This is a genomic window from Sphingobium sp. CFD-1, assembly GCF_024611115.1.
GTDB lineage: Bacteria > Pseudomonadota > Alphaproteobacteria > Sphingomonadales > Sphingomonadaceae > Sphingobium > Sphingobium baderi_A.
The window spans coordinates 1,614,300-1,671,970 of sequence record NZ_CP084398.1 but is presented as its reverse complement, the minus strand read 5'-3'; the positions used below and the strand labels follow the sequence as shown (position 1 = coordinate 1,671,970).

40 protein-coding genes and 2 tRNA genes (1 of these 42 only partly in view) are annotated in these 57,671 nt (G+C 59.4%); 21 read left to right on the top strand and 21 right to left on the bottom strand.

All coding sequences use genetic code 11. The features are described from left to right. The 6 genes from LDB26_RS08560 to LDB26_RS08535 form a co-directional block, all read right to left on the bottom strand. Positions 1 to 514, bottom strand: the 5' portion of a protein-coding gene (locus LDB26_RS08560; RefSeq protein WP_062065687.1) for a nucleotidyltransferase family protein. The gene continues 197 nt to the left of window position 1, outside the view; 514 of the gene's 711 nt are visible here — the first part of the coding sequence; its start codon is at positions 512 to 514; its stop codon lies beyond the left edge, outside the window. Beyond that, positions 511 to 1,497, bottom strand: coding sequence for an aminoglycoside phosphotransferase family protein (locus tag LDB26_RS08555; RefSeq protein WP_257542026.1), 987 nt, complete (start codon positions 1,495 to 1,497; stop codon positions 511 to 513). The genes LDB26_RS08560 and LDB26_RS08555 overlap by 4 nt, the downstream gene beginning before the upstream one ends. Then, positions 1,494 to 1,940 (bottom strand): tRNA (adenosine(37)-N6)-threonylcarbamoyltransferase complex ATPase subunit type 1 TsaE, encoded by a 447-nt coding sequence (gene tsaE, locus LDB26_RS08550; RefSeq protein WP_257542024.1) that lies wholly within the window; start codon positions 1,938 to 1,940, stop codon positions 1,494 to 1,496. Before tsaE ends, LDB26_RS08555 begins: the two co-directional genes overlap by 4 nt. 4 nt (positions 1,941 to 1,944) lie before the next feature. Beyond that, positions 1,945 to 4,293: a PAS domain-containing sensor histidine kinase gene (locus tag LDB26_RS08545; RefSeq protein ID WP_257541616.1), complete on the bottom strand. Its 2,349-nt coding sequence runs from the start codon at positions 4,291 to 4,293 to the stop codon at positions 1,945 to 1,947. A gap of 164 nt (positions 4,294 to 4,457) precedes the next feature. Continuing rightward, positions 4,458 to 5,867, bottom strand: a complete 1,410-nt coding sequence (ahcY, locus tag LDB26_RS08540) for an adenosylhomocysteinase (protein ID WP_062065675.1) — start codon at positions 5,865 to 5,867, stop codon at positions 4,458 to 4,460. Positions 5,868 to 5,986: 119 nt separating this feature from the next. Then, positions 5,987 to 6,547 (bottom strand): YqgE/AlgH family protein, encoded by a 561-nt coding sequence (locus tag LDB26_RS08535; RefSeq protein WP_257541614.1) that lies wholly within the window; start codon positions 6,545 to 6,547, stop codon positions 5,987 to 5,989. Between the two features lie 151 nt (positions 6,548 to 6,698). Between LDB26_RS08535 and LDB26_RS08530 the strand changes: the two genes are divergently transcribed. After that, complete coding sequence (locus LDB26_RS08530; RefSeq protein WP_257541612.1) at positions 6,699 to 7,181, top strand: peroxiredoxin; 483 nt, start codon at positions 6,699 to 6,701, stop codon at positions 7,179 to 7,181. A 95-nt stretch (positions 7,182 to 7,276) separates the two neighbouring features. After that, on the top strand, positions 7,277 to 8,731 hold the full coding sequence (locus tag LDB26_RS08525) for an AMP nucleosidase (RefSeq protein ID WP_257541610.1): 1,455 nt from the start codon (positions 7,277 to 7,279) through the stop codon (positions 8,729 to 8,731). A 6-nt stretch (positions 8,732 to 8,737) separates the two neighbouring features. Here LDB26_RS08525 and LDB26_RS08520 read toward each other — a convergent pair whose 3' ends face one another. From LDB26_RS08520 to hslV, 5 genes are all read right to left on the bottom strand, one after another. After that, positions 8,738 to 9,886, bottom strand: a complete 1,149-nt coding sequence (locus LDB26_RS08520; RefSeq protein ID WP_062065663.1) for a diguanylate cyclase — start codon at positions 9,884 to 9,886, stop codon at positions 8,738 to 8,740. A gap of 32 nt (positions 9,887 to 9,918) precedes the next feature. Then, entirely contained in the window at positions 9,919 to 11,733 is a 1,815-nt protein-coding gene (locus LDB26_RS08515; protein WP_257541608.1) for a M2 family metallopeptidase, read from the bottom strand. A gap of 59 nt (positions 11,734 to 11,792) precedes the next feature. Continuing rightward, positions 11,793 to 12,563: an alpha/beta fold hydrolase gene (locus LDB26_RS08510; RefSeq protein ID WP_156415284.1), complete on the bottom strand. Its 771-nt coding sequence runs from the start codon at positions 12,561 to 12,563 to the stop codon at positions 11,793 to 11,795. Between the two features lie 71 nt (positions 12,564 to 12,634). Further along, positions 12,635 to 13,936, bottom strand: a complete 1,302-nt coding sequence (gene hslU / locus LDB26_RS08505) for an ATP-dependent protease ATPase subunit HslU (protein WP_257541605.1) — start codon at positions 13,934 to 13,936, stop codon at positions 12,635 to 12,637. Positions 13,937 to 13,977: 41 nt separating this feature from the next. Next, entirely contained in the window at positions 13,978 to 14,544 is a 567-nt protein-coding gene (gene hslV, locus LDB26_RS08500) for an ATP-dependent protease subunit HslV (protein ID WP_062065654.1), read from the bottom strand. Between the two features lie 150 nt (positions 14,545 to 14,694). On the opposite strand from hslV, the gene LDB26_RS08495 reads away from it, so the two are divergent. Beyond that, positions 14,695 to 14,883 carry a hypothetical protein gene (locus tag LDB26_RS08495; protein WP_062065651.1) on the top strand — a complete coding sequence of 63 codons (189 nt, stop codon included), beginning with the start codon at positions 14,695 to 14,697 and terminating at the stop codon, positions 14,881 to 14,883. Between the two features lie 30 nt (positions 14,884 to 14,913). Here LDB26_RS08495 and LDB26_RS08490 read toward each other — a convergent pair whose 3' ends face one another. After that, the gene (locus LDB26_RS08490; RefSeq protein WP_062065648.1) at positions 14,914 to 15,042 is read right to left on the bottom strand and encodes an entericidin A/B family lipoprotein; all 129 of its coding nucleotides are present in this window, start codon (positions 15,040 to 15,042) and stop codon (positions 14,914 to 14,916) included. A 137-nt stretch (positions 15,043 to 15,179) separates the two neighbouring features. Between LDB26_RS08490 and LDB26_RS08485 the strand changes: the two genes are divergently transcribed. The 3 genes from LDB26_RS08485 to LDB26_RS08475 all read left to right on the top strand — a co-directional run bounded on the left by LDB26_RS08485 (position 15,180) and on the right by LDB26_RS08475 (position 18,769). Further along, a tRNA-Val gene (locus LDB26_RS08485) sits at positions 15,180 to 15,254 on the top strand. 114 nt (positions 15,255 to 15,368) lie between these two features. Further along, positions 15,369 to 17,603, top strand: a complete 2,235-nt coding sequence (locus LDB26_RS08480) for a S9 family peptidase (protein ID WP_257541603.1) — start codon at positions 15,369 to 15,371, stop codon at positions 17,601 to 17,603. 140 nt (positions 17,604 to 17,743) lie between these two features. Further along, complete coding sequence (locus tag LDB26_RS08475) at positions 17,744 to 18,769, top strand: aspartate-semialdehyde dehydrogenase (RefSeq protein WP_257541601.1); 1,026 nt, start codon at positions 17,744 to 17,746, stop codon at positions 18,767 to 18,769. An 85-nt stretch (positions 18,770 to 18,854) separates the two neighbouring features. Here LDB26_RS08475 and LDB26_RS08470 read toward each other — a convergent pair whose 3' ends face one another. Beyond that, positions 18,855 to 19,610 (bottom strand): SDR family NAD(P)-dependent oxidoreductase, encoded by a 756-nt coding sequence (locus tag LDB26_RS08470; protein ID WP_257541598.1) that lies wholly within the window; start codon positions 19,608 to 19,610, stop codon positions 18,855 to 18,857. Positions 19,611 to 19,996: 386 nt separating this feature from the next. Between LDB26_RS08470 and LDB26_RS08465 the strand changes: the two genes are divergently transcribed. From LDB26_RS08465 to LDB26_RS08445, 5 genes are all read left to right on the top strand, one after another. After that, positions 19,997 to 22,075, top strand: a complete 2,079-nt coding sequence (locus LDB26_RS08465; RefSeq protein ID WP_257541596.1) for a TonB-dependent siderophore receptor — start codon at positions 19,997 to 19,999, stop codon at positions 22,073 to 22,075. A gap of 277 nt (positions 22,076 to 22,352) precedes the next feature. After that, complete coding sequence (locus LDB26_RS08460; protein WP_257541594.1) at positions 22,353 to 24,596, top strand: TonB-dependent receptor; 2,244 nt, start codon at positions 22,353 to 22,355, stop codon at positions 24,594 to 24,596. A 66-nt stretch (positions 24,597 to 24,662) separates the two neighbouring features. Further along, positions 24,663 to 26,273, top strand: coding sequence for a tannase/feruloyl esterase family alpha/beta hydrolase (locus LDB26_RS08455; RefSeq protein ID WP_257541592.1), 1,611 nt, complete (start codon positions 24,663 to 24,665; stop codon positions 26,271 to 26,273). A gap of 19 nt (positions 26,274 to 26,292) precedes the next feature. Then, complete coding sequence (locus tag LDB26_RS08450) at positions 26,293 to 27,783, top strand: amidase (RefSeq protein ID WP_257541590.1); 1,491 nt, start codon at positions 26,293 to 26,295, stop codon at positions 27,781 to 27,783. Positions 27,784 to 27,785: 2 nt separating this feature from the next. Beyond that, complete coding sequence (locus LDB26_RS08445) at positions 27,786 to 29,879, top strand: PKD domain-containing protein (RefSeq protein ID WP_257541587.1); 2,094 nt, start codon at positions 27,786 to 27,788, stop codon at positions 29,877 to 29,879. On the opposite strand, the gene LDB26_RS08440 is transcribed toward LDB26_RS08445, so the two are convergent. Continuing rightward, entirely contained in the window at positions 29,876 to 31,108 is a 1,233-nt protein-coding gene (locus tag LDB26_RS08440) for a GntR family transcriptional regulator (protein ID WP_062065621.1), read from the bottom strand. The genes LDB26_RS08445 and LDB26_RS08440 overlap by 4 nt on opposite strands. Positions 31,109 to 31,245: 137 nt before the next feature. After that, a complete protein-coding gene (locus LDB26_RS08435; RefSeq protein WP_257541585.1) occupies positions 31,246 to 32,676 on the bottom strand; it encodes an MmgE/PrpD family protein in 1,431 nt (476 codons plus the stop codon). Positions 32,677 to 32,921: 245 nt separating this feature from the next. On the opposite strand from LDB26_RS08435, the gene LDB26_RS08430 reads away from it, so the two are divergent. Beyond that, entirely contained in the window at positions 32,922 to 34,217 is a 1,296-nt protein-coding gene (locus LDB26_RS08430; RefSeq protein ID WP_062065615.1) for a cytochrome P450, read from the top strand. A 217-nt stretch (positions 34,218 to 34,434) separates the two neighbouring features. On the opposite strand, the gene LDB26_RS08425 is transcribed toward LDB26_RS08430, so the two are convergent. Beyond that, on the bottom strand, positions 34,435 to 36,945 hold the full coding sequence (locus LDB26_RS08425) for a TonB-dependent receptor (protein ID WP_257541583.1): 2,511 nt from the start codon (positions 36,943 to 36,945) through the stop codon (positions 34,435 to 34,437). Between the two features lie 306 nt (positions 36,946 to 37,251). Between LDB26_RS08425 and LDB26_RS08420 the strand changes: the two genes are divergently transcribed. After that, positions 37,252 to 37,938 (top strand): hypothetical protein, encoded by a 687-nt coding sequence (locus tag LDB26_RS08420; RefSeq protein WP_062065609.1) that lies wholly within the window; start codon positions 37,252 to 37,254, stop codon positions 37,936 to 37,938. Positions 37,939 to 38,018: 80 nt separating this feature from the next. Beyond that, positions 38,019 to 38,927 (top strand): helix-turn-helix transcriptional regulator, encoded by a 909-nt coding sequence (locus tag LDB26_RS08415; RefSeq protein WP_257541581.1) that lies wholly within the window; start codon positions 38,019 to 38,021, stop codon positions 38,925 to 38,927. 22 nt (positions 38,928 to 38,949) lie between these two features. Here LDB26_RS08415 and LDB26_RS08410 read toward each other — a convergent pair whose 3' ends face one another. Together LDB26_RS08410 and LDB26_RS08405 are read right to left on the bottom strand one after the other, a co-directional pair. Further along, positions 38,950 to 41,142: a molybdopterin-dependent oxidoreductase gene (locus LDB26_RS08410; RefSeq protein WP_373886177.1), complete on the bottom strand. Its 2,193-nt coding sequence runs from the start codon at positions 41,140 to 41,142 to the stop codon at positions 38,950 to 38,952. A 37-nt stretch (positions 41,143 to 41,179) separates the two neighbouring features. Further along, positions 41,180 to 42,583: a phosphotransferase gene (locus LDB26_RS08405; RefSeq protein ID WP_257541579.1), complete on the bottom strand. Its 1,404-nt coding sequence runs from the start codon at positions 42,581 to 42,583 to the stop codon at positions 41,180 to 41,182. Positions 42,584 to 42,879: 296 nt separating this feature from the next. On the opposite strand from LDB26_RS08405, the gene LDB26_RS08400 reads away from it, so the two are divergent. Continuing rightward, positions 42,880 to 43,503, top strand: a complete 624-nt coding sequence (locus LDB26_RS08400; protein WP_257541577.1) for a TetR/AcrR family transcriptional regulator — start codon at positions 42,880 to 42,882, stop codon at positions 43,501 to 43,503. 34 nt (positions 43,504 to 43,537) lie between these two features. On the opposite strand, the gene LDB26_RS08395 is transcribed toward LDB26_RS08400, so the two are convergent. Further along, positions 43,538 to 44,476, bottom strand: coding sequence for a helix-turn-helix domain-containing protein (locus tag LDB26_RS08395; protein WP_062065598.1), 939 nt, complete (start codon positions 44,474 to 44,476; stop codon positions 43,538 to 43,540). Between the two features lie 218 nt (positions 44,477 to 44,694). Between LDB26_RS08395 and LDB26_RS08390 the strand changes: the two genes are divergently transcribed. The 6 genes from LDB26_RS08390 to LDB26_RS08365 all read left to right on the top strand — a co-directional run bounded on the left by LDB26_RS08390 (position 44,695) and on the right by LDB26_RS08365 (position 55,212). Continuing rightward, entirely contained in the window at positions 44,695 to 46,431 is a 1,737-nt protein-coding gene (locus LDB26_RS08390; RefSeq protein ID WP_257541575.1) for a carboxylesterase/lipase family protein, read from the top strand. A gap of 23 nt (positions 46,432 to 46,454) precedes the next feature. After that, positions 46,455 to 47,573: an alpha/beta hydrolase gene (locus LDB26_RS08385; protein ID WP_257541573.1), complete on the top strand. Its 1,119-nt coding sequence runs from the start codon at positions 46,455 to 46,457 to the stop codon at positions 47,571 to 47,573. Positions 47,574 to 47,761: 188 nt separating this feature from the next. Then, a complete protein-coding gene (locus LDB26_RS08380; RefSeq protein WP_257541571.1) occupies positions 47,762 to 49,957 on the top strand; it encodes a TonB-dependent receptor in 2,196 nt (731 codons plus the stop codon). Between the two features lie 443 nt (positions 49,958 to 50,400). Continuing rightward, positions 50,401 to 52,344, top strand: a complete 1,944-nt coding sequence (locus tag LDB26_RS08375) for a PrkA family serine protein kinase (RefSeq protein ID WP_257541569.1) — start codon at positions 50,401 to 50,403, stop codon at positions 52,342 to 52,344. Between the two features lie 19 nt (positions 52,345 to 52,363). Further along, on the top strand, positions 52,364 to 53,674 hold the full coding sequence (locus tag LDB26_RS08370; protein ID WP_257541567.1) for a YeaH/YhbH family protein: 1,311 nt from the start codon (positions 52,364 to 52,366) through the stop codon (positions 53,672 to 53,674). Further along, the gene (locus LDB26_RS08365) at positions 53,674 to 55,212 is read left to right on the top strand and encodes a SpoVR family protein (RefSeq protein WP_257541565.1); all 1,539 of its coding nucleotides are present in this window, start codon (positions 53,674 to 53,676) and stop codon (positions 55,210 to 55,212) included. The genes LDB26_RS08370 and LDB26_RS08365 overlap by 1 nt, the downstream gene beginning before the upstream one ends. 405 nt (positions 55,213 to 55,617) lie before the next feature. Here LDB26_RS08365 and LDB26_RS08360 read toward each other — a convergent pair whose 3' ends face one another. Then, positions 55,618 to 56,886: an MFS transporter gene (locus LDB26_RS08360; protein WP_257541563.1), complete on the bottom strand. Its 1,269-nt coding sequence runs from the start codon at positions 56,884 to 56,886 to the stop codon at positions 55,618 to 55,620. Between the two features lie 650 nt (positions 56,887 to 57,536). Beyond that, positions 57,537 to 57,613 (bottom strand) — tRNA-Arg (locus LDB26_RS08355). Positions 57,614 to 57,671 lie beyond the last annotated feature (58 nt).

Sequence of the window (57,671 nt, the reverse complement as noted above, 5' to 3'; positions counted from 1 at the left end):
AGGGCGCGACATGGGAAGGCTTGCGACGTGTAAGCCGCCCTTTTGCATCCATATGAAAATCGCCCGGTCCGCTATGGCAATTGGCCCGGGCCAAAGGCACCAGAAGCAGCAATGCGTCCATGCGGGCGGGATCCCATATGTCCTGCATCGCACCCAGCGTTTCCTGTGGTCCGTCAATCCAGAGATTGTCGCTGTTCGCGCATATGAATGGTCTGTCACCCAACAGCGGCTTGGCCTTCATCAGCCCGCCGCCTGTTTCCAGCAAAAGGCGGCGCTCGTCGGAAATGAGGAAATCAACCTCGCCTTTGCGGGTGAGCAGATGGGCTTCAACCGTATCGGCCAGATAGTGGACGTTGACCACCACCTTGCGGATGCCCCCGGCCTCCAATCGATCCAATGCGTGATCCATCAGGGGTTTGCCTGCCACCTTCACCAATGGCTTGGGGCGTGTCGCGGTCAATGGCCGCATGCGCTTGCCAAGCCCGGCCGCCATCAGCATCGCGGTGTCGATCATGCGGGTGCGAACCCGGCCAGCGCATGGTGGCGCTTTTCCGACGGGATATTAGCGGCGAACCAGTCGGCAACCGGCTCCAGCGCAGGATGCGCCAGATCACGTTCCAGCAATGCCCACATTCGTGGCATGAACGACAGGTAGCGCGGCTTGCCGTCTCGCTTCCAGAGCCGCGTGAAAATGCCGATGATCTTTGCATTGCGCTGGGCCCCCAGCACGGCATAGGCGGCATCGAAATCGGATGGTGGGGAAGCCATCTCCCGGTAAAGAGCCAGCATTGCCGCCTCCGTCTCCGGCGAGACGTCCCGACGGGCGTCCTGCAATAGCGATACCAGATCATAGCCCGGATGTCCGGTAAAGGCGTCCTGGAAATCCAGCAGTCCTAATCCGCGCATGGAAGGGCGGTCGATCAGCATGATATTTTCCGCATGATAGTCCCGCAGGACCGTCACCGATGGGCTGGCCGACCGCTCGACCAACGGCAGAACCGCGTCCCAGGCGCGAACATAGCCCGCGCCATCCACTTCCATCTCCGCAGCGGGACAATACCACTCCGTCAGGAGGCCGGTTTCGCGTTGATACACGGCGCGGTCATAGGGAGGCAGGTTCCCGGCCGGAAGCCTGTGCAGGTCCGCCAGCAACGCGATCGCGCGCGCATAGACCTCCTGTTCCTGATCGGGATTATCCTCCACGAATTCCTTGACCCGCAGATCACCGAAATCCTCCAACAGGACCAGCCCATCCTCCAGATCGCGGGCATAGATCGCCGGAGCCGCGAAACCCTGCCCCAACAGATGCTCCGCGATCGTGATGAAGGGACGCGGATCTTCATGCGGCGGCGGCGCATCCATCAAAACGGCCCGGCGCGACCCATCGAGCACTCGGAAATAGCGCCGGAAGGAAGCATCGCCCGCGAGGGGGACTATCGCGGCGTCACCCCATCCCGCGCGCTTCAGAAAATCGGGGGCGGCAGCGGGTGGGATCATATCTTTGACCATCGCTCTTTCCAATCTTCGGAAAGCCGTGCTGTCAAGCGCCGACCGCCACCAGGTGCGATATCTATGTGCAGCCGCAGAGCATGGGACCATAAGGCATTGCCCAGCCTCTCAGGCCATTCGATGACGAGCAGGCTGTCCGTCAGATAATCATCCAGCCCCAGCTCCGCGATTTCGGCGGGATCATCTATGCGATAAAGATCGATATGCGTGACGGGCAGCCGCACCTCGGGAATATCATAAGGCTGAACCAGGGCGAAGCTGGGACTGGGCGCTTCTCCTTCCAACCCCAATGCTTCCAATATGCCGCGCGTCAGGGTAGTCTTGCCCGCACCCAATCCGCCTTCCAGCGCAATGACGTCGCCGATGCGGACATGGCTCGCCAACGCGGCCCCCAGCTTCAGCATGGCGTCTTCATCGGGGAGGTCGATCATCTCCTCAGCCACGGGGCAATTCCATGACCGTCATGGTGCCCTGCCCCGGTTCCGAAGCAAGCTGAAAAGCGCCGCCATGCGCTTCGATCAGTTGCTTGGCGAGGGGCAGGCCGATGCCTGCCTTTCCGCCCTGCCGCGCCTGCTCCGCTCGTGCCGCCGGGTCGAAAATCGCCGACTGGCGCTCGATCCTGATGCCGGGGCCATTGTCCGACACTACCAGCCGTGCCCTGTCCGCGTCGCCGTCTCCGTGCAGCAGGACGCGTGCGCCGTTGCCGCAATAGCTTACGGCATTTTCCAGCAGATGATCCAGCGCCTGGCCGATACGGCGGGCATCGCCCTGCACGGCGCCCAATGTATCCTGAAGGGAAACCGCCAGATCGATCCCCTTTGCCTTTGCCGCCAGTGCGATCCGCGCCGCGCTTTCCCGCGCCAGCGCGGTCAGGTCGACGGAAGCATGTTCGATGGAAAGCGTTCCGGCTTCCCCCTGCGTCAGGTCGAGCACATTGTCGATCATCATCCCCAGCCGGGACGTGCTTTGAAGGATGCCATCGACATAGTCCTTCGCCGTTTCGCTGAGTGCTCCGGCATAGCCTGCGCTCATCATCTCGGCGAACCCGGAAATGGTGGTAAGCGGCGTTCGAAGTTCATAGCTCATATTGGCGACAAAGGCCGTCTTGACCTTATCCGCCTGCTCAAGAGCTTCATTGCGGTCGCGCAATATCTGTTCGACGCGGCGGCTGTCGGTCACGTCCAGCATGGTGAAGAGCGCATTGCCGTCCGGCAACGGGATCGCCGCGAATTCGAAGATATGGCCATCGGCAAACCCGACATGTCCCACGCGCTGCTTACGTTCGAGCGTGGCGGCCCGCACCAGTTCGCGAACGAGATTGACTTGCTGCGGCTTGGCGAGGCGCGACTGCACCGCCTGCATCAGATCGTCGATGCGCGGATGGGCCGCCAGCATTTCCTCCGGCAGGCCCCATGTCGTCTGGAACCGGCTGTTCCACAGAGACAGCCGCCCATCGGAGGAAAACACGCCGATTGATTCGAACAGATTGTCGAACGTCGCCGTCCGCACCCGCAGCAGCGTATCGCGCGCGCTCGACAACTGGACCTGTTCCGTCCGGTCTTCAAAAATCAGCAGCAACCCGCCATCGGGCAGAGGCTGGGCATAGACCCGCAAATGCGTGCCATCCGCCAGCAGCCAGGTTTCCTCCAACGGATCGGGCGAAAGGAACCATTCCCGGCGCTCCCCGCGCCAGGCCGGGAAATCCCGATGTTCCGGCACGCGCCGCGCATCGCGCATCTGGTCGAGAACCCGCTCGAACAACGGGCCATCGACCAACCGATCCTGATTGAGCCCGAACAGGCTGATGAAAGGCTGGTTCCAGAAACGCAGGGCACGATCGGGCCCGAAGCGCGCGACCCCGGCAGACAGGCGATCCAGCAGATCGCGTTGCGCCGCCTCCAGCCGCCGATGTTCGACCCGCGCCTGTTCCAGTTCATGCTGGTCCATGGCGAACCCCGCAACGCCCGCGGCGCCAAGCGGCACGTCAACAACGCGCATCGTCCTGCGCTCACCATCAATCGTGGCGGGAACCATTCGCGTGACCGGGCCGCCTTCCGCCATGGCTTCGGCGGCGGCGCTCTGCGGCGTAATCCCGCCGACAGTTTCCACCAGTTCCGTGCCGCTTTCGATAATTTCCCGGGCGCTGCTCCCGTCGACGGCATGGACATAGGCCGAGTTAACGAGGCTGAGGCGCATGTCCGCCGTGCGGTGCCACATGGGGAATGGCGCGGCCTCCACCAGTCCGGCCATGGCCTGCAAAGCATCACGAAGCTGTTCGACCGTGCCTTTCAGCGTTTCGATTTCGGCCTGGCTGTCGGTCGCGTCGAATATCCACAAGACGACCCCGCCGTTCGACGCCAGCATAGGGCCTGCCGGAGCGCCCCGGACGAGCAACAGCCGCGCTGAACCCACGCCCCGAATCGGCAGTGCAAAACTCTTCCCCGCTCTTTGGGCGGCCGCGATTTCCCGGCCCAATGCCGCGGCGTCATCCGATTCCAATCCGCCATCTTCCGCGATCAATTCGGACAGGAAAGCGGGAACCCGGTCCTTGCCAAGCCATTTCGCCAGCCGGTCGGATGCTTCCAGATGACCGTCGGCATGAATGATGACAGGGGCTGCCGGGGCGGAACCCAGCAATATGGACAGGCGATCGAACTGCCCCTGCGCCTGCGTCCCTTCGCGGCGCATGCGGTAGCCGTTCATGAGCGCCCATATCGCCGCCGCCAGCCAAATGGCCAGCACAATGCCCAGCAGGACGGCGGCAAGCGGGGTTATTGGCGTCATTGCGCCTTCTTCACCGTTATGTCGACGTGGGAACCCCTGCTCATGATCGTCATGGGACTATCCCAACTCGCAGGCAGGGTGAAGCGGCTGGCAGAAAGTTTTTATGGTCCGCCATGGGACCGCAAGGAGCCGAGGGGGAAGGATCCCTTCCCCCAAAGCCTTCATCAATAGCGGTAGTGATCCGGCTTGAACGGTCCGTCGACGCCGACGCCGATATAAGCCGCCTGCTTTGTCGTCAGCTTGCTGAGCTTCACGCCCAGCTTATCGAGGTGAAGCGCCGCGACCTTTTCGTCCAGATGCTTGGGCAGGACATAGACTTCGTTCTTATATTCGTCCGCCTTGGTCCACAGTTCGATCTGCGCCAGCACCTGATTGGTGAAGCTGGACGACATCACGAAGCTGGGATGGCCCGTAGCGCAGCCGAGATTGACCAGACGGCCCTTCGCCAGGACGATAATCTTCTTGCCGTCGGCGAATTCGACTTCATCGACCTGCGGCTTGATCTCGGTCCACTTCATGTTGCTGAGGCCCGCAATCTGGATCTCGCTGTCGAAATGGCCGATGTTGCAGACGATCGCCATATTCTTCATCGCGCGCATGTGATCGACGGTGATGACGTCGGCATTGCCGGTCGCGGTGACGAAGATGTCGGCGCGGGTCGCCGCTTCTTCCATCGTCACGACTTCATAGCCCTCCATCGCCGCCTGAAGCGCGCAGATCGGATCGACTTCCGTCACCAGCACGCGGGCGCCGCCATTGCGGAGCGAAGCGGCGCTGCCCTTACCCACATCGCCGAAACCCGCGACGACAGCGACCTTGCCCGCCAACATCACATCGGTGGCGCGGCGGATCGCATCGACCAGCGATTCCTTGCAGCCATAGAGGTTGTCGAACTTCGACTTGGTGACGCTGTCGTTCACGTTGATCGCCGGGAAAGGCAGTTTGCCCTTCTTCGCCAGTTCATAAAGGCGATGGACGCCGGTGGTGGTTTCCTCCGACACGCCCTTGATCGCCTTGACGGTCTGCGTCAGGTAGCCCGGACGTTCGGCAAGGAAACGCTTCAGCGTCGCGACGAAGATTTCCTCTTCCTCATTGGTCGGCGTGAACAATTCTTCCCCGGCCTCGACCCGCGCACCCCACAGCGCGAACATGGTGGCGTCGCCGCCGTCGTCCAGGATCATGTTGCAGGTCGTGTCACCCCAATCGAAGATGCGGATGACATAGTCCCAATATTCCTCCAGCGTCTCGCCCTTCACGGCAAAGACGGGGATGCCCTTCGCCGCAATGGCGGCGGCGGCGTGGTCCTGAGTCGAGAAGATATTGCACGAAGCCCAGCGGATTTCCGCGCCCAGCTCTGCCAGCGTCTCGATCAACACGGCGGTCTGGATCGTCATGTGCAGCGATCCAGTAATGCGCGCGCCCTTGAGCGGCTTGGCTGCGCCGAATTCCTCACGCAGCGCCATCAAGCCGGGCATTTCGGTTTCGGCAATCTCGATTTCCTTGCGGCCGAAATCGGCAAGGCTGATGTCGCGGATCACATAATCCTGCGCTTGAGCGGCGGGAGCGGTTGCCAAGGGAAGTCTCCATCGAACTAGAATTGCCGACGCCTCAAGCGCCGCGGATAAGGCCGCTTTATCAATCGAAGCGAACCATGGCAACTCGATATAAACTTTTCTTTATGTAGGTGTGGACATCAGGCCGATCCCGCGCCGCTCACCAGATGGGATGCATCGATCCCGGCCGCAGCGAAGGTCGTGGACCATTTCCTATCTGCCGGGGTGTCGAACAACAGGTCCGTGTCGCCATCGGCAAGGAACCAGCTATCGCCGGTCATTTCCTTCTCCAGCTGTCCAGTCCCCCAGCCCGCATAGCCCAAAGCCACGAGATAACGGCTTGGGCCCCTTCCCACGGCAATGGCCTTCAATATGTCGAGCGAGCCTGACAAACCCCATTTATCTCCGACCTGGATCATCTCCTGCCCGGCCCAGTCCAGGGAATGAAGGACGAATCCTCGCCGCGGTTCCACAGGGCCACCGCGCAAAACGGGGCGGTCGGGCACATCGGAAGCGTCTATCTCGAAACTTTCGAGAAGATCGCGCAGAGTGACCCCATCCATTTCCTCCCCCACGGAAATGCCGAGCGCGCCATTTTCGTCATGTACGCAAAGGGCGATTACGGAATGGTTGAAACGCCAATCCGCCATTCCGGGCAGGGCCAACAGGAACTGGCCGCCATAAAAACGTACGTCATCCATGCACCGACTATACGCACTGTTTGCTTATTGCCAAAGCCCCTCTGTCCTGAGTTCAAGGCAAGCAACCTGAAAGATTCCGTGGCGGCCCTGCCCTTGACACCGACCGTGGGAGCGCCGACCTCCCGTTCCTCACAGGCCAGGAGAGATTGACATGACGATAGCAAAAGGCGATCGCCTTCCCGCTGCTACATTTGCGAAGATGACGGAAAACGGGCCGGAGCAGGTCGATTTCGACGCATTTTTCGCCGGACGGACCGTTGCACTATTTTCGGTCCCCGGCGCCTTCACGCCCACCTGCTCCGCCAAGCATTTGCCCGGCTTCATCGCAAAGGCCGATGCGCTGAAGCAAAAAGGCGTCGATGAAGTCGCCTGCACCGCCGTCAACGACGCTTTCGTCATGGATGCATGGGGGAAATCGGCCGGCGCGCAAGGCAAGGTCACGATGCTCGCCGATGGCAACGGGGATTTCGCCAAAGCCGTGGATCTGGTCATGGACGGCAGCAAATTCGGCATGGGCACGCGCGGCCAGCGTTTTTCGATGGTGGTCCGGGATGGCGTCGTCGATCAGTTGAATGTGGAAGCACCTGGCGATTTCAAGCTCTCTTCGGCCGAACATATGCTCGAACAGCTTTGATTTCCTACGGCCATGCGCTTGCCTCCAACAGCGCGAGCGCATGGCGATGGAGCATCTGCCTTCACTCCTTCACGTCCCTCATGTAATCAAAGCCGATGACACAAAGCATTGGCCGCGCCGCCGTCACGCAACTCGACCGAATTTACAGGAAATCCATCGAAGACCTGCGTGAAGCGATACGTGTCTATGCCCGCGACGGCAGTGTGCCGGCCACCGACGGTGCTGACAAACCGCGCTTCTGCTATCCAGAACTTCGGATCATCCACAATGGCGATTCCGACGCGCCTCCGCCCGGACGATCCTTTGCCCGGTTGTCGAAGCCGGGACGCTATGTCACCACTATCACCCGCCCCTCCATGTTCGCCGATTATCTCGCCGAACAAATCGATCTTCTGGTTCGCGACTATGGCGTGGAGGTGAACATCGGCCTTAGCGATCAGCAGATCCCTTTTCCCTATGTGCTCGACGGCCTCGACATCAGCGCGCTGGACGGCATCCCGCCGACGGAACTGGCGCGCTATTTCCCCGCGACCGAACTGGCCGAAATCGGGGATGAAATCGCTGACGGCCTGTTTGCGCCTGATGCGGAAGGGGATCGCCCGCTTGCCCTGTTCGACGGCCTGCGGACGGACTTTTCTCTAGCGCGCCTGAAGCATTATACGGGCACGCCGCCTGAGCATGTCCAACGATACATCCTGTTCACCAACTATCATCGCTATGTGGATGAATTCGTCGCATGGGCCTGCGAAGAAATGCAGCGGCCCGACAGCCGCTTCACCGCTCTTTCGGGAGCAGGCAGCGTCTATGTAACCCCGGAAACGGCTGACCCGGCCCGAATGATAGCCGACAGCGCCTGGCGCAAGCATCAAATGCCCGCTTATCACCTGATCGCTCCCGACCGCAGCGGGATCACCTTGGTCAATATCGGCGTGGGTCCGTCCAACGCCAAGACGATCTGCGATCATCTCGCGGTTCTGCGCCCGGAAGCGTGGCTGATGATCGGTCATTGCGGCGGATTGCGCCCCAGTCAGCGGATCGGCGATTATGTGCTCGCCCACGCCTATCTTCGCGACGATCATGTGCTGGACGAGATGCTGCCGCCCGAAATTCCCGTTCCTGCCATTGCCGAAGTGCAGGTCGCCCTCGCAAAAGCCGCAGAAACCGTCTTGGGAGGCGGAAAGCCTGAGGACTTCAAGCGCCGCCTTCGCACCGGAACGGTTGTGACCACCGATGATCGCAATTGGGAATTGCGTTATTCCCATTCCGCCCTGCGCTTCAGCCTTTCGCGCGCGGTCGGGATAGATATGGAATCGGCGACCATCGCAGCGCAGGGATATCGGTTTCGCGTGCCCTATGGAACTTTGCTCTGCGTTTCCGACAAGCCTATCCATGGTGAGCTGAAACTGCCCGGTCAGGCCAATCGCTTCTATGAAGAGGCGATTGCAGGACATTTGCGTGTGGGCATAGAAACCTGTGAACTGTTGCGTCAGGAAGGCCCCCGGCTGCACAGCCGCAAATTGAGAGCCTTTAACGAGCCGCCCTTCCGTTGATCGGAGTTAGGCGGCTGCACGCCAGATGCGGACCCGATCCTTGCCGTCCTTCTTGGCCCGATAGAGCGCGCTATCGGCGCGCGCGACCATATCGTCCAGACATTCGTCCTTTTCATGCAGGTCCGCGATACCAAAGCTGGCCTGCAATTTCACCTGCGGCGCTTGCGGCAATGCCATGCAGCCAATCTCCATGCGAATGCGCTCCATGACGTCAGCGGCCGAGGTGGAATCGCTGTCCACCAGAAGTAACCCGAATTCGTCGCCACCCAGGCGGCCCACAATATCCCCTCGCCGGATCGTCGCTGTCACCAGTTGGACGAAACTCCGCAGGGCCGCGTCTCCCGCAATATGACCATGGTTGTCATTCAGCGCCTTGAAGCCATCCAAATCGCAAATGACCAGTGTCAGCGGACGACCATGCCGCTTGGCATTGGCAATTGCGCGCGCGGTAGCTGCCTCCAGGCCCAGGCGGTTGAGCGCATCGGTCAGCACATCGCGCTGCATCCTGAGGCGCAGTTCATGGGCCAGGTCCCCCGCGACGACGAGCACGGCCGAAACGCAGGTGCCTACGTAGATTGATGGTAAGCCTAACGCCATGATCACCCGGTAGCTGTCCATGGCGTCTTGCTGTCCTCCCCAGTTCAGGCCCGCGCTGGTCGCCAGACAAGCTTCAAAGACAGCGAACAGCAACAGCAGGGCGAAGAAAGCCATTTCCGGCGCGCTGAAGCGGCGGCCCCGTGGCCACAGCGCGGCAGCCGAGCTCAGCATCATGATGCCGGCATATCCGGGGATCGCCATCCCCTGTAGCGGTCCATTTCTTGTCAAAGCCGCATAAACCCCCACGATCGCACACGGAATGATCGGCACAAGCAGCCACCGCCAGGGAACTGCTCTCCCCGCCCGCTGCCGAACGCCGATAAAGGTGAAGGTGGCGCTGGCCATGATTGCCAGCGCCGTCATACTGATCAACAATGGGCTGCCAAAATACAGTCCAGCGCCGTTCAGCGCCCATTGAACGACCGATATGCAATAAGCGATCGCCCAGCTTCGCACATGGCGATGGCGACCGAATTGCGTCCAGGCGATCCCCATAGCGATTGCCATAATCGCACTGGTGAAGAAAAGCAGGGCAAGGAGAATGATGGCAGGGTTCACAGGTCCTACCCATTAATGCCTTTACTTTACGATTACCAGCCGCAAGACTTTCCTTTATTTTGTTCCTGCAACCATTTCTGCAAAGGCGCAAAATATGCGAGCAACGCTTTGCCTGATATATCCCGCTGACCGGTGAAAGCCTGCAACGCATCCGGCCATGGCTTGGAAGCCCCCATTTCGAGCATAGTGTTAAGTTTCTGCCCTACTGCCTTGTTTCCATAAAAAGAACAGCGATGGAGCGGCCCTTTCCATCCGGCTTGCCTGCACGCTGTCTCATAGAATTGGAACTGAAGGACGCGCGCCAGGAAATACCGTGTATAGGGCGTATTGCCGGGGATATGAAATTTGGCGCCGGGATCGAACGCCGTCTCATCGCGGGACACCGGCGGGACGATGCCCTGATACTGGCGGCGCAGATCGTTCCACGCCTGTTCATAATGATCCGGCGCGATGGTCCCGTCGAACACGCCCCAGCGCCACTTGTCGATCAGCAGGCCAAAGGGCAGGAAGGCTACCTTGTCCATCGCCTGCCGCAGCAGCAGCCCCATATCCTTGTCCGGGCCCGGCACCTTTGTTGCATCGAGCAGCCCGATCTTCACCAGATAATCCGGCGTGATCGACAGCGCGACGAAATCCCCGATCGCCTCATGGAAGCCGTCATTGGCGCCATCCAGATACAGGTAAGGATGGTTCTGATAGGCGCGCTGATAATAGTTATGGCCCAGTTCATGATGGATAGTCACGAAATCGTCGCTGTTGACCTTCGTGCACATCTTGATCCTGATGTCGTCCTTATTATCGAGATCCCATGCCGAAGCATGACACACCACGTCGCGGTCTCGCGGCTTTACGATCTGCGAGCGGTCCCAGAATGTCTGCGGCAGCGGCTTGAATCCCAGCGAACTGTAAAAGCCTTCGCCCGCCTTCACCATCTTTATCGGATCATATCCCCTGGCCGTCAGCAAGTCGCCAATGTCATAGCCAAGGTCGCCAATGCCCTTGGGCGCAACAATGTCATAGATATTGCCCCATTCCTGCGCCCACATATTGCCCAATAGGTCGGCGCGGATCGGCCCGTTGTCGGGCTGCACCGGATTGCCATATTTCTCGTTGAGCTTGGTGCGGGTGTAGCAATGCAGATCGTTATAGAGCGGCTTCACTTCCGCCCATATCCTGTCGGTCAGCTTGGCGAAATCATCGGCCGGCATGTCATATTTGGATCGCCACATAGCTCCCGTATCGGCAAAGCCCAGTTCTTTCGCTCCGGCATTGGCGATAGAAACCAGCTCCGTATAATCCTGCCGCATCGGCGCGCCGACATTGTCGTGCCAACTCACCCACATTTCCTTGAGTTCATCGGGGTTGCGACTGGTGCCCATGGCGGCTTCGATATCGCTGCCGTTGATGGGCTGGCCGCGTAAAGTCCCTTTTCCCTTGCCATAAGCCGATTGCAGGCTGGTCGCGAGGCTGTTCAACTCATCCGCCGCCCCCGGCGTCGTCGGAGCAGGCAATGTCAGTGCGGTCCGCAGCATCAGCAGTCGCCGCTTCGTTTCCGCGCTCAGCCCCGGCGCGTCCGCGAATTTCGCCGCCTCCAGCGCATAGTCCACTGTCATTCGCGTGCGGATCGCCCCGAAATAAGCGGCCAGCGCGTCGCTATCGTCATTGATGTAGGTGGCATTGATCCAGTCCGCATGGTTTTGAACCAATGACTGATCGAACATCGCCTTTTCCGCCTTTTCGAGGAAAGCGTTGGCGTTGGTGGCCGGAGGCGTCGTCTCCTGCTGGGCCACGGCCGGGGAAACGACGAGCGCGGCCGAAAGCACGGCCATGGAAGCAAGCATTTTCATGGAAACAGCCCCTTGCAGATGTCTCTATGGGGCCAAAGTGACTTAGCGAAGCGATACAGTCAAGCGGACAGGAAATCCGTCATGGCCTGTCCTAGTTCCTTACGCGTGACGGCATTCATATGATTGCCGGGAATCTCGATATAACGTCCATCCGGCAACGCTTCGGCCAAAGCTAAAGCACTGCCATTATCCTGATCTTCCTGGCCGCAGATGACGGCGGTGGGCTGGACAATGGAAGCTAACGCCTCCCGTTCCGTATCCACGAAAGTTTTCAATATGTGCAGCAGAGCGACCGGATCGCCCTTGGTCGTCTTGAGGAAGGCTTCGGTCATCCATTCGGACGTGCCGCGCTCGAACGTGCCGAGATTGGTGAGCACATTGCGGTAATAGCCACCCTTGCCATGGGTATCGACCAGTCCTTCCACGCCCATGCCCGCCACGATCAGGCGGCGCGGCGCGGCTCCGTTCACCACCATGCGAACCGCGGTGCGCGCGCCCAGCGAATAGCCGCCCAGATCAAAATCGGTAAGGCCCAACTGCTCCACCAGGGCAAAACCGTCCTGCATCAGGGCATCGGCGGGATAGGCCTCGACATCGTGGGGCTTTCCGCTTTCGCCATGCCCTCTCAGGTCCGGCATGATGACGCGGAAGCCATGCTCCACCAGCTTCGCCGCGTGGCCATAGCGTATCCAATTGGTGTAGGCGTTGGAAAAATAACCGTGGATCAGCACCACGTCGCGTCCTTCGCCCATTACATGCACAGCAATGGGCAGGCCATCGAAACCCTTGATCTCCAACGTTTCGATTCCCGCTTCATTCACGGCCTGCATCCTTCATGACGGTGGCAGCAAAAGGAAGGGCGCTCCGTGTCGAGAAAGCGACCGCCATCCCCGCACGGCCCTTAAAGCACATATTTGCTGAGATCCGTGTCCCGCGCGATGCTGCTCAATTGCCCTTCGACATAGGCTTGATTGATGACCAGCGTTTCGCCCTGCCGGTCCTCCGCTTCAAAGCTCACATCTTCCAGCAGCTTTTCCATGACCGTCTGCAAACGGCGCGCTCCGATATTCTCCACTTCGCCGTTTACTTCCGCCGCGATGCGCGCGACGGCGCGTATGCCATCGGGGGTCAGATCGATGGTGACGCCTTCCGTCGCCAGCAGCGCCCGATACTGCGCCGCGAGGCTGGCCTTCGTGTCCGACAGGATCGCCACGAAGTCATCCTCGGTCAACGCCTTCAATTCCACGCGGATTGGCAAACGCCCCTGCAATTCGGGCAGAAGGTCGCTGGGCTTTGCCACATGGAAGGCACCCGATGCGATGAAGAGGATATGATCGGTCTTAAGCGGCCCATATTTGGTCGAAACCGTGGTGCCCTCGATCAGTGGCAGCAGGTCGCGTTGCACGCCTTCGCGGCTTACCGATCCGCCTCGCACGTCACTGACGGCGATCTTGTCGATCTCGTCGAGGAAAACGATGCCGTTCTGCTCCGCGCTTGCAATGGCGACGCGAGCGACATCGTCCTGATCGAGCCTCTTGTCCTGTTCTTCCTCGACCAGCTTGTCCCAGGCGTCGGCAACGCGCATTTTGCGGCGCTTCTTCTGCTGCTGGCCAAACGCCTTCGACATCATGTCGGACAGGTTTATCATGCCGACCTGACCACCCATGCCGGGGATTTCCATGGGCATGGAGGGAGCCTCGGCGACTTCCACTTCCACCTCCACATCATTCATCTGGTGGCTTTCGATCCGCTGACGGAAGGACAGACGCGTGGCTTCGCTCGCTTCCTTGCCGGTGAGCGCGTCCAGCAACCGCTGCATCGCCGCCTCCGACGCCGCCTCCCGCACGGCTTCCCTGCGGCGGTCGCGTTCCAGTCGCACCGCTTCCTCGACAAGATCGCGCACGATCTGCTCGACGTCGCGACCGATATAGCCGACCTCGGTGAACTTGGTCGCCTCCACCTTGACGAAGGGCGCATCGGCCAGCTTCGCGAGGCGTCGGCTGATCTCCGTCTTGCCGCAGCCGGTGGGGCCGATCATCAGGATGTTCTTGGGCGTCACCTCATCACGCAGGTCAGCGGGCAGGCGCTGGCGTCGCCAGCGGTTACGCAGCGCCACGGCGACTGCGCGCTTGGCGTCCGCCTGTCCGATGATATGCGCGTCGAGCGCCGAAACAATGGCTTTGGGGGTAAGGTTGTCGTTCATGATCGTGTCTTGAAATCCGCAGAAAGACAGGGCGGCAAGCGTCAGGTTGCGCTCGCCAGTTCTTCGATGGTCAATTGGTCGTTGGTGTAGACGCAGATGTCGGCGGCAACCGCCATTGCCTTGCGGGCAAGGACTTCGGCGTCCTCTTCATAATCCACCAGCGCCCGCGCCGCCGCCAGAGCGTAATTCCCGCCCGACCCGATCGCCGCCACGCCGTTCAATGGTTCCAGCACGTCGCCATTGCCCGTCAGGATCAAAGTGACATCCTTGTCCGCGACGATCATCATCGCTTCGAGGTTACGAAGATATTTATCCGTCCGCCAATCCTTCGCCAGTTCGACGGCCGCGCGCATAAGCTGGCCGTTATGCCGCTCCAGTTTCGCCTCCAACCGCTCGAACAGGGTGAAGGCATCCGCCGTGGCTCCGGCAAAGCCGCCGATCACCGACCCGTCATGCAAGCGGCGGACCTTGCGGGCATTGGGCTTCATCACCGTCTGGCCCATGGAAACCTGTCCGTCGCCGGCCACGACGACTTTGCCATTCTTGCGGACGGACATGATGGTGGTGCCATGCCATACCGGCATGGAATGACTGCGTTGGTCGTTCATGGCCCGGCATATGGGATGAAGAACGCAGCCATGCAAGCATCGCCCGGCAGGCGTCCAATTGTGTCATTTTGGAGACGATCCCCCGCGGGCCACTGGAACAAGCCCTGCGACTCTGGCATTGTGCATCGCAGCAACACGGAAAGGACGTGCATGTCCCTCAAGGCCAGAGCTCGTGAAAAGGTCGAGCGCGCGGGAATTTCCAACTATTCCTTCGACCAGGATGTGCTGGTGATGTGCGGCAATCGCTACACTGTCGAATCATGCGACTGCGGGGAACCCGATTGCGATGGCGTCCGCTTGCTCAAGGACGCGCCCGTCGCCGGCCGCGTCCTTCAATAAGTCAGGGAATAATCCGACATCCCGTCCCGGTCAGTTGATGACCTTTTCACCAGCTCTGCCGACGGATTCGATATCCCGGCCAGCCCCCTTGACCGTATTGCAGGCGGCCAGGGCGGAAAGAAGAAGCCCGGCAATCACAAGGGCAGCGGTTTGGCGCATGGAATAAACACTCCTTTTCGATAACGGACCGACTATAGCGCCGAGAAGCGCGAGGCATAAACCCATTTTGTGAATTTGCCCCGTCGCACCTGCTTGACAGGCTGCGCCACGGATGCCAATGGCCCACCTCCCTCAGCGGGCGCGTAGCTCAGCGGTAGAGCACACCCTTCACACGGGTGGGGTCACAGGTTCAATCCCTGTCGCGCCCACCATGGCCTTGCCGCCATGGCTGGACATAATATTTCCCGGCATTGATCTTTTCATCCAACGCACGCTAATTCTGTGCGCCTGATCTGGCGGCCGCGCGAGGGCGCCAAGGCGAAAGGATGACGATGCCCTCCAAACTCTCCCGCTCTACCGCGCTCGTGGCCCTGTTGGCTGTTCCGGCTCTCCCGGCCATGGCGCAGGGAAAGCTGACGCTGGAGCGGGTTTTCGCCAGCCCGGACCTTTCCGGCCCCCAGCCCCGTGCGCTGAAACTTTCCCCTGACGGAAAGCTCGTCACCCTGCTCAAGCCCCGTGAAGATGAGAAAGATCGCCTCGATCTCTGGGCTGTCGATACGGCCACGGGCGCGCAGCGGATGCTGGTCGATTCGAAGAAGGCCGGAACCGGAGCAGATCTTTCCGAAGCCGAAAAGATGCAGCGGGAACGCGACCGCTCCGTTGCGGGCAGCTCCGGCATAGCGACCTATGACTGGGCGCCTGATGGCAGGAATATCCTGGTCCCTGTGGACGGCGATCTCTACCTTGCCGCACTGGACGGAAAAGTCACCCGCCTCACCGACACGCCCGAAGGTGAGTTGAACGGTATCGTCAGCCCCAAGGGCGGCTATGTCTCCTATGTCCGAGAGGGTAATTTCTTCGTTCAGCCCATAGATGGCAAAGCCCGGCAGCTTACGAACGACGCCAGCGACATGCTGACCTGGGGCGTCGCCGAATTCGTCGCGCAGGAGGAAATGGATCGCCGCACCGGCTATTGGTGGGCGCCCGATGAAGCCCATATCGCCGTCGCCCGGGTGGATGAAAGCCCGGTCGGTATCGTCACCCGCACCGCCATCGGCGGAGAGGGCACGAAGGTCTACCAGCAACGCTACCCCGCCGCAGGCACCGCCAATGCCCTTGTCGACCTCTACATTATGAGGCCCGACGGCACCCGTCAGACTAAAGTAGACCTTGGTCCCGATCGCGACATTTATCTCGCCCGCGTGGACTGGTCGAAGGATGGCAAAACCCTCTACGTCCAGCGGGAAAACCGCGATCAGACACGCCTGGACCTCCTCGCCGTCGATCCAAGGACGGGCAAGGCGAAGGTCGTCCTCACCGAAATCGCCAAAAGCTGGATCAATCTTTCCAACAATTTCACACCGCTAAGCGACGGCAGCTTCCTCTGGTGGTCGGAAAAGACCGGCCATGGCCATCTCTATCACATCCGTGACAGCCAATGGACGCCCCTCACCAGTGGTGACTGGGAAGTCCGCGACATTATTGGGGTCGATGAGTCGAAAGGGCTTGTCTACTTCACCGCCAACCGCGAAACTCCGCTGGAGCAGCAGGTCTATGTCGCCCCCATCGACAAAGCGGGACCACTCCGCCAACTCACCCGGAATGGTTGGTGGAACGATGCTGTCATGGATGGCAAGGCGAGCCGGATCGTCGTCTCCCGCAGCAATACGGACCAGCCCAAGCAGGTTTATCTCGCCGACGCGAATGGCAAACAACTGCAATGGCTGGAGGAAAACGCGATCCGGGGCGAACATCCCTACGCCCCTTATCTCGCCGACCATGCAAAGACGCGCTTCTATACCCTGAAAGCCGGGGACGGCACCACGCTGCACGTCCGCATCATGACCCCACCGCTGGAACCGGGCAAACGCTACCCCGTCTTCATGCTACATTATGGCGGCCCTGGCGGCGGCCGACAGGTGACGAACCAGTGGGGCGCGCCGATTTACCAATATCTGGTGAGCAAGGGCTGGGTCGTCTTCGCCATCGACAACCGGGGCACGCCCGATCGCGGCAAGGCGTTCGAGGATCATATCTTCCGCGCCATGGGCACGGTCGAGGTGGACGATCAACTGAAAGGCGTGGAATGGCTGAAGAACCAGCCCTATGTCGACCCGCACCGGATCGCGACCTATGGTTGGTCCTATGGCGGCTATATGTCGTTGAAGCTACTGGAAAAGGCTCCCGGCGTCTTTTCCGCCGCCATCGCGGGCGCACCGGTCACGAAGTGGGAGCTTTACGACACCCATTATACCGAACGCTATCTGGGCAAGCCGCAAGACAAGCCCAGCGCCTACCCGGCATCCGATGCGGTTGACGATTCCGTGAAAATCAAGGACCCTCTGCTCCTGATCCACGGCATGTCGGACGATAATGTCGTGTTCGACAACGCCACCGCGATCGTGGCGAAGATGCAGCGCGCAGGTATTCCGTTCGAGATGATGGCCTATCCAGGCCAGACCCATCGCGTCGGCGGTCCCGGCATCAGCGTCCACCTGTGGCGCACGATCGAGGATTTTCTAGACCGGCGCGGCGGGAAGCCGGAAAGTGCAGCCCCCTGACGACGGTCCAATCCGCATTGCGCCAACATCCTTCTCCAGAAGCTACGCTTTCGCGCAATAAACCGCATAAAGCTGGACAAATGACGCAACGACGCTATGGCGCCCACTCCGCAATTTTGCATGGAGTGGAGTGTTTAGTCATGGGTTACAAGGTCGTCGTCGTTGGTGCCACGGGCAATGTGGGCCGCGAGATGCTGACCATTCTCGCCGAACGCGAGTTCCCGATTGACGAGATCGCGGCGGTTGCTTCGCCCCGGTCGCATGGCACCGACGTTGATTTCGGTGACACTGGCAAGACACTCAAATGCAAGAATATTGAACATTTCGACTTTGCCGGATGGGACATCGCCCTGTTCGCCGCAGGCTCCGGCCCGACGGCTGAATATGCGCCCAAGGCGGCGGCGGCGGGCTGCATCGTGATCGACAATTCGTCGCTCTACCGCATGGACCCGGACGTGCCCCTGATCGTGCCCGAAGTGAACCCGGACGCCATCGACGGCTACAAGAAGAAGAACATCATCGCCAATCCCAACTGCTCCACCGCGCAGATGGTCGTGGCGCTCAAACCCCTGCATGACGCAGCCACGATCAAGCGTGTCGTCGTCGCCACCTATCAGTCGGTTTCCGGCGCGGGCAAGGCGGGTATGGACGAACTGTTCGAACAGTCGCGCAACATCTTCGTCGGCGATCCGGCGGAGGCGAAGAAGTTCACCAAGCAGATCGCCTTCAACGTGATCCCGCATATCGACGTTTTCCTGGACGACGGTTCGACCAAGGAAGAATGGAAGATGGTCGCGGAAACCAAGAAGATCCTCGATCCCAAGATCAAGGTCACGGCGACTTGCGTCCGTGTCCCGGTCTTCGTGGGCCACTCCGAAGCGTTGAACATCGAGTTCGAGAAAGAAATATCGGCCAAGGAAGCGCAGGATATCCTGCGCGAGGCGCCCGGCGTGATGCTCGTCGACAAGCGCGAGGATGGCGGTTACGTCACCCCGGTCGAGTGTGTGGGCGATTATGCCACCTTCATCAGCCGCGTACGCGAGGATTCAACCGTTGATAACGGCCTCTCGCTCTGGTGCGTCAGCGACAACCTCCGCAAGGGCGCGGCGCTCAACGCGGTGCAGATTGCGGAACTGCTAGGCCGCCGCCACCTGAAAAAGGGCTAAGGCTTTTATGTCATCCTGGCGTCGCCGTGTTGGAAGGCCTTCTTTCAACACGGCAGCCCACCGGACCACGACCGTGGCCGTCCGGCTAGCGGATATAGCTTGAGCCTCCATCGACGGGGATAGTCACGCCGGTAATGTATCTGGCGTCAGGGCTGACGATGAAGGCCACCGCGCGGCCGATATCCTCTTCGGTATCACCCACCCGCCCCAGCGGTATGGCGGCCAACATGGCCTCTGCCCGCTCCGGTTCATCCGCGAAGAAGCGTTCCACAGCCTCAGTCCGCGCCACAGGCATGATGGTGTTGACCCGAATTCCATCCGGTCCCCATTCGTTGGCAGCGGCCCGAGAGATGGCGTTGAGCGCCGCTTTTGTCGCAGCATAGATGCCACGCCGATGGGCGTTGCCGGAGATGGCTATGCCCGAGGAAATGTTCACAATCGCGCCATCGCCTTTGAGGTGTGGATGACATAGGCGCATCAGATGAAGCGTGGCAACGGGGCCCGTCTCCCAAGCCGCCTGCACTAGCGCATCATCAATCTCCAGCAGCGTCCCATGGGGTACGATAGCGGCATTGTTAACCAGGATATTAATGCCGCCGAACCGTTCCACGGTCGCCGCCACCAGCCGCTCCAGATCGGCTGCGCGGGTGATGTCACACACTATGTCCAGCGCGACGCCTCCCCTAGCCTCGACTTCCTTTCGTACAGCACTCAAGGTTTCCGGTGTGCGGCCACAGATAACAAGCTGAGCCCCCGCCTCGGCAAGCGACAAGGCAATGCCGCGCCCGACGCCGTGCCCCCCGCCGGTAACGATCGCAGTACGTCCACCAAGTGCCGGCATGCTTCACCTCCTATTGCTGTCGCGCCGGATGGAGACCCCGGACACTGAAATATTGGAGCGATATGACTGGGTTGCTCATGCATCCCGCTCTATTGAGCGGTTGTGGCCCATGCATCTTCACAACGTCAAGCCTAACAAAATAATGCAGGAACGGATCAAGAAGGGTCGGCAAATAGCCGATATTCATCGCAGATGCCGAGGCGGTCTATACGACCATTTCACCATAGTCGTCGCGATTATCCGGTAAATTGGGTGGGGCGGCGATCTGCGCCATGCCTGCCTGGGCATGGCCATCGCAGCCTATGCAAAATCATATATTGCGATTCATTATTAATAGCCCTACGTGCGCCTTAGTTAAGACTGTGTCGCAATAGAAGGAGATGTCCATGCTCGCTGCTCGCTCGCTTGCTCTTTGCGGAGTCGCGCTTCTGGCCTTGTCGGCGAACGTCAACGCGCGGGCGGAAGATCAGCTCGCCGCTTTTCCTGAAAATTCAAACGACGCACAGGATAGCATCGTCGTCACCGCCGCCAATGCCGGCACGAAAACGGAAACGCCGCTCATCGAACTCCCTCAGCCAATCAAGGTTATCTCTTCCCACCAATATCTTTCGCAGGGCGCGATCAGCATCAGCGATACGGTGAAGTATGCCGCAGGCGTGCTCGCCAATCCTTATGGTCGCGACACCCGCGCCGACGGTTTCAACGTGCGTGGCATCGATGCCCTGCAGTTCCGTGACGGCATGCGGGATATCTTTTCCTATTATGCCAGCATCACATCCGACCCCTATAATTTCGACCGCGTTGAGATCGTGCGTGGTCCGGCCTCCGTGCTTTTCGGCCAGGGTTCGATCGGCGGCCTCGTCAATCTCGTCTCCAAGACGCCAGGGTTCGAGACGCGCGGTGAAATCAGCATGGTTTACGGCAGTTTCGACCGCAAAGAAGCGTTGGGTGACGTTAACGTCGCACTGACCGACAATTTGGCGATCCGCGCGGTCGGCCGTGTCCGCGATGCCGATACCTATATCGATCATGTTCCCGACGACCGCGTGATGTTCGCGCCCTCGATTCGCTGGCAACCGACCCCTGACACCGACATTGTCCTGACCGGCCTCTATCAGGAAGACGACACCGGTTCGACCTCTCAATTCCTGCCGATCGTCGGCACTTTCCGCCCGAACGAGGCCTATCCTTCTGGTCGGCTCGGCCAATATGCCTTCGTCGGCAAGCCCGGCTGGGACCGCTATAATGGCCGTTCGCTTCAGGGCGGCGGCTCCATCACCCACAGCTTCTCCGATGCAGTCCGGCTCAGCCTCAAGGCGCGTTATATCGACAGCAACCTTGAATATTTCACCCATTATACCGACAGCTACACCAATCCAACCAATCCCTTCGACACAGATGGTCGAACCATCGGCCTCTATGCAGACGCCAGCGATGCGCGGTTGAACGTCTTCTCGACCGATAACAATCTCCAGTTCACCTTTAACACCGGCGCGAATATCGAGCATAAGCTGCTCGTCGGCGTCGACTATAGCTGGAACAAGGTCGGCAAACGCTACGCCGGCGGGGTTGAGACGATCGACCTCTATGAGATCGATCGGGATGCGCTGTTGACCTACTATCCAACCGGCCCTTTCGTCTATGAATCGCAGAAGCAGCTCGGCGTCTATGTGCAGGATCAGATTCGCTTCTTCGATCGCGTCTCGGTCGTGCTGGGCGCCCGCCGTGACCATGTCACCGGTTCGTCGGGCCAAAAAGACAATGCCACGACTTTCCGCGCCGGCATCATCGGTGAAATCGGTGCCGGCATCTCGCCCTTCTTCAGCTATACCGAGAGCTTTCTACCGGTCGCAGGTTCCATCCAGAATGTCGACGGCACCATCGGTTCTCCCTACCGACCCCAGACCGGCACCCAATTCGAGGCAGGGATGAAATGGCAGCCCGCGCCAACCACATTGGTGACGGTCACCGCCTTCCACATCAAGGAGCGCAACCGCCTACTCTATCTGGCGGGCAATGCGACGACCCAGTCGGGCGAACTGACGACCAAGGGCTTTGAAGTTGAGGCAAGCCACACCCTGCCCGGCAATTTCGAACTGCTGGCCAATTATGGCTACAGCAAGCTCAAGTCTGAGGTGAACACCAACCTCGACTATATGCCGCGCCACACGGCGTCGATCTGGTCGACCAAGACGTTCGGCCTCGCCGACGCGGCCCAGCTGCGCCTGGGTGGCGGCGTGGTCTATAGTGGCAAGAGCATATCGACCAGCTCGCTCTGGTCGATCGTCACCCCGTCTCGCACCACGGTTGATGCTCTGGCGGAGATCAACTGGCAGAACTGGCGCTTTGCAGTCAACGCGACCAACCTGCTCAACAACAAATATTATGCCTCTTGCCTTGCACGCGGCGACTGTTTCGTAGGTGCGCCCCGCAATGTCATGGGCACCGTCGGCTATCGCTTCTGATGCTATGCCTGATGCAATCCGTGCCTCTGCGAAATCGGAGGCACGGATTGCATGAAACGAAACGACAGGCGTCAAATGCTACGGCCCGGAGAGTGGGCGCATCGATGCACATTTCTGGCCCTTCGATGTCCGATTCATCATGATGCAGCCGGCTTCGGCAAAATGATCGGAGTTCGCCAATCTATTGTGCCCACTATTTTCGGAGAGTCATCCCGCTAAGCTTCTGATTGTCAGCGGCCATAAAAAGCCGCGGCATGGAAAACAGGAGGGGATGCATATGAATCATCGTTTTCACGTTGGCCTGGCGGCGCTCGCTACCTGTCTGGCAGGGCAACCCGCGATGGCGCAGCAAAGTTCGCCCGCGCAATTATCCTCCGATCTCAGCGGAGACATCATCGTTACCGCCCGGCGACAATCCGAACGGTTGCAGGACGTGCCCATTTCGATCATCGCCATTGATGGCGACACCCTGAACGAGCGCAACGTCAAGACGCTGAACGACCTGCCCGCAGTGGCCGCCGGTCTGAGCGTCCAGAACACCGCGTCCAACCGCAACGACACCACCTTTTCCATCCGTGGACAAGGCCAGACATTCGGTCAGAACTCGCCAGGCGTCGTCACCTATTTTGCGGATGTGCCCGATTTCGGAAAGCAGTTCTTCGACCTGGAAAATGTGCAGGTTCTGAAGGGGCCGCAGGGCACGCTATTCGGCCGTAACACCACAGGCGGCGCCGTATTGTTCGTGCCGCGCAAGCCCGGCAATGAATTTTCCGGTTATGTGATCGGGCGTCTTGGCTCCTATGACCGGCACGATCTGGAATTCGCGATGGGCGGTGCGCTCATTCCCGATCAGCTCATGGTTCGCTTGTCAGGACAGATTCTGCGCCGTGATGGGTTCACCAAAAACCTGTTCGACAACTCACGCACGGACAATGAACGCAAAACCTCGTTCCGGGCCAGCGTCGTTATCCAGCCTTTTGAATGGCTGGAGAACTATTTCATCTATCAATATACCCATATCAATGAGGCAGGCTCCGGCGCCGCCATCGCCGGGTTCACGCCAGCTTCTCTCAATCCGAACATTGCCCCACTCGAAGGTCAGTTGACCACCTATCTGGCGGAACAGCTTGCGCGAGGACCGCGCACAATCAATGTCAATTTCCCATTGGGCAATGGTCTCAAATCCAAGGGTTTCGTCAACACCACGACTGCCAAGATCAACGATAATATTTCGGTCAAGAACATCTTCAGCCGACGCTTGTTCAAGCAGAAGACCGACTATGATATCGACGGCACGCCATTGCCCATTCTGGACGTCAGCAATCCCTATCAATCCGATTTCAATATTGAACGTACCGAAGAAGTGCAACTGCACGGTGAATTCGGTATGCTGACCGGCACGATCGGCTATTATGACGAATATTTCAAATCACGGCCCAGCGTTGGGTTCGACACGGTGCAATATGTGCTGGTGCCTTTCGGAGGGCCGATCAGGGCCTTTGCCATCGGCAATAGCAAAAACACCAGCAAGGCGGGTTATGCACAATTCGACCTCCGTCCGACCGACGGACTGACGCTTACCGCTGGTATACGCAGAACCAAGGATTTCCGCTCTTCGACCAGTGCAACGACGCTTGTGCCCTTCCCCGGCGTTGAAATTCCGCTGGGAGGCGCAACGGTCTCAGGCACGTTCAAGGCGACGACCTGGAATCTGAACGCCCTCTATGAGATTAATCAGGATATCAACGTCTACGCATCCGTCCGGAAGGGCTATAAATCCGGCGGCTTCAATTCCACTGCGCTTAATCCCGCTGACCGTTTTTTCGCGCCAGAAACCGTTACGGATTATGAGATCGGCCTGAAATCGCAATGGCAGCTTGGCGGGTGGCAGATCAGAGCCAATGTCGACCTGTTCTATGACGACTATAAAAACATCCAGCGTTTCGTGAACCTCAATACGACGCCGGCGTCGACCGTCACCCGGAACGCGGCGGCAGGCAAGATCAAGGGAGTTGACGTCGATCTGGTGGTCAAACCTGCCAAATGGTTCGATGTGGCTGTCAAATATACCTATCTAGATGCTAAATATGACAGCTACACCGACCCTTCGCTTGGCGACCTGAGCAATAGCCGGTTTCCTAATTCGCCCAAGCATCAGCTCAATGTCACGCCGCGCATAACATTGCCTATACCGGAAAGCCTGGGGAACGTGACAGCAACAGCGAATATTTACTATCAAAGCCTGATCGCCTTCGATCCGGTGAACCGCTTTAACGGGAATCCCATAGCGGCGCTCAGCGTTCCTGGCTCCACCGCGCCGTCCTATACCAAGATAGACCTGCGTCTCGACTGGCGGCGAATCGCCGGCAGTGGCTTCAGCGCCGCGGTGTTCGCCCGCAACGTCACCGACAAGGACTATATCGTCGGCGGCAATAATCAGCTCCCCACCCAGTTCGGGACGGTCGCCTATCTCTATGGCGAACCGCGCATGTTCGGCGTGGAAGGACGCTTTGAATTCTGATGGAAGGGCGGCGCCGGGGAAGGGGGAACTCGCGGCGCCGATCATAACGCAGTTTAGGAGATGAACATGCAAAAGATCAGTCTTTTTATTACCTCCGCCCTGGCCATCGCATCCGCGAGTGCCGTGGCGGCGGACAGTCCACCCCCCGCCTCCGCAGAACCCAAGGCGCAATGCAGCGTCGATGCGCTCCAGAAAATCGCGCCCCAGGGCACCAACATTCTGAGCGCCGATCAACTGCAGATGCCGACGCCCTTTTGCAAGATTGTCGGAACCGCCAAGGCGACCAAGCCCGACTCCACGATCAATTTCACTCTCTCGCTGCCCACTAACGAATGGAACGGCCGCTATTATTTCATGGGTCTGGGCGGGGCTGCCGGTTTTATGCCGCCTGCCAACCCCAAGCTGCTTGGCGCGGGCTTCGCCGTAGCCGTGACGGATACGGGACATCAGGGCACGATCCTCGACTGGAGTTTTGCAAAGGATAATCCGACCGCGATGCTGGACCACGCCCATCGGGCCGGTCATGTCACCGCTGTCGCGACGCAGACTTTGACGCGGGCCTTTTATGGCGCTCAGAAAATGTATCGCTATATGCTCGGCTGCTCGGGCGGCGGCCGGATGACCGAGCAGGCTATCGAACGCTATCCCGACGATTTCGATGGCGCTGTCGTGGGGGCGCCGGGGCTGGGATGGGACCCGTCCTGGTTCACCTGGACCACGCAGCAGATATTCCGCACGCCTAATGCCTGGGTTTCGCCCGCCAAGCTGGCGCTGATCGAGCGGACTGTCATCAAGCAATGTGCGTCACCCAATGGGCTGGTCGCAGACCCCAATAGCTGCGGCTTCGACCCGGCATCCTTGCTGTGCAAAGGAGGCGATGGCCCCAACTGCCTCACCAAGGATGAGGTAGATACCGTCAAGGCGATCGCCCTTGGCCCGCCCGCGGTATATCCCGGTCGGCCGCGCAATGGTTTTGCGCTTACCAATCCTACCGGCTGGACACAGTTCTTCATGGGCGCCACCCGGCCCGTTAAGGGTCAGGCCAATCCCTGGGCGCCGTCGCCCCCGACGGCAGGCTACATCATCGCGAACAGCTTCATGCGCGATATGTTCATCCGTGACCCCAAGCTGGACGTGATCGACGGATTCAGTTTCGACAATCCAGCAGACGTCAAGCGGCTGGCCGAAGGTTATGATTGGGCGGACCTGTCCCCCCGTCATCCGGAAAAACTCTCGGCCTTCAAGGCAAAGGGCGGCAAGGTAATCTATTGGCACGGCATCGCCGACCCCGGAATCCCGGTCAGCGAGATCATCACCCATTACAACGACCTTCAACAGTCCGTCCCCGGCAGCAGCGATTTCGCACGGCTGTTTCTGGCACCGGGAACATATCACTGCGGAGGAGGCATGGGACCGCAGGACGTCCCCGACCGCGCACTTGAAAAGCTTATCGCCTGGCGTGAGCGCGACATTGCGCCCGACACTATCGTTGGCACAGGCCCCAGCGTGCCAGAGGGCTTGCCCGAGGGTATGCCTGGACGCCCGGCTCCCGATGCCATGATTTCCCCGACCCGCACGGTGTTGATGTGCGCCTATCCCAAAACAGCGAAATTCAACGGACGACCGGGCGATTTCGGTTTCGATGCAGGCAATTACAGCTGCGTCGATCCCAAGTGACCAGCCCCGCAAGGAGAGGATGATGACGATGACAAGGCGGGATTTTGCAAAAGGTGCAGCGGGCGCGACCGCTGGCATATTGGCGCCGGCGGCCGTGAGCGCGGCAGTCCCTGCGGCTGGGAGTAACGATCTCCATTGGGCCACGGCAACCGACCTTCGCGATCGGATCGCGCGCAAGGATGTATCGGTGACGGAGGTTGTGCAGCACTTCCTCGACCGTGCCGACACGCTCGACAAGACGCTTCACGTCTATGCCACGCTCGATCGAGCCGGAGCGCTAGAGCAGGCCAGGGCAGCCGATGCGGCGATTGCCCGCGGCGATCGGTTGGGGGCGCTTCACGGCGTTCCCATCGCGATCAAGGATCATATTCCGGTTGCGGGCCTTAAAGGACATCAGGTGGGCGATAAGCCTGCCGCGATATCCCGGAATGATCATTTCGGCGTCGAGCGTCTCAGAAAATCCGGTGCTATCATCATGGGCACCAACAGCATGCTCGGCGCAGGCGGCGGTGGCGCGCTGGCCGGCGAAGGCATTTTCAAACCCTTCAACTGGGACGCGGAAGCCCGCAGCCCCTGGGACACCAGCCGTGTGCCCGGCTGGTCGAGTTCCGGCGGCGCAGCGGCCGTGGCCGCCGGCATGCTGCCGGTTGCCATCGGATCGGACGGCGGCGGCTCCACCAGGCTACCGGCAGCATATAGCGGCGTCGTGGGCATGCATCCGACCGGCGGGTTGATCCCCGAACTCGATTATACCAAACCACGTCCGCCCGCTGGTATCACGGTCGGTCCGCTCACCCGCAGCGTCCGCGATGCTGCGCTGGTGACACAGGTGATGGCAGGCCCCGATGGCCGCGATCCCTTTTCGATCCAGACCGAGCCCGATGATTTCCTGGCAGGGATCGACAGGGGCGTGAAAGGCATGCGCTTGGCCTGGACCGACGATTTCGGTTTCACAGAGCGCTATGCCGGGCCCGAAAGCGCCCGGGTGATCGCACTGTGCCGGGCCGAAGCCGCAAAAATGGGTTCGCTCGGCGCCAACGTCGCGGAAACGAAGGAAGTTTGGGATGACATCATGCCCAACCGCATGGCGCAGTGGCTCGCTTTCTACCCAACCGAAGGGTTGTCGCTGCCGCCGCCCGAGGTAATGCAAGCCGGTTTCGAGGCGCGCGGCCGTAACTGGGACCGCTTCCGCAAGCTGTTTGCGACGCATGACCTGATCCTTTCAGCGACATCGCAGCTCATCACCCGCCCGATTGCCGAATGGGAAGCGGGCTGGACCACCGATGGCCCCAAATATCCGGGTGGAAGCTTCATGGGTAGCTATTGCAGCCACACCGATATGTTCAACTGGCTGAAATTCCCCGCCATCTCGGTTCCCTGCGGTTTCGTCGACGGCTTTCCAGTGGGTCTGCAGATTGCCGGCCCTCCGGGTAGTGAGGCGAAAATCTTTCGCGCCGCCCAGACCTATCAAGCGGCTTTCCCGCGCAATGAGCGTCCCAAGGTAAGTTAAACATGGCTGGAACTCTCGAAGCAACGACACAAGCCATCAATAGCTATGTCCCGACCGACGCCTATTTTGGCAAACCCTTCATCGACGCGGACGAGATGCGGAGCGATCCATTGCCGCATCGCTATGTTCATGGCGGATTTGAAAATAGCGATACCCGGTTTGCGATCTACTTTCCCGAAAAGGATGTATATCGAGGGCGCTTTTTCCAGCCGCTAGGCGGTGGACTGGGTGGCACTGAATTCGCTTTCGTCGAACCGCTGGCAGGCGTGCTCGGCGGAGTTCCCGGTGCCTTTCGTTTGGGCGGCTATATGCTGGAATCCAATCAGGGTCATATCGGCAATGACCTTGATCAGCGCGCAGGCGACGATCCGGGACTCTATGGCTGGCGGGCCAGCGCGGAATCGGCGCGTTTCGCCAAACATCTCGCCAAGCATCATTATGGCGAAGTGCCGCATCATGGCTATGTCTATGGCGGGAGTGGCGGCGCACGCCGATCCCCCTTGTGTCTGGAAAATGCGCCCGACATTTATGATGGCGCCCTGCCTTTCATGGGCGGCGGCCCCATCGCTCCAGGGAAAGCGGATGAGGCGATTGAAAGCGTGCAGCCCACGGGTTTCGGCGCCATGTTCAATGTTCGTCGCCTGCTCCGCGACAAGCTTGCCAATGTCATTGATGCGACCGAACCGGGAGGCAGCGGCAATCCGTTCGAGGGGCTGAACGCGCATGAGCGGGAAGCACTGGCCGATCTATATCGTCTCGGTTTTCCCCGAGGCGCGGAATATATGATTGCCCAACCCATGGGTCAGGCCGCCATGTGGTGCTGGAACGCAGCAGAATTCGCACGTCAGGATCCTGGCTATACCCCTGATTTCTGGAGCAAGCCGGGTTATGCGGGACATGACCAGCCGCACCTTTTCGAAGGCGACCGGATTGTGCGGTTCAAGACTGGCGTGGACGAGGCCCGCACCGCGGCCGACATCGCTGCCGAGGTCCATGCTGGCGGCCCGGCGGCCATGGAGGCGAGTTCCTTCATGGCGATCATGTCCCCGCCGGACCGGCAGATTGCTATCCGGCTGGCCGAACAACCTTCCGGCTATCTTCCCGGTGCATCTGTCCGCATACTGAGCGGCGAGGCTGCCGGGCGTCAGCTTTTCGTGACGGGCGTATTCGGTGATACGCTATTGCTCGACGGCTTTGGTGCCGACGGAAATGCAAAGGCGGAAGGGGTCCGGCCGGGCGATCAGGTAGAAGTCGATAATGACGCCTATCTCGCATATTGCTATTGGCACAGGCACCATGTCATCGACGGTGAAAAGGGTTTTGACCAGGTCATCGTCGATGGTAGTCCCATGTTTCCCCAGCGGCCCCGTATCACTGTCCCCAGTCCCTTTGGCGGACATTATTCCGCGCAGTTCAAGGGCAAGCTGCTCTACATGCAGCATACGCACGACACGTCCCTATGGCCGGATCAGGCGATCCTTTATGCCGAAGGCGTTGCCCGTTACGGAATGCCCAAAAATTTCCGCCTGCAATGGGTGGAAAATGCCGAGCATATCCCCCCAGCCTTTCTGCCGCCAAGCATCGTCCCCTCTCCCACCTCACGCCTGATCGATTATTCGGGAATTATCGAACAGGGCCTGGCCGATCTCGTCGCCTGGGTCGAACGAGGGATTGCTCCGCCCGATAGCGCCTATAGCTACACGGGCGGAAAACTCACCCTGCCAGCCGCAGCTTCCAAACGCGGCGGCATCCAGCCGGTGGTTTCCGCAAGCATAGAGGAAGCCGCACGCGCCGAAGTCGCCGTCGGCGCAGAGTTTACCATTTCAGCTATGGCTGAAGTGCCGGCCGGGCAAGGCACCATCGTGGCAGTCGAATGGGATTTCGACGGGACCGGCCGGTTCCTTGCTGCGGAAGAAAGCGTGGACGGGACGGCGGCAAGTGGAAGCTATGAGCGGCGTCACAGCTATGACAAGCCGGGAACCTATTTCGTGACTGTCCGCGTGACGGCTCATCGGCAAGGCGACGTATCTACGCCCTACTTGCGTATCCCCAATCTGGCTCGCGTGCGTGTCGTCGTCACCGGAGCAGCCGCTTAGTAACGCCCCAGTACCCGGTCGGCATAGCCATGGATCGCGCAATAAACCTGGTCGGCGGCCGCAAGATCGCCGACTGCAAGGCTTTCCAGATATTCTTCTGACCAGGCCTTCAGGCGGTCTACGTCATAAGCATTGTCCATGGCGACCTTGCCCGCCTTGCAGGCGCGATACGCCGCGAGTGATTGTTCGATCAGACTGAGTACCGGGTTGTCGATCATCCGCCATTCCATATGAATGCGCCGGACATGCCCGTTTGCGTCTGTCCAGTCCTGTTCCGCAATCATCCGCCTCAACCCCGTAAAATCGCCGGGTTCAGTACGCATCCCCATGACGTGGCGATTGAGCCGGCCGATTAGGGAGAGGATAGGCCGAAACTCGGCCGCGCCTACATCCAAACGAGTGTAGTGTTGAGTAATGCGTTCGATTGCATCCCGTGCATGCTCGAGCCTGATCTCCACGCCACGGCTCCGGCCCCTGCGGCAGATCAATACGCCGCGGGTTTCGAGCATCTGCACTGCCTGCCGCAATACCTGACGGCTCACGCCAATCCGCTCCGTGAGTTCCGCTTCCGAGCCCAGCCGTTCTTCGCCGCGCTCACGCAGGCGCCGCACTTCGTCCGCCAACAAACGGGCGACCAGAATAGCGAGACTGCCCTCGTTGAGCGCTGACGGGCGAGGCGGATCTTCCCACTGCTCCAAAATTTCGAGCGCATCCACGAAAGGCCGCAACACTCGGCTGATTTTAGAAACGCCATTGGGTTCAGCAGCAGGTGATTTATAATCCAGCCCGCGCGTCAACAGTGCATAAGAATAACCGCTACTATAGTCCTCGCTGTCACTTGGCCCAGTCCCCGCAGCCTGACTGAGCAACGCAACCGCATGTTCAGCTTCTTTGCGTTGCACCGATGTAATGCCGCGGATCAGAAAATATTCGGCGAGAAAGCGGGTTAAGGTCGCATGGCTCTCCTCCAGAACCATGAGTCCGCCACCGGGGCCACGCCGCATGCGGGCTATGCCCTGATCTTCCAACAACCGGACAGCGCCCAGCAGCGTTTCGCGCGCGAGTCCATATCGTCGGGCAATTTCGTCGCTGCCGCCCAGCACCTCGCCGGCGCGACGCTTCTCCGCGCGAATATCATGCTCAATCAGCCGGGCAGCGCCTTGGGCCAGCTTTTCCTGGACGGGGCGTCCCAACACCGAGGCGTAAAGCTTCGGCCAATCAAAATGCACCTGTATGCCACCCTCCCCTCAAGAATATTTGCCGCCTTTATTGGCATGATCCTTATCAGGAATAGCTCTTCTATGTCTCCTTTCTTCTGTCTGCCGCAGCTGCATCGCGGAGTGTTTTCGGCGGCGACTTGTTGACGTCAGGTCAACAGGCACAAGATGTCACGAACATCCTCCATCTCTTCCAGACGGGAAATCTGCGAAACGATGGCGTTTGCGGTATCTTTGGCGATCGGCTTACCGCCATAACTCACATGCTCATGGAAGTCGGTAAGATGCTGCTCTTCGGTCTTGGCCTTGGCGCCTATGCCCGACGGCCCGTCTGCTCCGCAGGTTAGAATGCGTCCGTCCTGGAAACGAATCTCGACCGCAACGCGTGCGGCAAGCTCGACGCGACCTTCCATCAATTCCGGGGTCAGATGAGTATGGATGCGCTGCGCCAGCGCGCCGACCTGGGGATCGGCAACTGCTTCGTTGGTGAAATGGGCAAGCCGAACGGTTTTGCGTACAATGGCGTTGGCCACGCAATAGCGGACATTGAACTGGCCGTTGACCTGCGGATTGTCACCCAACTCGAAACCCGATCCGACGAGGCTGCACGGCCCTTCAGCCGCCATGTGAATGTCGATCCGATCGACGTCCTCCGGTTCGAAGGGATGGGCCTTCAACAGATCCATGACGGCATCGGTGCTGGAGATGGTTGCGCCGCATTGAGGGCGTGTCTTGTAACCGAAATTGCGCGCGAACCACTGCTCACCCAGCCCGCCGAGCAGGAGGGAATCGTTGCGCGCATCTTTGCAGAATAGATGATAATAGCCCCATATGCCGGTGAGCCAGTTTTTCGGGCCAGTGATGTTGCGTTGGGCGAGTTGGGCGCAGATGACGGAATCCTGCGACACGAAACCCTGGATGACCCGCACGGCGAGCGAGGCGTCGACATTGCTCTGGAAGCTGCTGCCCGCCTTGTTGAAAGCGAGCGCCAGCGCATTGGCCATCTGCTTTTCGGTGAGACCGATGATGCGGCCCGCGGCAATCGTCGGCGCGAAGATCGAGCAAGCTCCGGTGGGATCGAAGCCGTCCAGCCGCGCCACATGCCCCAAGCGGATTGCGATCTCTGAACCGGCAGTCATGGCTGCGATCAGTGTGCGTCCGCTTACCCCGCCCACCCGTTCGGCCATGCCCAGCACCACGGGCACGAGGCTGCTGCCGATATGCTGCCCAGGCACAGCAAAGTCACAAATGTCGAGCGCGCGCGCCATGGTGCTGTTGGCCAGTGCCGCTGCGTGAACTGGAACCTTCCCGCCGTGGAACCAGATGGAAGCCTCCGTCGTGCCTCCCCATTCCATGACCTGCGCCACCACATCTTCGCACCCGTCCGCCGTCGCGCCAGCGACCGCCGTGCCGATGATCGTACGCAGCAACAATTTCATCCCGGCAACGACATCGGCGGGCAGATCCTCATAGCAGAGGCTGCTTGCCCATGCTGCGATGGTCGCCTCGGGGCTCCGCCCGGAACCATCTTCGGGGCCGCCTATAAGGATTGACTCGATTGCTTGCTGCGCCCCGCTCATGGGATGTCTCTCCTGTCCGATCCGCTTTGGGACGGCATTAGAACAGGAACCCATCTTGCGATCGAATTTTGCTGTCCTCACAGCGACAAACTATCGCGGAAAGGCTGGAAATGCATTAGGCACGCGTTTCCGAGAAGATTTCGCCTATATCGCTAGATAGGAGGCGCGGACCGATTCCGCATCCAAGGAAAGGCCCCATGCCCCGACCGCGGGGACGAGCAAAGGCCGCTATGGTGGAGATTGTAATGAACGAAGAAGCAGCGACCAATCTGGACGAGATGGCGCATGATTTCCTTATGGTGAGCGAAACCTACAGCGGCACCGGCCCTGCCAATCCCTATCCCATGCTCGCAGAACTCCGCGAGGAGGAGCCGGTCATGGATGGTGACATCCTCGCCCGCTTCGGGGTGCCGAGCCAGGCCGACTATGCCGGCAGTGGCCGTCCGGTCATGACCGTTTTCCGCTATCCCGACGTACACGCGATCCTGCGCGATTCCACCAACTGGAAAAGCTATATCATGGCCGACGGCTTCGGCGCCGCGGTCGACAATCTCCTCCTCACCGGCATGGATGACGAAGAACACAAGAAATATCGCGCCCTGCTGGCTCCGGCCTTTGCCATGCCGGTTATCGCCCGCCTGCAGGAAACGATGATGCGCCCCATCATTCAGCGCGAGTATACCGACAAACTCCGGCCCAAGGGGAGCGCGGACCTGGTTCGCGAACTTGCTTTGCCCTTCCCTGTGCGGGTCGTCTACGCGTTGTTTGGCTTTCCCGATGACGGGGATGGCGACACGGTCATGAAATTCGCCAGTTGGGCCCTACGCATATTGAGCGGACCGCAGATCGATCCCGCCAAGCTGGCGGTTACCGGACCGGCCGCCATGGATGCCGGTCAGCAACTGTTCGATCATGTGCTGCCCATCGTCCGCGCCCGCCGGGCATCGGGCGACGAGCGCGAAGACTTGATCAGCTTCATGCAGAATGTCGAACTCGAAGGCCAACGCTTCACGGACGAGGAAATTACCGGTTTCGTTCGGATGCTGCTACTCGCGGCGGCGGAGACGACAAGCCGGAGTTTCGCGAACCTGCTGATCATGCTGTTCGAAAATCCCGAAGCGATGGAAAAAGTGCGTGCCGACCGCAGCCTGATCAACAAAGCCATTACAGAATCGATGCGCCTTGATCCGGTCGCGACCAACCTAGCCCGCATTGCGGCGCAGGACATGGAAGTGTGCGGCGTGACCGTTCCCAAGGGCACTGCGGTCACCTTGTCGATCGGAGCGGCGAACCGCGATCCGTCGACCTATGAGCGTCCGAACGACTTCTGGTTGGAAAGGCCTATGCGGCCGCTGCTCAGCTTCGGGTTCGGCCCGCACATCTGCATGGGCATGCATATCGCCCGTATGGAAATGGCAGTGGCTTTGGACCTGCTGCTCGATTTCCCAAATCTGCGGCTCGATCCTGCACATCCGCATCCGGTTATCCGTGGCATGCACATGCGCGGCGCGGACGCGGTCCACGCTATCTGGGACGCCTGATCCTTCGATCCCGGTGCGTCGCAGTGCGTGCCGGGGTAATTCAGCGACCTCCGCTTTACGCCGCGCTCCGCCACATGAGGCTGCCCGGGATGAACATCATCCCGGGCAGGTCATTTGCATGATCGGACATTTCAATCAGCGGAGGCAGGGATGATCCCCGCATCATTGTCAACAAACGCCGGCGATGTTGACGAAGCACCGCCGGTGCTGCTCAGGCTCAAAACCGGAAGGTCGTGCCTACCCCCCAGGTGAAGGGCTGACCGATCCATTCGAATGCCACCCCGAGGCTGGAATAGAGATTGCTGAATGACCGGGTCGTATACTTCTTGCCGGTGATGTTCTTGGCGAAGGCGTAGACTTCCAGATCAGGTTCGTTCAGCGTGACTGAAACCCGTCCGTCGAGCAGGCCATAACCATCAATGCGACCCAACTGGTTCTGCCGGGTGAGAGCTGCGATGGTTGCAGCGGATTCCCGCGGGTCAGCCGTCGTCGTGTCAAACCACTGGCTACTGACATAGGAATAGTTCGCGTGCAGCGCCAGTTCCCCAAATCCCAGCGGAAACACCTGATTCGCACTGATGTTGACCTGTGTTTGGGGCAGCTGCGGTACATTTTCACCGCTACGATCCACGATGCATAACGGAGCCGCCGGGTTGGCCGGGTTCGGGACGCAGTCCGCGCCTGTGCCGCCTGCGATGGCACGAGTTTCGGTGAAACTGCCCCTGCGATAGTTGCCAGCCTGCAAGCTTGCATTACCGGCCAGCGTCATACCCTCCCACGGAATCACGGTCAGTTCGAATTCGGCGCCATACACGTCCTGATCGCCGGCATTCAGAAGATATTGGGTGGTGAGGCCGTTGACCACAGCGCCCGCATTACGCTGCACGCCCGTCTGCCAGGAATAGAATATCGCGATGTTGGCGCGTGCGCGGCGATCGTCCGATTCCAATTTCAGGCCCAGTTCGATGTCCTTCACCTTTTCCGGATCGAAGGCTGGCGTGTTGACCGACCCGTTACGCAGGTTCCAACCACCTGCCTTGGCAGCGCCGCTGGTTTTGATATAGGCGAAGACATTGTCGTTCGCCTTGAAATCCAACCCTGCCGTCCAGGCAGGATAGTTGAATTTCGCAACCCGTCCCAAGCTGCAAGGTGGCTGGAAGTCGGGCTGGGAAACCAGTTCGGCCGCACAGACGCTGGGATTGATGCTGGTACGATTGAACGATGTAGTACCACGCGTATCCCAGGTCCAGCGAAGGCCACCCGTGAAGCTCAACCGATCCGTGATATCGTAATAGAGCTGGCCGAACACACCCGTCGATTTATTCCGCACAGCCGACCGATTCTCGGCATAGCCCTTGTTGGTGGAGGTCGGCGGTTGAAGCACTCCGAAGGTCTGAGAGAGCGATGCCTCCGAGCCCTTTTCATTGGAATAGTAACCGCCGAAAATATAGCTGAGTCGATCGGTCAGATCGCCCGAGAACTGAAGTTCCTGGGACCATTGCTTCGATCCATAATAGCTTTCCGCCGCCAGGATCTGGATCGGCGTGCCATCGAGTTCGCCCAGACCGATGGAAAAGCTGTACCGATAGGCAGTGATCGATTTGACATTGATATCGCCCAGCCGCCCTTCGACCGTCAACGATCCGCCGGATGCGGTCAGACGATCATAGCCGTTGTTCCGGCCGCTATACTTACCTTCGGTCGTGTAGTTGTTGATGAATTGCTGGTTGGCGGTGGTGTACCAGCTATCCTTGGTATGAAGATAGGCGGAGAGCGGAAACAGCGCGTTGATAGCGCCGATGGCGGGGTTGGCTGTAGGCAGAAAATCCTTCAGCCCGACAAACTGCCCATGGTCTTTGATCTTGTTATAGTCGCCTGCGAGCGTGACCGACCAGTCGCTGTCCGCCGGCGCCCATTTGATCTTGCCGCGCACATATTGGCTGTTGCGGTCATTGACGTCCTGTCCAGTGAAACTGTTGCGAGCATAGCCGTTGCGATCGGTGAATTCATAGACGACGCGCATCGCGAGTTCTTCGCCCATGATCGGGACGTTGAGCGTGGCGCCTGCATTACGCAGACCATAATTGCCGATCCGACCGCGCACTTCGCCTTCGAAATCGCCCGTGGGGTCCCGGGTGATGATGTTAAGGGCACCGCCGGTCGTATTCCGGCCGAATAGCGTCCCCTGCGGTCCGCGCAATACCTCGATCCGTTGCATGTCGATAAGATCAGTCAACCCCTGCGACGGACGCGCGATATAGACACCGTCCAGATAGGTAGCGACTGCCGGATCGTTCGCTGTGCCAGGGTTAAGCGTGGCCGAACCGCGGATGGAAATATTGGCAAAGCCCGAGCCACCGGCCGAGCCGGTGGAGATGGACAGGCCCGGTGCGGTTTTCTGCAGCGCCGCCGCGTCCGTAATCTGCGCGTTCTTGATCGCTTCCGCGCCAAGCGCGGTGACTGCTACCGGGGTGGTCTGGAGATTTTCTTCCGTGCGACGCGCGGTAACGACGATATCTTCAATACCCCCTGTAACGCGATTCTGTGGCGTTTGACTGTCTTGCGCTTGCGCTGACTGGACCGCGACTACCGCGGATGACAGTAGCAAAGCGCAACGCAATATTCTTGTTCTTCCCATTACTCTCTCCCTTTGTGATTTTTCGTTATGGGCCATCCTAACAGATGCTCTGGCTTCCTCAATCCAACAAGACTGTTCCCAAAGTGACATGGCGCCACCCCGATAGCGCAATGGAAATACTTTCCGCTTCATCCGGGACTGGTGCGTACCGGAATCTATACGGCCTTGCAGCACGCAAACGATGCGTTGCTACAGATCGCGAAAGCCGCCGACCAGGTCAGCAATTCCGCCGTCCAATGTCATCCGGCGACGAGGGCGAGGTGAGCGATGCGACCTATGAGCGGCGACTTGAGGCCCAAAAGCTGGTGGCAGGGACGTTTGGCGATAGAAAGTCCCGATCGCACATATGGTTGAACTTAACCTGCCTATCCCCCGCTACATAATCAAAGTCATAAAATGTTCGGAGCGAGGGGCAAGCATGCCGTTGGGCGGGAAGCAGCCATTGAAAGCCGATACGACAATTGTCAGCACAGGTTTGACGGGCGGACTGATCTGGGCGCTGGCGGCGTCGCAGGTTTCGTAAGCTATTCGAACCCTCAATATACGGTCTCCTTCCTAATGCGAGCGGACGGCCTGCCTGGCAGTAGCGCTGCTACCTTGCTGGGCCTGGCGACGGGTGGCATCGACATATTCGTCATGCTGGTCACAGGCCCGTTGATCAATGGTGGCGCAACCGCTTCCCCTGATCAGGACATGGCGGCCGACGTTGGGGCTAATCTGATCGGGCCGCGTTTTTGCGACGGCGTTCATGGTGGAATCCATCCTGATCGTGAGCCGCCTACTGCTCGCGACCTCACTGGTCAGCATTTTCCCATGCCAGCCCTGTATATACTGGCACAAAATGTGTCCCCGCTATCGATGCGGGCGACTGCTGCTGCATTGATGATCGGCGTCATTTCGTTGGCTGGCTACGGGCTGGGGTCTCCAGTCATAGGCCTGATCAGCGACGTGGGTCAGGTCGTGATGGCGTCGCATGGCGTGCGCGTGAGAATTGCCCTGTCGCTCAGCCTGGGGTCGTCCTGCTTGCTTCATTGTTGTGGCTTTCCATCGCACGCAACATACATGAATAGTCGTGCCTTGTGATCAGACTCGCCGATTGGGCCAAATTAGGGCATAAACCCCGATTGCTACGCGGACATGGATATTCGCGAGTAGGAGGGACAATGGGAAACGTGCAAACTACCGGACACAGCTCTGCTGACGTCATACTTTGCCAACCGGTCACGGCCTCCTATTTCCATGTCGAAAACAGCATCGTCGCCAACGGCATTCGCGCCGACATTCGTCATTTTGCGTGGGAACGATCCTGCGACGCGCAGTTTGAAGCGAACAGTCACTACCTGGATTATTCGCTGGGGCCGCGTGCACATGGAGCGCGGTTGCTGTCGGAGGGGCGGCGCAACACACCGCCCTTCGGCGAGGTGGCCTATCTGCCGATGGGATCTCAGTTTGAGGCGCGTTGCGAGCCCAGCGAATATCGGATCCTTTGCCTCACCTTCGAAGATATCATGGCTGAACGCATCTTTCAGAGCGAGGATCTCCCTGGTTCCCTGCCGCCCTGTTTCGACGTTAAGTCTCCATGGGTTCGGCAAGGCCTTGCCCGGATTGCCAAAGAGGTCCGCAATCCGGGCTTTGCACAGGATATGCTGGTAGAAACCATCGCCTTGTCATTGATCATCGACCTGTGCCGCCATCTCCAGATGCGACCGGTTTCGGACGACATGTGCGATGGGCGGATGGCGGACTGGCGCCTGCGCCGCCTTCAGGAGCGTATCGATGCCGGGTTGAACGGTCCCCTGTCCATCGTCGACCTGGCGCAAGAGTGCGGGCTGAGTTCACGGCATCTGATGCGAACCTTCAAGAACACCGTGGGGACGACCATCAGCAGCTATATTTCCGATGCGCGGATCATGCGGGCCAAACGTGAACTGGTTCAGGAGGGGGCGATGATAAAGGTCGTCGCGGGCAATTGCGGGTTCCAGAGCGCCGCTGCGTTCAGCGCCGCTTTTCGCAAGGCGACCGGGATAAGCCCGCGTCGTTTTCGACAGGAAATGTTGCACGGCGCAAGATAGCTCAGGCCTTGATCGGCCAAGACTATACGCGTTCTATTGTCACGGGAATAGCACCCATCCGCGGTTGGCCGAAGATAGGATCGAAGGCTGCCTGTGCATCCATCAATCGGGAGGTGCACCCACCTTCACCTAGGGCATCATCCGCCTCATCAGGGTTGGTGCCGAAGCAATGTGACATCGACAGAACCCCTGGACGCAGACGGGAATCGACCTCGACCACGCCATCGATCACTCCATGAACCGAACGTATACGTACGACCTCGCCGGATGTGACGCCAAACCGCTGCAGTTCGGCTGGGTTAACGAAAGCTGGATTGTGCCGTCTCTTGACCGTCAGCTTCGGATTGTTGCGGCCGATGGAATTCATCATCTCGTTGCTCCGTCGCGGCGTTAGCAACAATGGGAATTCCGCGCTGGGCTGCGCCGTGTCACCGCGTTTGACCAGGACAACTCCCAATTCGGCCATCATCGTCGGATCGGCCAGTTGGAGCATCGCCTCGCAATCCTCTCCACGGGGCAGCACGGTAAGGTCGAGTTCCGTAAAAAGTTTGCCATGTTGATGCCGGCGCACCTCCTCCAACGGAACACGTGATCCGGCGCACATCGCCTCGAACATCTCCTCAGTCGAGGGACGGCGATCAAGCGGAAGCGCGAAGGGAACCGGAAACTTGTCCCAATGCTCGCCCGTCCCCGCCGCATTACCGAAATAGGTGATCTGCTTGCCCAGCTTCTTGGCCAGCTCATAAAAGAACTGCCAGCTTTCGATTGTGTCCGAACCGGCTGGCGGCTCAACGGTGGCAGGCGCGTACATCGCATAGGGCTGTTCAAAACCGCCCGTCCAGATACCGTAATATTTCATTGATTCGGTGAACTGCGTGCAGCCAGGCGTTTCCAGCGACATACGGTCCGGAATGACATAGTCCGCCATGCGTGCGGTATTCGACATTTCCACGTCGATCGCGACCAGCAGGTCGAGCGCACCCAGCGCTCGACCCGCCCGGTTCTGGTCAGGAAGGGAAACGGCTGGATTGCTGCCTGAGCAGATCAGCGCTCGAACCTGTCCCTTACCGGGGGTTAGTATCTCGTCCGGCAGGGTGCCCGTCGGCGCCCCGACGACGGTTTTCGGCAGACCGTTGATCCGGCTGGTCTCACTATAATCCCAGGGCGTATAAGGCGCATAGGGCTGCGCCCGGATCGGTACGTCAGGCAATAAAACGTGCGGCTGCGAATGCTGCTCACCTGCCCGCACCCAGCGCCCGCATACGCTATTGAGGCAAAGCGCCAGGTATTCCGCCAGAGTGCCGTGTAGCGGGAAATGTGCGCCAGTGGCCGTGACCACGCATCCACTCTTCGCCTCCGCAAATGTGCGCGCTGCCAACACGATGTCCGCCGCCGAAACACCCGCGACATCTGCTACATGATCGGGTGTGAAAGGCGCGACGGCCACCTTCAGTGCATCGATGCCCACGGCATTGGTTTCAACAAAATCGCGATCATACAGCCCCTCGGTCAGGATCACGTGCAGCAGGCCGGCCAGCAGCGTCGAGTCCTGTCCTGGTTGCGGCCGTATGTGGAGAAAGGCATGCGCCGCCGATTCCGTCTCCCGCGGGTCGATCACGATGAGCTTCATGCCATTCTTGACCGCTTGCTTCACGGCCTGTCCCGGATTGACCGACATGCCCTGTTTGGAAATCACCGGGTTGGTGCCAACCATGATCCAGCTGTCGGCATCGGCGAAGGCGTTGGGGCCGGCCATCCAGCGTCCGTGCAGCGCCTGCGCGATCACCTTCCCCGCCTGATCGATCGTCTGCACGGAGAAGAAGCGATGGGGAAAGGTTCCGAGCGCCATGATGAACATGGCGCCAATCACCGGATTGATCGGATTACTGAGATTGCCGTTGCCGGGATAGACGGCGATCGCGTCGACGCCATGTTCGTCGCTGATCGCCTGTAGCCGAGCAGCGATTTCATCGATCGCCTGCTCCATTGGAATGGATTGATAGCTGCCGTCCGGCATGCGCTTTTGCGGGTGCAGGATGCGGCTCTCGGCATAATGGCCCTCGGGCATGGCGCGGCCCTTGGGGCAGGTATAGCCGCCATAGATGGGCGACTGCCGGTCGCCCACAACCTTGATGGCGCGCCCCTCCTCGATCGTGACCTCGACGGGACAGCAGGCCCAGCAGACCTTACAGATGCCAATGCGGGTTTCGCTCACCCGATATCTCCCACTCCGCTCAAAGATAGAACCTCGATCACAGGATCGGTTCCATCTCCACCATCACCAGATGATCCTTGTTTCCGCCAGCGATCACCAGGCATTTACGCAACATCCGGCGATACAGGAACCGGACGAGGGCGACATCCTCTTCCGGTCCAGCCGCCTTGATATAGGCGACAAGATCCCGATCGGCAGCATTGAGGTCGACCGGCCGATACCCCAGCAGAGCTTCGGCGTCATTCAGATCCTCCGCTTCGGCCCAGGCGCCATAATGCTGCTGGTTGACCAGGAATTCGGGAATGGTGGCGATGACCCCGCGCTGCCAGTCCTCAAACCCCGGCGAGGTCGGGATGCTACGGATCTCGTCAGCCAGCTTCTGTAGCGCCATATCCTCTATCGGCGTCACGCGCGGCGCTGGCAGGTCGAACTGCTCCAGCTCGATACCGATGATCTCGGCCAACGCTTCCAGGCATCGACGCCCGATCATCGCAACCTGGACCGCGCTTTCCACCCAGTCGCCGCCGGGCGCTCGATTGGCGAGCGCGAACAAGGGCGCATAATAGCCAACCGACATGAACACGATCGTCTGATAAGCGATCTTGTGGAAATCGACCGGTCGCCCCAGCGCCTTTTCATAATGGCGATAGAGCGCCGGAAGATCGCCCATATTCTCGATGGGATGGCGCCCGCGGAAACAGGCGAGGTCATGGTGATTATCACCCAGATGACCGACCTCCATGTCGATGATTGCTGTCATTTCCGGCCCGTCCGACAGAAACTGCCCACAGTCGCCAGTGACGAAGGAGATATGCGTCAGATCCTGTGGCACATTACGCCGCAGCCAGAGGTCGCAAAATTCCATCAATGGATCGACGACATTTTGCTCCAGGCACATCGCATAGAAGCGCTGCACGCTGTTGAGTGCAATATCGGCAGGCGTCTGCGGAAACGGCAGCTCAGTGCCGGAGAACTGTTCGGGCGGTATGCGGTGGATGTCGGCCAGCGCTTCCATATATTTCAGGCTGGCCGCCCAGCGATCAGGGGTCATCACCGACCGGCTTTCCTCCGCCTCCATCACAAGGCCCGGATCACGGCCTCCACGCACCCATTCCATGACGATCGCTTCGGGTTCCGCGCACATGCCGTGCAACGTCGGAATGAGGACCCCATTGTCCTGCAAGACCTTGAGCACTTCATATTCATGACGGAGTGGATAGGGATGGTCGGGCCAAGGCCGGGTGCTCTTGAACAACAGGCTCGATTCCACGCCGTCCTTCTCGATAAATACCCGCCACACCGGGCGCCAGCGGCGCTGTCGCACAATGCTGGTCACCTTCGCGCCCAAGGTGTCACGCACCCAACGCGTAATGCCAGCCTGCTGCTGCTCGAAAGACAGTTCCGATGCCTCGACCGGATGGTCCAACTCAACGGTCGCCATATCCCTCTCCTCTCCTGACCGCCGGACGATGGCGGCGCATTGGAGCCGTAGGAAGCTCCGATGGCCGTTGCCGAATGTCCCCGCGGCTTTGTTTCAGCGCCCCTGCCTATGGGTTCAGAATCGATCAGATCTGGCGCTGCAAGACCGAGGCTATAGCGAGGCTGGAAAATGGTCAATAATAATTGTACATTGATGTATATATAATAGTGACTCATCATCGGGGCTGGTCTTATCGCGTTCGCCCCTGCATGAAGGTCAGGGTCGCAACGGGCGCGATGTTGACAACGGAGACGGAATTGCAACGACGTCAGCGCGCCAACGGGCGCGACACCTATGCCGCTCTTCTGGACGCGGCGTTGGCGATCTGGTCAGAAGAGGGGATCAACCGCGTCACCATGCAGGCTGTGGCGGAACGAGCCGGCCGCACCCGCGGCATCATGTATCATCATTTCCGCGACCGAGACGATCTGATCGCTGCGGTGCAGATTCATTTGCGTGACCGGCTCGCGCATGTCTTCGATTTTGCCAAAACACCATCGCGTAACGATTATCTGATGGTCGCCGGCCTAATGGTCGATAGCCCCGAGCTGGTACGTAGCTTCCTGTCTCGACTTCTTGCTGGTGACGCACGCGAAGATTCGCTGCTGGCGATCGCGCGATCACATTATCGCGAGGTAAAGGCACGGAACTGGCTCCGCCCCGACATCGACGCCGATCACGCCGCGGTCATCAGCCTCTCCATGTGGCTGGCATCCATGATGGCGGTCGATCTCAAGCAGAATCTCAATGACCGCCGCGCCGAGGCTTCCCGGTTTGCCGAGACATTTCAGAGGGTGATGGAAAGCTCGATCATCTACCCGGAGATTGAGCGGCCAACGGCTGGAGAATCTGTATCACTCTCTCGTTCGAAAAACCGTTAGCATCAACATATTGAACCGTGACCATTCCGCGCCATCAACGCTGTTTCGCAGACGCGCCCGTGCCGGCCGGGTCTTCGTACACCGCGAATGTCCGTTGGCTTTTGCGGAATTGAACTGGCGTGGTGCCGGTCCGTTTCCGGAAAAACCTGCTGAAATAAGCGGGATCTTCAAATCCAAGCTGGTAGGATATTTCCGCCGCAGAAGCGCGCGAATATGCCAATTTTCGCTTGGCATGAAGAATTTTCTGCGCCTGGATTACGGCGACCGGGGTGCTCCCAAGCAATGCCTTGCATGCCTGCACCAACTGCGCTGGCCTAACGTCCAACGCCTCGCAGTAATCGGCAATTTGCCAATCGCTTGCAAGGTTTTCATCTATTAGCCCTCGAAATCGATTTACGATATCAAGTTCAGATCCCGACATCTCATCGGCACTATTGGATATTGGGAATAATTCCCCATTGCTCTCATTGTAATTGTTATTCTTCTCAAAAAGAGTGAGAAGAATATAAGCAGCAACGGCGCCGTCGCTTGCCGTTCCGAGCCTGCCGCCTGCTTGTCGCAATTCATTCCACAGCCGGTTGCGATCCTCCGCTCCAGCGCGACCGATCCAATGGCTCAATTTCTTTGGACTGTGAAAATCGTGCCAATAACTCGCGATAGATACGCCCAAAGCAGGCACGACGCGAGACAGCAAAAAATCATCGGCTATGCCAAAGAGGATAGACTTGGTGCCTCCTTCCAGCATGACGTGCGCCTGGGATCCAGCCGGGATAAACGCCGTTTCGCCGCCAGCAAGGGAAGTTCGCCACCCTTCCAACCGGGCCAGGCCTCCACCACTGTGAACGAACAAATATTGGCGATAGCGCCGATCCGAAAGATCACGCATTTCCGCTTCTGCGTCCTTCGGGCACTCTATCGCCGTTAGCCATACATTGGCGCGAACGTCGTTCCGATTGCCATCAGATATAGTCATATGGCCACCCTCTCCATTTCGACTACCAAAAAAAGTCCCAGCTTTTCCCGCTGACGTCCCTTACGGTAGCGAACGAGGTTAAGTTAACTCCTTCCCCATGGCAATCGCGTGATGAACGGCGATTTGATGGCCCTCATTGCTCGAACACCGACAATATCGTCCACGCGCAAGTCAAGTTTGCCGCGTGAACAACATGTTATGATAGGGAGAGGATAGTGATGCGATCTCTTGCAGAACGGCGCGATGTGTTACGTGGCATCGGCGGAGCGGCCGCATTGCCTATAATCGGCAGCAGCAAGCCCGCCCAAGCCGGCGCTGGAACCACGGGTTCGGCCGGAACGGGAAATGGGGAGATCGTTGAAACCACCGCAGGCAAGGTCCGCGGTAGCAGGGATGGCAGCGTCTACATATTCAAAGGCATTCCTTACGGAGCCCCCACAGGTGGCAAGGGCCGCTTCATGCCGCCGCAACCTGTCGCACCATGGTCAGGTGTTCGCGATACGCTGTCATTCGGTCCGACAGCTCCCCAGGCCAGCGCCGCAGAAGCTGGCGGGATGGACAAACTGGCCGAGGGGCCGGGTGCCATCCGGATGAAAAATTTCATGACGTTCCTGCATGGTATGGCGGGCGACGAACCGGCGATGGGCGAGGATTGCCTCGTTCTCAACGTGTGGACTTCCAGCACGCAACGCGATCGCAAACGTCCCGTCTTGGTTTATCTGCACGGGGGCGCCTACACCAGCGGCTCGGGATCTTGGAAGCTGTATGATGGTCTGGGCCTGGCTCAACGTGGCGACGCCGTGGCCGTGACCATCAATCATCGACTCGGCGCGCTCGGCTATCTTCATCTGGCTGAACTTGGCGGAGCGGATTATGCCCCCTCGGGCAACGTAGGAATGTTGGACATTGTCGCTGCTCTGCAATGGGTGCGCGACAATATCGAGAATTTTGGCGGTGATCCGTCGCGCGTTCTTGTCTATGGATCATCGGGCGGCGCAAGCAAAACCTCAGTTTTGCTCGCTATGCCATCGGCAAAAGGGCTGTTCCATCGCGCCAACTTAATGAGCGGCGCGGCGATGCAGGCCGCGCCGGCCGATCTCGCCGCACGTAATGCGGAAAAACTGCTCACCCGGCTCGACATCGCTCCAAAGGATTTCCGCAAGCTCCACGATGTACCGTTTACGACGCTGGTACAGGAAGCCGAGCGCATGAACGCGATGCCGATCAGCACCGCGCTGGCGGGCGCTGCAAGCCCCGAACAGTTTATGGGCCTCATGCCGGTCGTCGACGGGACGATCTTGCCGACTCATCCAATGGAGCCTGTGGCATCGCCCAACGGCACGCATGTGCCCGTGCTGGTAGGCTACACCCGCGATGACATGACGATGATGATGTTCGGCATGCCCTGGTTCGGCACTTTGGATGAGGCTGGTCTTGCAAAGATGGCGACGGCGACCTTCGGCGAAAAGGGACCGGCGCTACTGGCGGCCTATCGCCGCGAGCGGCCCGATGCATCGCCGACCGACATCGCCTGCTCTTTCGTGACCGATCGGGTGATGTGGGCCGGATCAATCCGCTGGGCCGAACGGCGCGCGGAAGCGGCCGGCGCAGCGCCCGCTTATGTTTATCGCTTCGACCTGGAGTCCGCGGCTCTGGATGGCGCCATAGGCGCCGCGCATGGCGGCGACATTCCCTTCGCCATGAATAATTATACGGCTTCGAGCATGGCGGGCGACCGCCCTGAAAACCCGGCCATGGCAAAGATCATGAGCGACACCTGGGTTCATTTCGCTGCGACCGGCAATCCCAACAACCCCGCCATTCCACAATGGAAACCTTATGAACCGACCGAGCGGGCAACAATGGTTTTCGACGTCCCAACGCATGCCGAAAACGACCCTCGAACAGAAGTGCGCTCCATGCTGATGGATGCACTGGCCCCCTCAAAAGGCTGAACCACCGAAGAAAGGGCCATCCCATGACCACAAAAAAAGCCGCCTTTTGCGTGCGCCTCGCCAGCGTCCTGGCCTTTTGCCTCGCGGCGGGGACGCCTGCGACCGGAGAACAAAAGTTGGAGCAGAATCATCCCACGCTCACCGCCGACGGCAACGTCAGCGTGCCCGCGCACAGCGTCGCCATGCCCGGCAGCTTCAGCCCGGAAGCCCGCAAGGCGTTCACGGACTATTTCGCCCGTGGGGGAGATCCCGCCTTTTCTGGCGACATCTTCAACATCCGACGCATTTATGATGAGAAATGGGCTGGCCCGATCCTGGCGCAATGGGAAAAACGATTTCCGGTCAAGACCGAACGCACGACGATCGACGGCGTGGTCGTGGATATTGTTACCCCTGAAAAAGGTGTGCCCGCCGATAAGGCTGACAAGGTCCTCATCAACTTTCACGGGGGCGGTTTTATTCTGGGCAATGGCGGAATCGGCGGCAGGATAGAAGCGGTGCCGATCGCCGGCCTGGCCGGATACCGTGTCATCACCGTTGACTACCGGCAAGCGCCCGAAGCCGTTTATCCGGCCGCAACCGATGACGCCGTCACTGTCTATCGAGCCCTTCTCAAGACCTATCGCCCTGAGAATATCGGCGTTTACGGCTCGTCGGCTGGGGGTATGCTGACGGCCCAGTTGGTCGCGCGGCTGCAAAAGGAAAAGTTGCCGCCCCCCGCGGCGATCGCGATCATGGCGGCCGGCGCGGCGAAACGTGGAGCATCCGATTCTTCCTACTGGATGCTAGGTCTGACGGGCGCACAGGTCACCCCACAACCGGCCATGTTGTCCATGCCTCAATATTTCAAGGCGAAGGATATGGAGGATCCCTATGCCTTCCCCGCCAGTTCGCCCGCCATTCTAGCCAAGTTTCCGCCAACGTTGATCGTGTCGTCCTCGCGCGACGCGCTGCTGGGCAATGCCCTGGATACAAGCGCCAATCTGGTGGCTGCGAAAGTGCCCAATCAACTTTATGTCCGCGAGGGATTTGGCCACGGCTATTTCACGCAAACGCCTGATGTGCCCGAGGCCATCGCAGCCTGGCAAGTGGCAGTGGATTTTTTCGACCGTTATCTCGGCAAGGAAACCGACCGCAATTGATCATTCGGACCTAGCCGGTCGCGAACACATATTACCCGCCGGTATCCCGCTAAAGACGGGCCTCGCAAACAAACGAGACGGCACAACAGGGGAGGAAAAACATGGTTCATTCTATTTTTCGAATTGGCGTTTCATTCGCGGCCCTCACGATTGCAGGAGCATCCGCCCAGGCGAGTGCCCAAGCGAATATGGCAGCTTCACCAACAGCCGTTACCGAACAAGCCAGCCTGGACGACATTGTCGTCGTAGCGCGGCGCGCCCAGGAACGGCTGCAGGACGTGCCCATCTCCATAACGGCGATCAGTGCCGAGACAATCAAGACGGCGCAGATCAGCCAGGGCTCCGACCTTATCCGTCTGGTCCCTACCCTCAATGTGCAGCAATCATCCACCGGGCCGGGACAATCATATTCGCTGCGCGGCATCCGTACCGGCGTCATAACCTATTTCAACGAAGTGCCGACATCGACCAACGCCGTGAACAATCAGATGTGGGATCTGGAATCGGTGCAGGCCTTGGCCGGTCCGCAAGGCACCTTGTTTGGCCGGAATAGCACAGGGGGCGCGATCCTGTTCGTGCCGGCCCGTCCGACGGGAGAGTTTGAGGGTTCAGTCGAGCTTGGTTATGGCAATTATGACTGGCGGCAGGCGACCGCGGTTCTGAACCTCCCGGTTGCAGATGCGGTCAGTCTGCGCGTGGGCGGTCGTATCGTGCGACGTGATGGCGTCGTGAAGAATGAGATCGGCCCCGATTTCCAGTCGCAGCATCGTGACAGCTTCCGTGCCTCGCTATTGCTAGAGCCCGGCAGCGTGTTCTCCAACTACACGGTGTTCGACTATACCGATGTCAACGAAGCGCCGGGCGCCCTGATCACCTCCAACGTCCGACCCACGGCGGGCTGCTTTCCCGGTCTTGGCTGCTTGTACGGAACCCAGCCCGCCGAACTGGGCGCCATACAGGACGAATTGGGTATCCGGCGTGTCCGGTCGCGCTATCCTGCGATCCAGGATAGCAAGGAATGGGGCGTCACCAACATTGCGGCGATCGAACCAACCGAAGGCATCACGTTGAAATATGTGTTTGGCCTGCGCCGCAGTTCATACAATCGCTTCACCAATCAGACTACGCTCGACTTGCCCATCCAGATCGGCAACAACTTTCAGGACTTCGGACGGGTGATCTCTCACGAAGTGCAAGCGCTGGGCAATGTGCTTGACGGCCGGCTGAACTGGGCCATCGGGATCTTCCGATCAAAACAGGAATCACGCGGCGGCCTGTCCTATTCACTGTTCGGTAATCCGAATTTGCCCTTTTCCAACGACCGCAACAATTTCACGACGATCAACCAGTCCCAGACGACGACCGGCGTCTATGGCCAAGCGACTATTACGCTGGCGGATGGCTTGAACGTGACCGGCGGACTGAGGTTCAACAAGGACAAGGCGGCGTTGCTGACATCGTCGGTCGGTCCGCAGTTCACCTTTTTCGGCCCACAGATCTGCCGGTTTTCGCCGACCGCACCAGGCGTCGATTTCGCCAACTGCACTCGGTCCATTTCTGACAATTATGACGCCGTCACCTATAACTTCTCCGTCGACTATCGTGTCAGCAGCGCCATGCTGCTCTATGTCACGACCCGTCGCGGCTATAATTCCGGCGGCTTCAATCCAAGCGTTCCGGCATCGCAGGAGCCGAGCGCACCTCAGCCGTCCTTCGGTCCCGAATATATCCGCGATTATGAAGCAGGCATAAAAGCGGACTGGCATATCGGAAGCATGCCCGTACGCACCAACCTGTCCGGTTTCTACGGCAAGTATACCAGTATCCAGCGCAGCACCTTCGGCGTCAGCAGCACCGGCGCTACCTTTATCGGCACATCGAACGGGCCCAAGGCGACAATCTATGGCTTCCAGCTGGAATCGACCATCCGCCCCGCTCCCGGCTTTTTGCTGAACGCCAATTACGGCCTGCTCGAGACCCGCTACGATGAAGGATCGCCCGGCTTCCCCAAGGGCAACGCCTTCGCGCAAGCGCCCAAGCACACGGTCAACCTGTCCGCCAGCTATACGCACGACTTGGGTAATGCGGGCAAGCTGGTGGCCAGCACGGGGTTCACATATCAGAGCCGCATATCCTTCCAGGACGACAATCTCGGATCCTCGCTGGCGTTCCAAAAAGGATATAGCATTGTCGATGCCCGACTGGGCATGTCCGACATCGGCGAAACCGGACTTTCCGCCAGTTTTTTTGTCAAGAATCTGACGAACGAAGCCTATGCTCTTGAACGACAGGATTTGGTAAATGCGTTTGGCTTTGCCGGGACGATTTACAACGATCCGCGCACTTTCGGCTTGGAGATAGGCTATCGATTCGGGGGTAATTAGGGCTGGAACGCGCAGGCCGCCAAAGCATGTGGTGCTTGCCCGTCCGGCGGCGGAAAGTTTCCGGCCCGCCGCCGGATGGGGAATGAGGTAAACTGATCCCGTCGGTTCTGGACAACCGACTCTTTCCAGGCAGCCGACATGCTGGGTTTAATAAGCTCGCCTATAGCTTGGCAGCATGGATTGATCGCGCTCGTCCAGCCAAGCTAAGGTGCTAAACTGATCGGCAGTGCGTGAGATGCAGAATAGGCCGACTTCTTCCGGAAAACTGCCTTATCCAGGCCATATCACGTCTCGTCCCGCCATTCCCAATATATGCTCCGCATATCTTCTCATCGCAGCTGAACGCATGGTAAATCCCCTTTAATTTCCGCATCACCCTGTTTTTGCAGGGCTCGATGGGATATGCTTGTCGACGTGAGCACTGCCGCTGCGGGAGTCGACACATGGCGAATAGCGAACTGTTCTCCAGTTTCATGCGGGCGTATGACGACCGGCATCAGGCCGAAATGTCGGTCGAGGATTATCTGCTGGGATGCCGCAACGATCCGCTGATGCACGCATCCGCGCCGGAGCGGTTGCTGGCAGCCATCGGCGAGCCGGAAATCATCGACACGTCCCGCGATTCCAGGCTGGGCCGCATCTTCATGAACCGGACGATCCGGCGCTATAAGAGCTTTTCGAACTTCTACGGGATGGAAGGGACAATCGAGCATATCGTCAGCTTCCTGCGCCATGCCTCCCAGGGGTTGGAGGAACGCAAGCAGATCCTCTACCTGCTCGGCCCGGTGGGCGGCGGCAAGTCCTCGCTGGCGGAGCGATTGAAGTCGCTGATGGAAGCGCACCCCATCTATGCGCTGAAAGCCGGGGAGGAAATCAGCCCGATCTTCGAAAGCCCGCTGGCGCTGTTCGACGCGGAAACTCATGGCGACATGATCGAGGACAGCTACGGCATTCCCCGGCGGCGGCTGACAGGCCTTATCAGCCCTTGGTGCCGCAAGCGGCTCGATGAGTTCAGCGGCGACATTTCCCGCTTCACGGTCGTCCGGCTGATGCCTTCCCGTATTCGCCAGATCGCCATTTCGAAGACCGAGCCGGGCGACGAGAATAACCAGGACATCTCCTCGCTGGTAGGGAAGGTCGATATCCGCAAGCTGGAGATGCTCTCCCAAAATGATCCCGATGCCTACAGCTATTCCGGCGGCCTCAACCGAGCAAATCAGGGCATCCTCGAATTTGTCGAGATGTTCAAGGCGCCGATCAAGATGCTCCATCCACTGCTGACGGCGACGCAGGAAGGCAATTATATCGGGACAGAGAATATCGGGGCCATTCCTTTCACCGGGATCATCATGGCCCATAGCAATGAATCGGAATGGCAGAATTTCAAGAACAACAAGAATAACGAAGCCTTTATCGATCGCATCTACGTCATCAAGGTACCCTATAGCCTGCAGGCGACGGAGGAACGGCAGGTCTATGAGAAGTTGCTGCGCGATTCCGATCTGAACAAGGCGCCCTGCGCGCCGGGGACGCTGGACATGCTGGCGCGCTTTTCCGTGCTGACGCGGCTGCGCGAGCATGAGAACAGCAATCTCTATTCGAAGATGCGCGTCTATGACGGCGAAATGCTGCGGGAAATCGACCCGCGCGCGAAAAGCCTGCAGGAATATCGCGACGCGGCGGGCGTGGATGAGGGGATGTCGGGCATATCCACCCGCTTCGCCTTCAAGGCGCTGTCGGCGACCTTCAACCACGACACCACCGAGATCGCGGCGGACCCCGTCCACCTCATCTATGTGCTAGAAGGCATGGTCCGTCAGGAACAGTTCCCCACCGAGACGGAGGCCCGCTATCTGGAGTTCATCAAGGGCGAATTGGCGCCCCGCTATGCCGAGTTCATCGGAAACGAGATTCAGAAAGCCTATCTCGAATCCTATGATGATTACGGGCAGAATCTGTTCGACCGCTATGTCGCTTATGCCGATGCATGGATCGAGGATCTGGACTTCAAAGACCCTGACACCGGCCAGTTACTCGACCGAGAAATTATCAATCAGGAACTGACCAAGACGGAAAAGCCCGCCGGGATCGCCAATCCCAAGGATTTCCGCAACGAAGTCGTGAAGTTCGCGCTGCGGATGCGGGCCAGCCATGACGGTCGCAACCCGTCATGGACATCCTATGAAAAGATTCGTGAAGTCATCGAAAAGCGGATGTTCAGCCAGGTCGAGGATCTGCTGCCCGTCATCAGCTTTGGGTCGAAAAAAGACGGCGACACGGCCGGCAAGCATGAGGAGTTCGTCTCCCGCATGATCGAGCGCGGCTATACTGAGCGGCAGGTAAGGCGTTTGGTAGAATGGTATATCCGCGTCAAACAGGCAGGTTGAGGGAGGTGCGCCGACCGACATGCACATCGTCGACAGACGCCTGAACCCCGGCGGCAAGAGCCTGGTCAACCGGCAGCGTTTCCTGCGAAGGGCAAGAGCGTATGTGCAAAAGGCGGTGCGGGACAGCCTGAAGGATCGCAGCATCCGCGAACTCGATAAGGAGAGTGAAATCTCCATCGGCCGCGACGCGATCTATGAACCGACCTTCCACCGCGCCGGGAAGGGCGGCAATCGCGAGCGGGTGCTGCCCGGCAATCATGACTATTTGGAAGGTGACCGGATCAAGCGACCCGAAGGCGGCGAAGGGACTGGTGCGGATGCCGGCACGGGCGAAGGGAATGACGATTTCCAGTTCGTGCTCAGCCGGGAGGAATTTCTCGACCTGTTTCTCGACGATCTGGAACTGCCGGACCTTGCCAAGCGGCGGCTGATCGGCGGGGAAGTCGATGGGATCAGGCGCACGGGCTATTCCACCGCCGGATCGCCCTCCAACCTGTCCGTGCCCCGCACCATGCAGAAGGCAATGGCACGGCGCATGGCGCTCCGGCGGCCGAGCGGTGCTGAAGTGCAGCGGATTGAGGAGGAAATGGCGACGATCGAAGCTCTCGATCCACTCCGGCCGGAGGATGCGGATCGGCTGAAGCGGCTGCGTGAGGACCATGCTCACCTCGTCCGCCGCCGCAATTTGATCGCTTATATTGATCCCGTCGACCTGCGGTATCGCCGGTTCGAAGCTGTGCCCCGCCCCGTCGCACAGGCGGTGATGTTCTGCCTGATGGACGTGTCCGGCTCCATGAGCGAGCATATGAAGGATCTGGCGAAACGCTTCTTCGCCTTGCTCCATCTATTCCTGTCCCGCTGTTACGAGCATGTCGAGGTTGTGTTCATCCACCATACCGACCGGGCGGCGGAGGTCGATGAGCAGACCTTCTTCTACAGCACGGTCACGGGCGGCACGCTCGTGTCGAGCGCGCTCGACAAGCTGATCGAGGTGGCGGCGGATCGCTATCGCCCCGACAACTGGAACATCTATGTCGCGCAGGCGTCCGATGGTGACAATATGATGCAGGACAACGCAAGGGTCATTAGCTTGATGCAGGACCATATCCTGCCCATGGCCCAATATGTCGCCTATCTGGAAGTCGGCCGGGATAAGTTTCCCGACGCGGCGACCACGCAATCGATGACAACCCTGTGGCAGGCTTACGCCCCGGTGGCGGAAGCGCATCGTCACTTCGTAATGCGAAAGGTCGCGCATCGGCAGGAAATCTATCCTGTCTTCCGTGAACTGTTCCAACGGCGGGGCCTTGGCGAAGGGGCGCCAAACTGATGGACCTGCGCGCCGAAACGCCCCTGTTCACCGGAAGCGATTGGGATTTCGCGCTCGTCAACCGCATCTATGAAGCAATAGAGCCGATCGCCGTCGATGAGATGAAGCTGAACGTCTATCCCAATCAGCTTGAGATTATCAGTTCGGAACAGATGCTGGACGCCTATTCGTCGGTGGGCATGCCGCTCTTCTACAAGCACTGGTCCTTCGGCAAGCAGTTCGTCACCAATGAAATGCTCTACCGCAAGGGTTTGCGTGGCCTGGCCTATGAACTGGTCATCAACTCCAACCCCTGCATCAGCTATATCATGCAGGAAAACAGCGCCACGATGCAGGCGCTGGTGATCGCCCATGCGGCCTTCGGGCATAACCACTTCTTCAAGAACAATTATCTCTTCCGCCAGTGGACCGATGCCGACGGCATCCTCGACTATTTGGAGTTCGCCAAGCGCTACATCACTCTGTGCGAGGAGCGACATGGGCAGTTGGCGGTCGAACGGGTGCTGGACGCGGCTCATGCGCTGATGAACCAAGGTGTGCACCGCTATCCTCGCGTGCGTCCCCGCGATCTACGGCGCGAAGCGGAGCGGGAAGCCGAGCGGCAGGCCTATCGCGAGAGCATCTACGACGATCTATGGCGCACGGTGCCGATTGGCGCGAAGGCGACGACGATAGCCCGTGACGAGCGATTGGCAGTGCTGGGATTGCCGCAAGAAAATATCCTCTATTTCCTCGAAAAGTCCGGCCCTCAGCTAGCTGCGTGGCAGCGGGAGATATTGAGGATCGTTCGGTTGATCGCACAATATTTCTACCCGCAGCGCCAGACAAAAGCGATGAATGAGGGCGCGGCCACCTATGTCCACTACCGCATCATGACGATGTTGCACGAACGGGGGCAGATCACCAACGGCGCGTTTCTGGAGTTCCTTCAGTCGCATACCGGCGTTGTCTATCAACCGACCTATGATTCAGGGCATTTCGGCAGCTTCAACCCCTATGCGCTGGGCTTTGGCATCATGACCGATGTAGAGCGCATCTGCATGGACCCGACACAGGAGGATCGCGAATGGTTCGGCGACATCGCCGGGTCGGGCGATCCGCTGGAAGTGCTGAAGGATATATGGGCGAATTATCGCGATGAGAGCTTCATCTCGCAGTTTCTCAGTCCCCGTCTGATCCGCCAATGGCGCCTGTTCAAGATCCTCGATCAGGAAAACGACTCGGAGATCCGGGTGGACGCCATCCATGATGAACGGGGCTACCGGCGCATCCGGCGAACATTGGCGCACGAATATGACATTGGGCAGCAGGAGCCGGATATTCAGGTCGTGGACGTCGATCTGGCTGGGGATCGCTTGCTGATGTTGGAGCATGTGGTGTTGAACGGCGTGCTTCTGGATGAGGGCGACACCACCATGGTACTGCAAAATTTGGCGAATCTATGGGGTTATGAAGTAGCTCTCAGCGAAGTGGACGCTGAAAACCGGAACGAATTGAGGAGCCATCAGGCCCAGCCGCAGCCTGAATGGATGCGGTGAGAGGATTAAGACTGTGAAGCGCCGCCTCCGCTTGTCAGATTCCGTTTTCATTCCGTGGCCGAGAGGCGTAAATTTCATGCTGTTTTCACGGGTCAGGCTTTGCCGAGACGCTGGCATGAGTGCATGCGTCGCAGATCGGGGCGTGCCCGACACCTCAAGCGGAGGCCGATACATGACGGATGCTCTTACGCCCCAGGAATGTCTTGACCGGGCAAGAATGCACGAGCGGCTTGCATCAACCACAGCGGACGCTTCGGCGCGCATGATGCATCAGGCCATGGCATCGGAGTTCCGACGTCGCGCGGAGACTGGCTCTTCCGGCGCAATACAAGCCTCCAGCAAACCAGTGGTGGAGATGTTCCAACCTGCCCAGTGAAGGGAACGGGAGAACGCCGATCCACTAATTCAACGAGCAACTCTTCCCGCTTGCGTTTCGGGAAGAGTCAACAGCACCGGAAGCACCGCTAGAGCTACGAGCGCGATCATTATCCCGGGAGCAGCAGACGAATCCGTCCGTTCAACTAGAACTTGCGCGAGCCAGGGCGTGAGGCCGCCGAAAAGTGCTGTCGCCGTCGTGGCGCCCAGCGCCAGGCCGCTCAGGCGTCCCCTGGCAGGAAGTTGTTCTGCGGTAGCCACAGCTCCTACCGCACTGACGCCGCCAGCCAACGCGGCAAGCAGGATTGCGCCGATGAGCGCCATAATAGGCGTTGTGTCCGCAAGCAGACGGAACGACAGATAAGGCACAACTGCCGAGAGAACCGCCAGAGCGACCAGCACAGACCGGCGGCCCAGCCTGTCGGAAAGCATGCCAACAAAGGGCGTCACCACGATCACCGCTACCGCTGCCACGGTGGCTAATTGCAATGCTTGCGCCTCGGTCAATCCGACAGCCGAGGTGAGGTAAACGGGCAGATAGGTGATGCCGATATAATAAGTGATCGACCCCAGTGCGGAAATAGCAAAGCCACGCAGCACACCGGACCGATATCGCGTTATGGCATGGCCAAGCGGCCAACGAACAAGCGTCCCCGCCCTGCGATGCTCCTCGAACTCAGGCGACTCCTGCATAACCGCACGGCCCAGAAGAATGGCCCCCGCAAGGACCGCCCCAAAAACGAAGGGCAGGCGCCATCCCCAGCTGTCAAGTGCCGGAGCGGGTATGAAACTCACCGTGACCGCCGATATTCCTGCCGCCAGCAAAGCCCCTATCTCACTGGTGGCAGCCGCCATCGAGGTAACAAGCCCGCGCCGTCTTGGAGCCGCTCCTTCCAGCAAATATGCGACGACCCCGGTATATTCGCCGCCTACGGCAAAGCCCATCAGACATCGCAGGATAAGCAGCAGCACCCCTGCAACAGGCCCAACCTGAGTCACCGTCGGTAGCATTGCAGTGAGCGTCATGGCTATCGTCATCAGCGTCATTGAGACCAGCAGCGTCGCGCGCCGTCCATATCGGTCGCCGAAATGCCCGAAGACCATCGCGCCGATTGGACGCATCAAATAGGCGACTGCAAACCCCGCCAGCGTCGTCAACACAGCGTCCTCGCCCTGGAAGAACAGTCGTGCGAGCACCGTCGCAAAATAGAGGAAGAGCGAAAAGTCGTACCACTCCACAACGGTGGATATCCCCGCAAGAACAAGTGAGCGGCGATCCAGCGGACGCGAAGCAGTCATGAACCGACACTAACCTGCAACTGGAATGGCGACAACCACGCTACGGCGCCGTCGATTGGGAGGAGCCGATTCCTCCGCAATTCACCACGCGGGTGGCACCCGCTGTCCACCAGATGGCGATTTTAAAGCGATGCGAACCGATCAGCTCCAGAAGCGGAGCTGCTGCCTTGCTGCGATAGCTTCATTGTGGCGCGCACCGAAGAACGCACACGGCCCAAACTCGATGGGGGCCGCGTGCAATGTCCCTGCCATGACCGCCGGTGAGGAAAGGACGGCAACACCGGCACCTGCCAGGACGATTTCATTGCAGGCAGAACAACGCCATGTCGAGCACATCTGGATCAACGCCCAGTTCACGCAGGTAACGGTCGAGGTTCGACCGCGTGCCGGAACCCTGTTCCCTTCTCATCCAGCGTGCCCGCCGCAGTCAGACCGCATTGATGCTCGCTTCGTCGAACGGGATGCTACACCTGCAGTAAATTCCAGATCCGTCGCAAGAGGCCTCCGCCCCAGCAGAGACAGTTTGGGAGAACAGCAAAATCAGAAAGTAGCGCTTGTATGCGGGCCATGATCATATCCCGCTAGCGCCGACATCAACCGGCTACCTTTGCCCGTAGCCGCATATCATCGCATGACATGCTTAGCAGCTTTGGCGCGCCCGGAACGATTCGAACGTCCGACCCTCAGATTCGTAGTCTGATGCTCTATCCAGCTGAGCTACGGGCGCGTTGTGGAGGCGCAGATATAGGGGGGGTGATGATTGAGCAAGCCCCTTTTTTTTCTTT

Coding starts and splice junctions, on each gene's coding strand:
- LDB26_RS08555 (WP_257542026.1), bottom strand. CDS start 1,497: ATGATCCCACCCGCTGCCGCCCCCGATTTTCTGAAGCGCGCGGGATGG.
- tsaE (WP_257542024.1), bottom strand. CDS start 1,940: ATGATCGACCTCCCCGATGAAGACGCCATGCTGAAGCTGGGGGCCGCG.
- LDB26_RS08545 (WP_257541616.1), bottom strand. CDS start 4,293: ATGACGCCAATAACCCCGCTTGCCGCCGTCCTGCTGGGCATTGTGCTG.
- LDB26_RS08535 (WP_257541614.1), bottom strand. CDS start 6,547: ATGGATGACGTACGTTTTTATGGCGGCCAGTTCCTGTTGGCCCTGCCC.
- LDB26_RS08530 (WP_257541612.1), top strand. CDS start 6,699: ATGACGATAGCAAAAGGCGATCGCCTTCCCGCTGCTACATTTGCGAAG.
- LDB26_RS08525 (WP_257541610.1), top strand. CDS start 7,277: ATGACACAAAGCATTGGCCGCGCCGCCGTCACGCAACTCGACCGAATT.
- LDB26_RS08515 (WP_257541608.1), bottom strand. CDS start 11,733: ATGAAAATGCTTGCTTCCATGGCCGTGCTTTCGGCCGCGCTCGTCGTT.
- LDB26_RS08510 (WP_156415284.1), bottom strand. CDS start 12,563: ATGCAGGCCGTGAATGAAGCGGGAATCGAAACGTTGGAGATCAAGGGT.
- hslU (WP_257541605.1), bottom strand. CDS start 13,936: ATGAACGACAACCTTACCCCCAAAGCCATTGTTTCGGCGCTCGACGCG.
- hslV (WP_062065654.1), bottom strand. CDS start 14,544: ATGAACGACCAACGCAGTCATTCCATGCCGGTATGGCATGGCACCACC.
- LDB26_RS08495 (WP_062065651.1), top strand. CDS start 14,695: ATGTCCCTCAAGGCCAGAGCTCGTGAAAAGGTCGAGCGCGCGGGAATT.
- LDB26_RS08490 (WP_062065648.1), bottom strand. CDS start 15,042: ATGCGCCAAACCGCTGCCCTTGTGATTGCCGGGCTTCTTCTTTCCGCC.
- LDB26_RS08480 (WP_257541603.1), top strand. CDS start 15,369: ATGACGATGCCCTCCAAACTCTCCCGCTCTACCGCGCTCGTGGCCCTG.
- LDB26_RS08475 (WP_257541601.1), top strand. CDS start 17,744: ATGGGTTACAAGGTCGTCGTCGTTGGTGCCACGGGCAATGTGGGCCGC.
- LDB26_RS08470 (WP_257541598.1), bottom strand. CDS start 19,610: ATGCCGGCACTTGGTGGACGTACTGCGATCGTTACCGGCGGGGGGCAC.
- LDB26_RS08465 (WP_257541596.1), top strand. CDS start 19,997: ATGCTCGCTGCTCGCTCGCTTGCTCTTTGCGGAGTCGCGCTTCTGGCC.
- LDB26_RS08460 (WP_257541594.1), top strand. CDS start 22,353: ATGAATCATCGTTTTCACGTTGGCCTGGCGGCGCTCGCTACCTGTCTG.
- LDB26_RS08455 (WP_257541592.1), top strand. CDS start 24,663: ATGCAAAAGATCAGTCTTTTTATTACCTCCGCCCTGGCCATCGCATCC.
- LDB26_RS08450 (WP_257541590.1), top strand. CDS start 26,293: ATGATGACGATGACAAGGCGGGATTTTGCAAAAGGTGCAGCGGGCGCG.
- LDB26_RS08445 (WP_257541587.1), top strand. CDS start 27,786: ATGGCTGGAACTCTCGAAGCAACGACACAAGCCATCAATAGCTATGTC.
- LDB26_RS08435 (WP_257541585.1), bottom strand. CDS start 32,676: ATGAGCGGGGCGCAGCAAGCAATCGAGTCAATCCTTATAGGCGGCCCC.
- LDB26_RS08430 (WP_062065615.1), top strand. CDS start 32,922: ATGAACGAAGAAGCAGCGACCAATCTGGACGAGATGGCGCATGATTTC.
- LDB26_RS08425 (WP_257541583.1), bottom strand. CDS start 36,945: ATGTCACTTTGGGAACAGTCTTGTTGGATTGAGGAAGCCAGAGCATCT.
- LDB26_RS08420 (WP_062065609.1), top strand. CDS start 37,252: ATGTTCGGAGCGAGGGGCAAGCATGCCGTTGGGCGGGAAGCAGCCATT.
- LDB26_RS08415 (WP_257541581.1), top strand. CDS start 38,019: ATGGGAAACGTGCAAACTACCGGACACAGCTCTGCTGACGTCATACTT.
- LDB26_RS08405 (WP_257541579.1), bottom strand. CDS start 42,583: ATGGCGACCGTTGAGTTGGACCATCCGGTCGAGGCATCGGAACTGTCT.
- LDB26_RS08395 (WP_062065598.1), bottom strand. CDS start 44,476: ATGACTATATCTGATGGCAATCGGAACGACGTTCGCGCCAATGTATGG.
- LDB26_RS08390 (WP_257541575.1), top strand. CDS start 44,695: ATGCGATCTCTTGCAGAACGGCGCGATGTGTTACGTGGCATCGGCGGA.
- LDB26_RS08385 (WP_257541573.1), top strand. CDS start 46,455: ATGACCACAAAAAAAGCCGCCTTTTGCGTGCGCCTCGCCAGCGTCCTG.
- LDB26_RS08380 (WP_257541571.1), top strand. CDS start 47,762: ATGGCAGCTTCACCAACAGCCGTTACCGAACAAGCCAGCCTGGACGAC.
- LDB26_RS08375 (WP_257541569.1), top strand. CDS start 50,401: ATGGCGAATAGCGAACTGTTCTCCAGTTTCATGCGGGCGTATGACGAC.
- LDB26_RS08370 (WP_257541567.1), top strand. CDS start 52,364: ATGCACATCGTCGACAGACGCCTGAACCCCGGCGGCAAGAGCCTGGTC.
- LDB26_RS08365 (WP_257541565.1), top strand. CDS start 53,674: ATGGACCTGCGCGCCGAAACGCCCCTGTTCACCGGAAGCGATTGGGAT.
- LDB26_RS08360 (WP_257541563.1), bottom strand. CDS start 56,886: ATGACTGCTTCGCGTCCGCTGGATCGCCGCTCACTTGTTCTTGCGGGG.